The sequence below is a fragment of the Thioclava sediminum genome, from assembly GCF_002020355.1.
Classification (GTDB): domain Bacteria; phylum Pseudomonadota; class Alphaproteobacteria; order Rhodobacterales; family Rhodobacteraceae; genus Thioclava; species Thioclava sediminum.
This window is the reverse complement of the sequence record NZ_MPZV01000001.1, coordinates 115343-171555: the sequence shown is the minus strand read 5'-3', so window position 1 is coordinate 171555 and position 56213 is coordinate 115343. Positions and strand designations below refer to the sequence as shown.

Below are 56213 nucleotides of genomic sequence, written 5' to 3'. Positions count from 1 at the left end.
GCGGTGTTGCACAGAGTCGAAAAGACCGAGGAATAACTGCGCGCGTGCACGGCCTCCATGAAGGCGATGTTGGACAGCACGGCTTCCTCGTGAGGCGTCGCGGCATCCGCCATCAGCGCAGGCGCGCCGACCGTGTTCTGGATCGTGTCCAGCAGCGTCAGCCCGGTGAAGACCCGGATCGTGAGGGTCTGTTCGTCCTCGGTCAGCTGCGACCAGCTTTGAATGTCATTCGACAGCGGCACCTTCTCGGGCAGCCAGAAATTCGACGTGAGCCGGTTCCAGACTTCGAGGTCCTTGTCGTCCTGAAGGCGGTTCCAGTTGACGGCGCGCGGAACGGGGCGGGAAACGGGGCCGGGCGTGTGCAGATCTTTCATGGCGGGCCTCACAGGGAACAGGAAACGCAGCCCTGCACCTCGGTCCCCTCAAGGGCCGCTTGGCGCAGGCGGATGTAGTAGATGGTCTTGATGCCGCGCCGCCATGCATAGATCTGGGCGCGGTTGATGTCGCGGGTCGTGGCCTCGGCGGGGAAGAACAGCGTCAGCGACAGGCCCTGATCGACATGCTCGGTCGCCGCCGCATAGGTGTCGATGATCGCCTCGGGGCCGATCTGATAGGCGTCGCGGTAGAACTCCAGATTGTCGTTCGTCATGTAGGGCGCGGGGTAATAGACCCGGCCGATCTTGCCTTCCTTGCGGATCTCGATCTTCGCGGTAATCGGGTGGATCGAGGCGGTGGCGTTGTTGATATAGCTGATCGAGCCGGTCGGCGGCACGGCTTGCAGGTTGCGGTTCCACAGGCCGGTTGCCATCACCCGTTCACGCAGCTCGGCCCAGTCGTCGCGCGAGGGCAGGGCGATCCCGAAGCGGTCGAACAGGGCGACGACGGTGTCGCTCTCAGGCAGCCAGTCGCGGGTCACGTATGTCTCGAAGAAGCTGCCATCGGCATAGGCAGAGGCCTCGAACCCCTTGAAACTGCGCCCGTGCTCCACCGCCAGCCGGTTCGATTCCGCCAGCGCGTGATAGGCCACGGCGGCGAAATAGACGGAGGTGAACTCAATCCCCTCGGGGCTGCCATAATGGATGCGCTCGCGGGCGAGGAAACCGTGCAGGTTCATCTGGCCCAGACCGATCGCGTGGCTTTCCTCGTTGCCCTTGCGGATCGAGGGGACGGCGTTGATCGCGCTCATCTCCGACACTGCCGAGAGCGCCCGGATCGCGGCGCCGACGCTCGCGCCGAGATCGCCGCCATCCATCACCTTCGCGATGTTGAGCGAGCCCAGATTGCACGAGATATCCGTGCCCATCCGCGCATAGCCCAGATCCTCATCGAATTCCGAAGGCTCGGCCACCTGCAGAATCTCCGAACACAGGTTCGACATGGTGATGCGCCCCGCGATCGGGTTGGCGCGGTTCACCGTGTCCTCGAACATGATGTAGGGATAGCCGCTCTCGAACTGGATCTCGGCCAGTGTCTGGAAGAAGGCGCGGGCGTTGATCTTGCGTTTGCGGATGCGCGCGTCGTCGACCATCTCGTGATATTTCTCGGTGACCGAAATCTCCGAGAAGGCGCAGCCATAGACCCGCTCCACGTCATGCGGCGAGAAGAGATACATCTCCTCGTTTTTCTTCGCGAGCTCGAAGGTGATATCGGGGATCACCACGCCGAGGCTCAGCGTCTTGATCCGGATTTTCTCGTCCGCATTCTCGCGCTTGGTGTCGAGGAAGCGCAGAATGTCGGGGTGATGCGCGTGCAGATAGACCGCGCCCGCGCCCTGACGCGCGCCCAGCTGGTTGGCATAGCTGAAACTGTCTTCGAGCAGTTTCATCACCGGGATCACGCCCGAGGACTGGTTCTCGATCCCTTTGATCGGTGCGCCATATTCGCGGATATTGGTCAGCATCAGGGCCACGCCGCCACCGCGTTTCGACAGTTGCAGCGCCGAGTTGATGCCGCGCCCGATGCTTTCCATGTTGTCTTCCAGCCGCAGCAGGAAACACGACACGAATTCGCCGCGCGCCTTTTTGCCCGCATTGAGGAAGGTGGGCGTCGCGGGCTGGAAGCGGCCCGCCAGCATCTCCTCCATCAGCCGCATCGCCAGCGCCTCGTCGCCGCGCGCGAGCGTCAGCGCCACCATCACGACCCGATCCTCGTAGCGTTCGAGATAGCGCTGCCCGTCACGGGTCTTCAGCGTGTAGGAGGTGTAGTACTTGAACGCGCCGAGGAAGGTCGGAAAGCGGAATTTGGCCGCAAAGGCCGCGTCCCAGATCGCGCGCTGGAAGTTGCGCGAATACTGATCGAGCACGGCGGCGTCGTAATAGCCTTCCTCCACCAGATAGCCGAGCTTCTCGTCCAGCGAATGGAAGAACACCGTGTTCTGATTCACATGGCGCAGGAAATATTGCCGCGCCGCCATCCGGTCGGCGTCGAAGCGGATATTGCCCTCCGCGTCATAGAGATTGAGCATTGCGTTGAGCGCGTGGTGATCAAGCCCCGCGAATTCCGAGGCCGCGGCCCCGCTCGGTTTCACGTCGCTATCGAGCATTCCTGCCTCCAGAAGGTTTCGAGACCTGCGCGCACGCGGTCGATGTCACTGTCCGTGCCTGCCAGCTCGAACCGGTAAAGCACGGGGATATTGCATTTGCGCGCCAGCAGATCGCCCGCGCAGGCGAAGAGCGCGCCGAAGTTGCGATTGCCGCTGGCGATGACGCCGCGCAGGCCCGCGCGGCGGGTGGGATCGTTGAGAAAGGCGATGACCGGTTTCGCGACCGCGCCGCGCCCCTTGCCGTCGGCGTAGCTCGGGCAGACCAGGACATAGGGGCCGAGCGGGGTCGGCATCGGCCCCTCAGCCGAGACGGGCAGGCGCAGCGCGGGCAGGCCCAGCCGCTCCACGAAGCGCTGCGTGTTTCCCGAAGCCGAAGAGTAATAGATCAGCTTGGCCTGTCCCATCGCGGCTAGGTCTCAGGCCAACCGGTTGATCATGTCGGGGCGAAAGCCCGCCCAGTGATCCTCGTTCGCGATCACCACGGGCGCCTGCCGGTAGCCGAGATCCTGCACCATCTCCATCGCCGCGGCATCCTCGGTCAGGTCGATCACGTCATAGGAGATCCCCTTGGCATCGAGCGCGCGGGTCGTTGCGGTGCATTGCACGCAGGCCGGTTTCGAGTAGACGGTGATGGTCATGGTTCCTGTCCCTTTGTTTGCTGTCGGCAGCGCGGGACAAGGCTCGTGGGCAGGGCGCAAAGCACACTGCCACGCGCCCGGGCCCTCCGCCGCGGTCGTCGTCTATCTGCTCTGGCAGGTCTCCTGGCTCGCGGCTCGAGCGCCTCTGGGTCCGTCTTCCCGGCGCATCGCACCAGTGACATTCGGACCTAAGGCTCGCCGCTTACAGTTGCGGGGGCAGCGCCGGAATTTCACCGGCTTCCCTCTTCGCCTGCGGAGTGACTCGCAGGAACCAAAGCAACATCATATTGGGCGGTAGGGTGGATGGGTGTCAATATATAGATTTCCCTGCCGCGCGAAACTCTCGCGCGGCAGGGCTGCGTCAAGCCTCAGGCGCCGTCGCCAAGCGCCCGGATATGCGCCGGAAGGCGGGCGTTCTGGCCATACATGAAGTGGTTCTCCATGCGCTCCGAGAAGCGGCTGGCCTCGGTCTCGCGGCCCACGGCCTCGGCCATTTCGCGGATATGCATCGGGCTCGCCCCGCAGCACACGCCGAGGTAATTCACCCCGATCGCCTGCGCCTCGCGGGCGAAGGCGCCGATCTCGTAGCGGTTGCAGGCCAGCGGATCGAGCGCGGTCGGGAAAGTCCGGCCATGCGGCGAGGGGCAGGTGCAGCCGTTGTGATCGGAGAGGTTGAAGAAGGTGGGCTCCGCCTTCGTGGTCCGGTAGGGCACGGGCAGGGCGCCGACATGGCAGCTTACCGCCGCGCGCACCTTGCGCAGCCACGGCATCATTGTCTGCGGCCCGCGGAAGCAGTTCAGCCCGACGACATCGGCGCCCGCCTGTTCGAGCTGCTGGCAGGTCTCGACGATTCCGACCCCGTCCATCATCTCGTTGCCCGCCATCGGCGCCAGCGTCAGTACCACCGGCAGCCCCGACGCTTTTGCGGCCTCCAGCGCGCACAGCGCCTCGCCCGCGTAGTAGAAGGTCTCGCCGATAATGATATCCGCGCCTTCCTCAACCGCCCAGCCGATCATCTCGTCGAACATCGCGCGCACCTCGGCCTGCCGTTCCGGATCGGCCGGGTCCCAGATATTCGTGTTCGAGATATTGCCTGCCATCAGGTTGCCGGTCTTCGCATTGGCAACCTCGCGCGCGATCTTCAGCGCCGCGCGGTTGAGCGGCTCCAGCAGGTCTTCCTTGCCGATCACGCGCATCTTCTCGCGGTGGCCGTTATAGGTGAAAGCCTCGACGATATCGCTGCCGGCGCGCTGGAAATCGACATGCAGATTGCGCAGCGCCTGCGGGTATTCGAGCGCCACCTCGGGCACGAATTCCCCGGCGGTCAGATAGCCGCGCCGTTCCAGTTCGAACAGGAAGCCCTCGGCGCAGATCACCGGGCGCGCGTCGAGCAGACGGGTCAGTTTGTTGTCATTCATGGAGAGATCCTCTCAGTTCATCCATGACCATCGTTTGGAAAAGCCGAGCCTCACAGGAAACGGAGTGCCGTTTCCTGCTGCAATGGTCCTCGGCCGGGCCGCAGGATGCGACCGCAAGACGAAAAACAGGCTCAGAGGCCGCGCCGGGCGCGAGCGCCGCCGCGCCGGAGCGGCGGGGGCATCTCGATCGGCAGGGCGAAAGGCTGCGGGCTCAGGGAGTCCAGCAGCAACTCGCAGAACACCGCGACGGCGGGCGAGGTTGCGCCGAACGGATAGGCCTGCGTATGGGCGGTGATCGCCGCCTTCGCATAGGGCATGTCGCCCGGCAGCCCGCCGAGCCATTCCATGTAGCCCAACGTGCCCAGCTCACGCGCACGCAGCGGCGAGATCGGTCCTATATCGAGTTGTAGCAGTGAAAGCGTTCGTTCCAAAAGCATCGCGCCCTCCGCGCAAAAGGGCGGGAGTGGTCGCGGCACGGCGATATGCGAGGTCCGATCTGGTCCATCTCTCGTCTCTCCGTCCCAGGGCACCCCGCCCGGGTTTAAGGTGACCGAGATGCGCTAAGCGCACATCCGAGATGGCAGGTCTCCTGACTCGCGGGTCGTAGCTTCACCGGACCTTCCCAACCTTTGCAGGTCAGTGGCGTTTCCGGTGGCGCTCGCCGCTTACAGTTGCGGGGGCAGTCACGGAGTTGGGCATCGCCCGCACCGTGTTCCCTTTTCAGCCGACCCTTTGGGGCCGGACACCATCCCGGATTTGATCGCAGGAAAATCTGGCGCTGTCCAGAACGGATTGGGGGATGTGGGACAGGCGGGCCCGCGTTGACAAAGATCAAGGTCAAAATGCGCCTCTGCGATAAAGTGCCCGCAGGTGCAAACAGGGGAGGCGAGCTCATGGCCACGAAGAAAGAAGTCATTCCTTTCGATAGCTTACGCCGCGAGGATGTCGCGCTTGTGGGCGGCAAGAACTCTTCGCTTGGCGAGATGGTGCAGGAGCTTGGCGCCAAGGGCATTCAGGTCCCGCCGGGCTTCGCCACCACTTCCGATGCCTATCGGATGTTTCTCGATGAAAACAATCTGACCGAGGCCATCGCGGGCTATCTCGCGGATTACGATGCCGACAAGATCAGCCTTCACGTCGCGGGTCAGAGCATTCGCGACACGATCGTGGCGGGCGATTGGCCCGCCTCGACCGAGGCCGCGATCCGGGAGGCGTATCGCGATCTGTCGAAGCGGGCAGGGGTGCCCGAGGTGTCCGTCGCCGTGCGCTCGAGCGCGACGGCCGAAGACCTCCCCGATGCCAGCTTCGCCGGTCAGCAGGAGACCTATCTCAACGTGGCGGGCGAAGAGGAGCTTCTGACCGCCTGCCGCAAGTGCTACGCCTCGCTCTTCACCGACCGCGCGATCACCTATCGCAAGCTCAGAGGGTTCAATCACCTCGATGTCGCGCTTTCCGTGGGCGTCCAGCAGATGGTGCGCTCCGATATCGGTGGGTCGGGGGTGATGTTCTCGATCGACACGGAAACCGGCTTCGACAAGGTCGTGCTGATCAGCGCGGCCTGGGGCTTGGGCGAAAATGTCGTGCAGGGCGCGGTGACGCCGGACGAGTTTCAGGTCTACAAGCCGTTCCTCGGGAAGGCTGGGATCAAGCCGATCATCGAGAAGAAGCTCGGGGCGAAAGAGATCAAGATGATCTATGCCGGGCCGGACGCCCCGAGCCCGGTGCGCAACGTGCCGACCTCGAAAGCCGAGCGCGGGAAGTTCGTCCTGTCGGATGACGAGGTGCTCGACCTCGCGCAACAAGCGGCCACCATCGAAGCGCATTACGGGCAGCCGATGGATATGGAATGGGCGAAAGACGGCGTCACGGGCAAGCTTTACATCGTGCAGGCGCGCCCCGAGACGGTACAGTCGCGGGTCTCTGCGGGGTCCTTGCGGCGCTACACCATCGGCACGCACGGTCCGGTCGTCGTCAGCGGCCTGTCGGTCGGCGAGCAGATCGCCACCGGGCGGGTCTGCCTGATCGAAGACGTCAAGGATATCGACGATTTCGTGGACGGCTCGGTCCTCGTCACCTCGACGACGGACCCCGACTGGGTGCCTGTCATGAAACGAGCCTCTGCCATCATCACCGATCACGGGGGCAGAACCAGCCACGCCGCCATCGTCAGCCGCGAATTGGGCGTGCCCGCCATCGTCGGCTGTGGCGATGCCACCCATGTGCTGCATGACGAGCAGGAGGTGACCGTCTGCTGTGCCGAAGGGGACGAAGGTCTGGTCTATGACGGATTTGCCGAGTTCACGGTCGAAGATCTGAACCTCGACGCGGTGCCGGAAACCAAGACCAAAGTCATGCTCAACCTCGCCAACCCGGCCATTGCCGCGCGCTGGTGGCGGCTGCCGATCGACGGTGTCGGTCTGGCGCGGATGGAATTCGTGATCTCGAACACGATCCGGGTCCATCCAATGGCGCTGCTGCACTTCTCCGATATCCGTGAGACGGACGTGCGGGAGGAAATCGAAACGCTCACAAGGGGATACGAGGACAAGGCCGAGTATTTCGTCGATCAATTGGCGCTGGGGCTCTCCCGGATCGCCGCCGTGGCCTATCCGAACCCGATGATCCTGCGGCTGAGCGATTTCAAGACGAACGAATATGCCGACCTCTTGGGCGGGCGGCAATTCGAGCCGGTGGAATCCAACCCGATGATCGGCTGGCGCGGCGCCTCGCGCTATTACGATCCCGCCTATGTCGAGGGGTTCCGGCTCGAATGCCGGGCGATCCGGCGGCTGCGCGAAGAGGCAGGCTTCGACAATGTGCTGGTGATGGTTCCGTTCTGCCGCACGCCCGAGGAGGCCGACCGCGTGCTGGCGGTGATGGCCGAGGAAGGGCTGGTGCGCGGCGCCAACGGGCTGCAGATCTACGTGATGTGCGAAGTGCCCTCGAATGTCATCCTTGCCGAGGAATTCGCCAAGCGCTTCGACGGTTTCTCCATCGGGTCGAACGATCTGACGCAGCTGACCTTGGGCATCGACCGCGACAGCGACCGGCTCGCGCCCTTGTTCGACGAACGGCATGCCGCCGTTCAGTGGATGATCCGGAGCGTCATCGAAAGAGCGCATGGCGTGGGCGCGAAGGTCGGGCTCTGCGGTCAGGCGCCGTCGAACTACCCGGAATTCGCCCGCAGGTTGGTGGAGTTCGGGATCGACTCGATCTCGGTGACGCCGGACAGCTTCCTGAAGGTCAAAGGCCATGTTGCCGAGGCGGAAGGTCAGCGCTGATCTGAGCGTGAGCTCACGGGATGCTTCCGTTAACCGTCTCGGGCGAGTTGCCCGAGACGGTCGCGCGCTCAAGCCACGGGTGCCGGCTCGACACGCGGCTTCGCGGGGGCCACATGCATGCCCAGCCGCGCCAACAGATCCTGATCTTTCCAGGCTGCGGGGTTATCCGTGGTCAGAAGCTGATCTCCCACGAAAATCGAGTTCGCGCCCGCGAGGAAGCACAGCGCCTGCCACGCGTCGCTCATCCCGGTGCGGCCTGCCGAAAGCCGCACCACCGACGCGGGCATCAGGATCCGCGCAAGTGCGACGACCCGCACCAGCGCGAAAGGGTCGACCGGCTCGGCATTCTTTTGCACCGGCACGCCGTCGATCTCGTTCCAGAGGTTGATCGGCACGCTGTCCGGGTGCGCGGGCAGGGTGGCGAGCGTCACCAGCATGGCGATCCGATCCGCCTCGGCCTCGCCCATGCCCAAGATCCCACCGCAACAGACCCGAATGCCGCCTTTGCGCACATTTTCGACCGTATCGAGTCGATCCTCCATGGTGCGGGTCGTCGCGATCTCCTGGTAATAGTCCGGCGACGTGTCGATGTTGTGGTTGTAGAAATCCAGCCCCGCCGCCTTCAGCTTCTCGACCTGCTGCGGCGAGAGCATGCCCAACGTCATGCAGGTCTCCAACCCCAGATCGGAGACGCCGCGCACCATCTCGCACAGCGCATCCATGTCGCGATCCTTCGGGCTGCGCCACGCCGCGCCCATGCAGAACCGTTGCGCACCTGAGGCCTTCGCGCGTCGTGCCGCGCTCAGAACCTCTTCGGTCTTCATCAGCTTGGTGGCTTTCACGCCGGTCTCGTAATGCGCGGATTGGGAGCAATACCCGCAATCTTCCGGGCAGCCGCCGGTCTTGATCGACAGCAGGCTCGCGGTTTCGATCGCGCTCGGGTCGAAATGGGCGCGGTGAACCGTTTGCGCCCGGTGAAGAAGCTCGGGGAAGGGCAGGTCGTGGATCGCTTTCGCCTGCGCCATGCTCCAATCGTTTCTGATGCCTCCCGCCATGATTACGCGCGCTCCTTCAGGCGAGTGAGGCCTGTTGCGAGACCGCTGGCAATTGCGATCTTGACCAGATCCCCGGGAACGAACGGCACGACGCCGGTTGCGAGAAGTTTTGACGCGGGCACGAAATTGGCGAGCCAGGCGAGGCCCGCGGCATAGACCACGATCAGCCCTGCAAGCATCGCCAGCGCTCTGCCGAGCCAGCCTCGACCTTGTGCGAGCACGCTGATCATGGGCGCCGCCAGCAGAAAGCCCAGCAGGTAGCCCCCGGTTGGTCCCATCATGTAGGCCAGTCCGATGCCGCGCTCGGGTGTGCCCGAGAAGACCGGCGCTCCCATAGCGCCCATCATGAGATAGGTGGCCATTGCGGCAGCCGCCATTCTGGGGCCGACGCTCGCTGCTATGAAGAAGACCGCAAGCGTGTGCAAAGTCATCGGCACGGGCCAGAAAGGCACCTGAAGCTTCGCGCCGAGTGTGATCAGGGCAGCGCCGCAAAGCGCGACGCCAAGGCCGCGCCAGAGAGTGTGAGTGAGCTTCTGGGAAGTGTCGAAAACCGTCATTGAACCTGTCCTCAGTCGATAGTTGGAATTTCTATCTATGACTATGCAGGCACATCCGGAGCTATCAATTAAAGTTATAGATAATTAGCCAGAAATCACGTAAGTCTCGTGTGCTTCGGCATTTTTTATCGATGACTTGCGTTTTCCTATCCAGCCGACATGGCGTGCCAAGGTTGCGCAGGCCAGGTCTGTCTGTCCCTTGTGGAGGGCGGTAATGATGATCCGGTGGTCATGGTCCGAGCGGGCTTCCCAGTCGCGGCGCCAGGCGGCGAAAAGGAAGCGTGCGCTGGTCGTCTGCAGATTGTCGATCGTCTCCAGAAGTCGTGGCATCCCGCAGGGTGTCAGGATCAACTGGTGGAATTGACGGTTCGCGGCCTCCCAGTCACGGACGGTTCTGGCGCTGTCTCCGATCCGCGTAACCTGTTCAGCTTTCAGGAGAATCGCGCGTGTCATGTTTGGGGCCGCATGGCGCAGCGCCAAGGGTTCGAGGCTGGCGCGCATCTCCGCCACTTCGCGCAGTTCGGCCACGTCGAACTCGGTCACACGAAAGCCGCGGCGCGCTTCGCTCTCGGCCAATCCGCGTGCCTGCAATTCGCGAAAGGCTTCGCGCACCGGGACGTGGCTCGCGCCGAACTCGCTCGCGATATGGTCCTGTCTCAAGCGGGCGCCGGGCGGAATCTCACCGGAAATGATGCGATCCGAAAGTATCCGCGCGATGCGCTGCGAATGTGTTTCATGGGGTGTATCCGTCATGCTTTATAGATAATTTTTCTCGCGGCAATTCGTCCACCTTTTTTTATGTGACCGAAACATGTTTGTAAGATTAAGGAAAAGCTATACTTGTGATGCGTGGTGGAGACGCACTTACCTGCATTGGATCTTATGTGACTTGGCAAGAAGCTTTCCGGCGTGATGCGCGCGGAACTGAGGACGACGCGGCTCCTGATGCCGGCTACAAGGCCCTGATGGAGCTGATCGATGACGGATTCTGCGTCATCCAGTTCATCGACGGTCCCAGAGGCCCCCTCAGCGATTATGTCCATATCGAAGCCAATTCCGGTTACGAAAGACATACCGGGATCGATGGTATCGTCGGCAAGACCGTGTTCGATGTCGCACCGCAAGACGGGGCCGAGTGGGTCAAAATCTACGGCGAAGTGCTCAGAACCGGGGAGCCCCTGAGGTTCGAGCGCGAATTTGTCGAGGTTGGGCGCCACGTCGAGGTCTCCGCGACGCGGGTGGAGCCCGCCGCGAAGGCGCAGGTCGCGGTTCTGTTTCGCGATATCACCGAACGCAAACGGAAAGAGCGCGAGCTACGGGACAGCCAGCGCCGCGCGGAAAAAAACGCGCGTCACATCGCACGCGCGCTCTCGGCCGGGGCGATCCTTGGCACCTGGGTCTGGTATCTCGACAGCGAAACCTTCGATCTCGATGAAGAATTCTCGCGCAGCATGGGGCTCGATCCCGCGCAGGGCGCTGCAGGTCTGACGATCGACCAGATTGTCGTGAACGTTCATGAGGACGACAAGCCGGGGCTGATGGCGGCGATCGATCGCGCCACGCAGCAGACGACGCCGTATGCATATCAGTTTCGCGTCAAGCGGGCCGACGGGCTGTATCACTGGGTCGAAGCCAATGGCCGGATGGAGGCCGAAACGCCGCGCATCTTCGCAGGCGTTCTGATGGATCTCGATGACCGGCGCGCCATTCTCGAAGAGCGCGACAAGGCGGCGGCCGAGCTGTCCAAGCTGAATGAAACGCTGGAGCAGCGCGTCGAAGAGCAGACCGCGAAGCTCATGCAGCGGGAGGGAGAGCTCCGGCAGGCCCAGAAAATGGAGGCCGTCGGGCAGTTGACCGGGGGGCTCGCCCACGATTTCAACAATCTCCTCACGGCGATTTCCGGGTCGCTCGACTTCGTCGCAAAGCGGCTCGAAGACGGGCGTCGCGAGGAAATCCTGCGCTATCTCGAAGCCGCGCAAGCGTCGACCGAGCGGGCAGCCAGCGTCACGCAGCGTTTGCTCGCCTTCTCGCGTCAGCAGTCGCTGATGCCCAAGCCCACCGACGTGCCGCAGCTGGTCCGCAGCATGGAAGACCTGATGCGGCACACCATCGGGCCGCATATTCTGGTAAGGGCGGAGGGCGACGGGGAGGCTTGGCCCGCGATGGTCGACCCGAACCAGCTTGAGAGCGCGCTTCTCAATCTGTGCATCAATTCGCGCGATGCGATGCCCGATGGTGGCACGATCACGATCAGCACGACCAACGAGGCCATCGAGACCGAGAACTCGGAGCTTCCGCCCGGCGACTACCTGCGGCTGTCCGTGCACGACACCGGAACGGGAATGACTTCGGAGGAAATCTCGAAAGCCTTCGATCCCTATTTCACGACGAAGCCCAGCGAGAAGGGCACCGGCCTCGGGCTTTCGATGGTCTACGGGTTCGCGCGCCAAAGCGGCGGATGCGCGACGATCGACTCCGAACTGGGCAAGGGGACGACCGTGAACATCTTCCTTCCGCGCTCGGTCGAGACGGTCGCGCGCGCCGAAGAGGACCTGCCAGTCAGTGAGGAACCCGCCACAGGGGGCGGACACACGATCCTCGTCGTCGACGATGAGGCAATCGTGCGTTTCGTCGTCGTGGAGGCGTTGGAAGAGGCAGGCTTCACGGTCTATCAGGCGGCCCATGCGGCGGCCGGGCTTCAGGTCCTGCAGGACCAGCCCGAGGTGACGCTTCTCCTGACGGATATCGGCTTGCCGGGCGGGATGACGGGCCGGGAACTCGCAGCCCGGGCGCGAGAGGCGCGAGAAGATCTCAGAGTGATGTTCATGACCGGGTATGACGAGGAAGCGGCAACGGCCACGACGCTTACGGATACTGAAGTCTTGCTGAAGCCGTTCGATTTCGACGAAATGGTGCGTCGCGTCACGAGTTTCGCAAACCGTACCGCTGCGTGACGCGGGTCGCGCCCGAATGATGTTCGGGGCGTCCGACCCGAGGTGGATCAAACGCCGCGCTTGTTGCCCCAGATCAGAACATGAAGCTGCGGCAGAATACGGGGCGCAAACCAGTTATCCGCCATAGTGGTGTCGGTCAGCCAGCCAAGCCGGTCGGCCAGACCCTGCGGATCGACCGGAACCTCCGGGTCGACCTCGGGATTGCCCGGCTGAAGATAGAGCGGCAGATCCGGGTGGCGGGCATGGGCGTCCTTCGCCCAATCGTAATCCGCGCGGTCGAAGATCACGATCTTCATCACGGTACTACGGGCCGAGTGTCCGGCTGCCACGCAATCGGCAAAGGCGTCCCAATCGACCTGCTCTCCGCTCGAGGGCGGCTTGGGCGACAGCACCAGCGTCTCGAGATCGCCGAACCACGGTCGCGCAACGGAGCCCTGCGTCTCGCAGGCGAAGCGGTAGCCGGCGGCTCGCCCGAGCGCGATCAGCGGTCCGAAATCCTGAATGGCCGGGTTGCCTCCGCTGAGCGAGATCGTCAGCGGGCGGTCGCCCGACAGGCGGCGCAGCTCCGCCCAGACTTCCTCGGAACTCATCGGTGCCCATGTGTGGCGATAGGCGCTGTCCACCGCGTGGAGGCTGTCGCACCACGAACAGCGGTAATCGCAGCCGCCCGCGCGCACGAAGAGCGTGGGCTCGCCGATCAGCGCGCCTTCGCCCTGAATGGTCGGGCCGAAAATCTCGGCGATGCGCAGCGTCGTCATGGACGGTATTCCGCCCAGGTCTTGGGCGTCTCGCTGACCAGAGCCGCACTGGTTTCGGGCCATCGTGCCTTGCACCAGTCGTAGAAATGCTTGGCCATATTCTCGGCGGTCGAGGGCACGTCCATCGCGTCGTTCAGGTGCCGGTGATCGAAAGTGTCGTCGATATAGGTCTTGAGCGGTTTCAGGTCGTGATAGTCGCGCACGAACCCGTTTTCATCGAGCGACGCGGCGGCCAGTTCGACCACCACGATGTAATTGTGCCCGTGCAGCCGTGCGCATTGATGATCTTCGGGCAGATGCGCAAGCTGATGCGAGGCGGAGAAGTGGAATTCCTTGCGGATACGGAACATCAGCGGGCCTCCTTCTCGGCGACGGCCTTGGCCCAGAAATCGGGATCGGCATAGACGGTCGGGTCTTCGACGCCCGCAAGGTGGAATGCCTCGCGCCGCTCGACACAGGTGCCGCAGCGCCCGCAATGCACCTCGCCGCCCTTGTAGCACGACCACGTCTCGGCAAAGGGCGTGCCATGTTTGGCGCCCTCGGCCACGATGTCGGCCTTGGAGCGATGCACGAAAGGCGTCTCCAGCCGCACATCGGCATAACCATCGAGCGCCATGCGCTGCATCGCATCGAAGGCCTCGGTGAAGGCGGGTCGGCAATCGGGGTAGATGAAGTGATCGCCCCCATGCACCGCAGTCGCCACCGCCTCGTCGCCATTTGCGGCGGCCACACCAAAGCCGATGGCTAGCATGATCGCGTTGCGGTTCGGGACGACGGTGATGCGCATCGTCTCTTCGGCGTAATGCCCGTCGGGCACATCGATATCGTCGGTCAGCGCCGACCCGGTCAGCGCGGCCCCGATGGGGCGCATGTCGATGAGATGATGCGGCACGCCAAGACGGCGCGCGGCGGCGGCGGCGTAATCAAGCTCCTTGCGGTGCCGTTGGCCGTAGTCGAAGGAGACGAGCCGCGTGAGATTACCCTCAGCGGCGACGATATGGGCGAGCGATACGGAATCGAGTCCGCCCGAGCAGATGACGAGAGTCTTCATATTTGAACCCTTGTTTTGATGACCGGGTAGGCTGCGACCGGTTGAGCGGGCCTCTAAAGGATGGGGCAGGGCTCTGCAAGGGCGGCGCGCCGGATAGATCGCAACGATCGCGCGATCGGACAGACGCGAACCATCGAGGCCCCCGTTGGTCGTCCAACCGCTTGTCGTTACCCCGCTTGACGGACGGCTCCGACGGTGTCACCTTTTTGGGCGAAGCGACAGGGGCGCTCGGGAAGCCGGGCTGAGACGAACCCTTAGAACCTGAACCGGATAATGCCGGCGGAGGGAGGCGCGTGAGACGGTCAGGCGCAGTCCCGCCTTTGCCCCCCTCGCACTCCTCTTGCTGCCCGCAGCCAAGGAGAGTGCGATGGAAGACCCCGGACAATATCTCGCAACGATGCGGAAGACCGCGCCGCTCGTTCACAACATCACCAACTATGTCGCGATGAACGTGATGGCGAATGTGCTGCTGGCCTCGGGCGCCTCGCCCGCGATGGTCCATGCGCGCGAAGAGGCGGCCGAGTTCGCCGGTCTCGCGCAGGCGCTGAGTATCAATATCGGCACGGTATCTCCGCCATGGGCGGAGGCGATGGAGGCCGCCGCCACGGTCGCGCGCGCCAGAGACATCCCGTGGGTGCTGGATCCTGTCGCGGTCGGCGCGACGGATTATCGGCGCGCGCTCGGGGCGCGGCTGGTGGAACTGCGTCCGACGGTGATCCGCGGCAACGCTTCGGAGATACTCGCGCTTGCGGGTGAGGCCGCCGCGGGGAAAGGGGCGGATTCCACCGAGAGCGTCGAGACGGCTGAAGACGCTGCGCGGGCCTTGGCGCGCCACAGCGGGGCGGTGGTCGCGGTGACCGGCGCGGTCGATTTCGTGACTGACGGCACGCAGGCCGCGCGGGTTGCGAATGGCCATGCGATGATGCCCCGCGTGACCGCGTTGGGCTGTTCGCTCACCGGTGTGGTCGCCGCCTTTCTCGCAGACCAGCCCCAGTTCGAAGCCGTGATCGCTGCACTTGCCTATTTCGGGCTTGCGGGTGAACGCGCTGGCGCAAGCGCCCAAGGCCCGGGCAGCTTTCAGGTCGCCTTCCTCGATGCGCTCCATGCGATCGACGCCGAAGCCTTGACCGCCGGCGCACGGATCGAACCCGCATGATCCCGCCCATCTGTTTCGTCACCGACCCGGACGCCCCGCAGCCCGTGATCGCGCAGGCAATCGCTGCGGCTGAGGGCGGCGCGGGCTGGGTGCAGCTGCGCGACAAGACGCTCCCCGATGCGGAGTTCGCAGCACTCGCCCGGACGCTGATCTCGGCGCTCGCGCCCTATGATGTCCCGCTGATCGTGAATGACCGGGTCGCCGTGGCCATCGAGATCGGTGCCGCTGGCCTCCATATCGGCCAGAGCGATGGCGATCCCGCCGCGATCCGTCGCAGGATCGGGCCCGACACGATCCTTGGCCTGTCGATCGAGACGGAGGCGCAGATCGCGGTTGTGCCCGCGGGCGTCGACTATCTCGGTGTCGGCCCGATCCACGCGACCGGCTCGAAGCCCGACCACGCCGCCCCGATCGGACATGCGGGCTTTGCCAAGATCGCCGCACGCACGGACCTTCCCTGTCTCGCGATCGGAGGGATCACCGCCACTGACGCGCTCGCAATCCACGCGGCTGGCGGTGCCGGTGTCGCGGTGATTTCCGCCATCTCGCGCGCGCCTGACATGGCGCGCGCCACCCGAACCCTGCGCAACGCATGGAGCGACATATGATCCCCAATATCCTCACCATTGCAGGCTCCGACCCATCGGGCGGGGCGGGCATTCAGGCCGACATCAAAGCCATTTCCGCCAATGGCGGCTACGCGATGAGCGTGATCACGGCTCTGACCGCTCAGAATACGCGCGGCGTGCAGGCGGTCAGCCTGTGCGACACCGGCCTGATCGCGGCACAGATGGCCTCGCTGCGCGATGACATTCGGATCGACGCGATCAAGATCGGGATGCTGGGCGATGCCGCGATCATCGAGACCGTGGCCGAGGGGCTGACCGGGCTCGAGTGTCCGGTAGTGCTCGACCCGGTGATGGTCGCGAAAGCCGGCGATCGGCTACTGGCAGAGGCGGCGGTGACCGCGCTGCGCGCTCTCCTGCCGCGCGCCGATCTGATCACGCCGAACTTGCCCGAGGCCGCTGATCTCTTGGGCTGCGCCGAGGCGACGACGCTTGAGGAGATGCGCGATCAGGCCCATGCGCTCCGCGCGCTCGGGCCGCGTGCGGTGCTGCTGAAGGGCGGGCATCTGCAGGGCGAACAAAGCCCGGACCTGCTGGTCACCGAGCAAGAGGAACTCCGCCTCGACGCACCGCGCATTGCGACGCGCAACACCCACGGCACCGGCTGCACCCTGTCCTCTGCGCTGGCGACATGGCTCGGGGCGGGGCGTCCGCTTCCGGACGCCACCCGCCGCGCGAAAGCCTATCTGAGCGCCGCGATTGCTGGGGCCGATCGGCTGTCCGTCGGCTCGGGCCACGGCCCGGTGCACCATTTCCACACATTTCAGGAGGTAGGCCGATGAGCTTCACCCAAGACCTCGCGCAGGCAACCGCGCCGCTGCGCCGCCAGATCCACGACATGCCCTTCAATCGCGAATTGGCGGAGGGCCGCCTCGATCCGGAAACGTTCCAAGGCTACATCATTCAGGACGCCCATTACCTCGAAGGCTTCGCCCGGGCCCTCGCGCTCGCCGCCGCGAAGGCCCCCGATGCACCGACCGTCGCGCAGCTTTCAGGTTCGGCGGCAGGCGCGATCGCGGTCGAGCGGGAATTGCACGCGCATTACATGGGGCTGTTCGGCGTCTCGGCCGACGATTTCGCGCAGATCGAACCCTCTGCCGCCTGCGATCACTACGTGTCCTTCCTGCTGCGCAGTGCCACGACCGGCGATTTTCCCGAGGCGGTGGCGGCGCTACTCCCCTGTTTCTGGATTTACCGCGACATCGGCCGGGAGATCGCGCAGGTCAGCGGGGACGCGAACCCCTATGCCGCCTGGATCGCGACCTATTCGGGCGAGGCTTTCGATCACAGCGTGGAACGGATGCTGGCGCTGACCGACAGGCTGGGCGCGAAGGCCGATGAGGCCGCCCGCCAGCGGATGCACCGCGCCTTCGCCCGCAGTTGCTGGCATGAATGGCGGTTCTGGGACAGCGCTTATCACCGCGAAAGCTGGCGGCGGCCTGCCGCATGAATGTCGCGCGCACCTGACGCTCTCGGTGGACCGGTTTCGGGCCCGCGGCGGAAGTCTCCGCGCGGGCCTGCGCCTCTCACAGGTCCTTCGCCGAGCCGTCGGCCTGTCCGGCAATCCAGTATCCTGCCGCCTTCAGCCATTCCTTCGGATGACCGCGGGCGGTCAGGTCGTCGCGCAGAGCGCGGGGGACGCTGGCGTCGGCGGCGATCCAGCAAAATGTCCGCGGCGGTCGGGCAATGCGCCCTGAGCGCGACATGATCCGAAGTCGTTTCGAACGTGCCCGTCGCGCGAGAGCAGGCGCCATCCCTTGCGTCCTGCCGGCGAACCCGATCCCCCTATAGGGATCGCTGTGCTTCGGGGTAATAGGTCCAGGCTATGAACCGGCTTGTCTTCTGCCCCTGCGCCATTTCGACGACCCTGGACTCGGCAACCCTCGCTTTGCGAAGCAGTCTGGAAATTGGCTGCAGGTTGTCTTTCTTCGACACCAGAGAGGTAAACCACAGGCATTGATCGGCGACGTCCATGCTCTGCTCGATCATTCTGGCGATGAAGCCGATCTCGCCACCGGGGCACCAGAGTTCGGCATTCTGGCCGCCGAAATTGAGTTTCTTCGAGTGACCTTTCCCCAAATTCCGCCACTTGCGCTGGGTGCCTTTGTCCGCATGCTCGACGGACGCATGAAACGGCGGATTACACAGGGTGACATGGAAGATGTCGTCGGGACCGATCACGCCGTCGAAGATGTCCTCGGGATCAGTCTGGCGTCTGAGCTCGATGTTCAGACCGTTGCGGTCGCAAATCTCCGCTGCCGACTTGATCGACACCGGATCGATATCGACGCCGGTGAACTCCCAGCCATATTCATGCTGACCGGTCAGCGGGTAGACGAGGCTGGCGCCGGTCCCTATGTCGAGCGCCTTGATCTCGCGCCCGTGCGGGATCTCATGGTCGTTACACTCGGCCAGAAGATCCGCGAGATAGTGGATGTAATCGACACGGCCGGGGATCGGAGGGCATAGGTAAGAGGCCGGAATATCCCAGAATTCAATGTCGTAATGCGTCCGCAAGAGCGCCCGGTTGAGCATGCGGACCGCGTCCACGTCCGCAAAATCGATCGTCATCCGTCCGCGCGGGTTTCTCGTCGTAAATGCCTCCAGCTCCGGGGTTTGCACGATCAGACGCTCAAAGTCGTACCCCGCCCGGTGTTGATTACGCGGGTGCAACATCGGTTTGGTGGCCATGGAAAGAACCTTCATGCATAGCGGTGGAGGCAGCGCGGCCAACAGGATGTCGACCTTAGATCTTCATCGCAGCTTGAGAAATGCCTGATTGGCCCGCGTGTCACCGATATCAATATGTCTGGGATGTGTCGCGGTCTTAAGGCCGAAGCGTGATAGGGATTGGACTTGCGGGGCCGCACCACAAGAGGCGAGGGCGGCCCGCTGCCAAAAGGGCGCCACCTATTTTGCGTTGTCGCTCAGAGCAGTGCAGGGGGGCAGGCGGTCTTTCTCGACATTGAGAAGTTCTTCGACCTGCGCGCTCACCTCGGCGCCCGGAAGCCCGGGCGGGATCGCCGGGAAATAGGCGACGGTGATCGTGCCACCGGTCTTCACGTCCCTGCGCCAGACATGGCCCGCGTTATGCGCGACCGGTACAATCGGCAGGCCGAGCTTGCGATAAAGCGCGATCAGGCCCGGCTGGAATTCGCAGCGATCGGTCACGCCGACCCGCGTGCCTTCGGGGAAGATCAGGATCGAGCGGCCTTTGGCAGCCTCTTCGCGCGCCTGGGTGATCATCCCGGCGAGGGCACGCCCGCCGCCGCTGCGGTCGATCAGGATCATCGGCGAATGTTCGAGGAACCAGCCGAAAATCGGGATGCGCCGCAATTCGCGTTTCGCGATGATGCAGACATCGGGCACGAGCTGGTTGAAGGCCAGCGTCTCCCATGTGGATTGGTGGTTGCAGACATAGATGCAGGGGCTGTCGAGATGCTTGTTCTCGAGCCCTTGCTCGCGCACGCGCAATCGCAGGATCCCGCGTGCGAGCGCGAAGACCCCGCCGGTCCAGACCCGCACGGCGGCGCGCACGAGCCGGGGGCGCCGCGCCAGCGCGAGGATCGGGATCATCGGCGCTTGCAGTGCCGTCCACACTCCGAAGGCCCCGTCAAAGAGTTTCGAGCGTAGACCTTCGAACCTCGGGACCGAGCCGGCCCGTCCGCGTCGCGCGCGAGACGCCGTATGTGCTGTATGATCAGGCTGCAATCGGGTGATCCATCGTTTCGAATGGTGAAAAGCCGGCGGTGGTCGCGGCCCCGAGGAATGCGCTGCGCGCGTCGCCCACGGTGCCCAGACATTCCATGGCCGCTTCGACGCGGTCAATTGCACAGATCTGTGCGGTATCAGTGACCGGCCATTTCTCGCGCAGCCAGTAATGCACCTGTTCGATGGTGCTGAAGGTTTTGACGTCGCCGTCCGGCGACACGACGAGGGAGATGGGTTTGCCCCAGTAAATTTCGATCAAGGTTCGTATCTTTCTAAGCGGTCGTGACGGCTCCGATTTGAACGGTCGCGCGATCACGGAGGCATAGTGCGGGCTAAGCCGTTTCTATGCGGTGAATTAGGTCTGCGCGCGAGGGCGCGCCGGTTTGGTATCCCGAGCGGATCGCGAGGCGTCAGCGTCAATGCGCGCGGATCGCGGTCCGGCCCCTCTGACATGCGAAGCTCTCGTCGAGGTCGCGAGGGGCAGAAATTGCGGTATCGACCAAGTTCATCCCGGTAGGAGGGCTGAATGGGTTGGTCTGCTCGAACGGCGTCACGGCACCATGGGCCGATGGGAAGCTCCTTTTCCTTACTGCCGCCTTTGAAAAGCTGCGGCCCGACAAAGCTCAAGATCGTCGCTGAGCCGGGAGGAACAGGGTCCGAGAATTAAGATATGCGAGTGCAGACATAAGGGATTTGCGCCCAAATTACGAGGAAATTGCGTTTCGGCACCGGAATTTTCGCGCAACGGCTTGATTGTACGAGATATAAATTGCGCGCTCGGAAAGCCCTGGCCGTGCGTGCCGTTCGCTCGCTGCTGATTTCCTTTGCAAAAGGCGCCGCGGTCACTTAGGTATACCGGACTACGCTCGTCTCATCTGTAATTTCTCTTCTCTGCCGGCTCCGGTCTTCCTACTGAAATGACTGAGCTTGGCTGATCTATTCTGCAGACGGGATATCTTCGTCCACATCTCGGCCCTTGCGCGCGCAGGTCTCTCTCTGCGCGAAGACAGACAGGCCGTTACCTGAGACTTCGGAACCGGACGCGACGGTCGTGAGACCGCCTGCAATCTGGCAGCAGCTGATGCGGTTCCGTAGCCGGTCTTCAGACCGGATTTCGCGACCAGAGCGGGACTATGCCCCGCAAACACGACTTCGACGGCGTCTTCCGTGATCTGCCCCCGAAAGCCCCGACGGCTCGGGACCGGACGGACGCCGCATCGCGCCTCATCCTTGGAGGCGACGCCGAGACACGAGCGAACTGACCGAAGCTTTCGGTCATCCAGAGGAATTCCGCGAGTATCCCTCGCGGGTAAAATGGAGGGCCGAACATGGCTATCGAAAAACTGCCCAAGGGTAAGACGCCCCAGACGAATGACATCGCGGACAACAAGGGCCATGCCGCCCTCGCCTGGCCTCATTTCTTCCGCACACTGTCCGAAGAGAAAGCTGCGAACGGGGAAAGCACAGCGTCGCGCAGCGCCCAGAAATAGTCCTTCCCGAAGATCAGGACCGGAATTCCCGGTATGAAGGCTGAGCGATGTGAGGTTCCACGCGAACCGGCCGATGCTCGCCACACGACGTGCCGGGACGTGGAGCGGCAGGGGGAAACTTCTGCCGCTTCGCTTTTTCGAAAGGCGGGTCAGCCGGAGCCCTTTGTGGGAGGTCGCCTAGGAGCGTCCTGATCGCGACGGCCCGACTTCGAAGGCCATCGGGCCGCGCGGGGGCTCACGTTATTGGAGTGACCGGCATTCGCCACGGACCGCACAAAATTCAGGCATGACGCACAAAAGCTGGCCGCCAATCCGTCAGCCGTGATTTGGAGCTTGTCCAATATAGGTCCGCGCTTCGCATGTTTGGCTGCCGGCTCTATGCCGGTCGTACCGGAAAACGAATGTGATCGATGCCCGAAGCCCTATCCATCATTGTGATTGAAACAGACCCGGAGCGCGCGGGGCTCATCGAGGACAGTCTGCGCGAAGCGGGCTCCTTTGAGATCACCGTGATCCCCGAGACGACCGGTCTCGCGCGGCGGATTTCCGAAATCAATCCCGATATTGTGCTCGTCGATATGGCAAGCCCGTCGCGCGACATGCTCGAAGAGCTGACGCTGGCTTCGGGGCCGCTGGAGCGTCCGGTGGCGATGTTCGTCGATCGCTCGGATGACGGGGCGACGAAGGCCGCGATCGATGCGGGCGTCTCCGCCTATGTGGTCGATGGGCTGCGCGCGGATCGCATCAAGCCGATCATGGATGCCGCGATTGCGCGGTTCAACATGGTGCAGCGGATGCGGACCGAGCTGGAGACCACCCGGCGCGCGCTGGAAGAGCGCAAGGTGATCGACCGCGCAAAGGGTCTGTTGATGAAGGCGCGCGGGATCGACGAGGACGCGGCCTATGCGCTGCTGCGCAGGACGGCGATGGATCAGGGCAGGCGGGTCGCGGATGTCGCCCATGCGCTGGTGACGGCCGCGGGTCTTCTGTCATGAGCGGTGTGCCGATTTCGGTCGGATATATCCCGCTCGTCGATGCGGCGCCGCTGATCATCGCGCGCGAGATCGGTTTCGCCGAGGAAGAGGGGCTCGCGCTGACGCTCAATGCCGCGCCGAGCTGGTCGACCTTGCGCGATCAACTGATGCTGGGGCGGCTCGAGGCGGCGCATATGCTGTTCCCGATGCCGATTGCAGCCGCTTTGGGGCTGGGCGGGTTCAACACGCGCATCGATATCCTGCAGATCCTGTCGCATAACGGCAATTCGATCGGCGTGTCGCGTGCGCTGGCCGATCGAATGCGGGCGCAGGGCTACGGGTTCGATTTCGCGGATGCGCGCGCGGCGGGCGAGGCTCTGATCGCAGGCGCGTCGGGACGTTTGCGCATCGGCGTGCCGTTCCCGTTCTCGATGCATGCGGAGTTGCTCTATCACTGGCTGGGTGCGATCGGACTAAGCGCGCCGCAGGATCTCGACGTTCACACCGTCCCGCCGCCTTTGATGGCGGAGGCCTTGGCGGCGGACGAGATCGATGTTTTCTGCGTGGGGGCGCCCTGGGGCTCTATCGCGGTGGAGAACCGGGTCGGTGAAATGCTGCTGCCCGGCACGGCGATCCGCGCCAACGCGCCGGAGAAGGTTTTGGCCGTGCGCCACGACTGGGCCGAAGCCGAGCCGGGGCTGACGCGGCGGTTGATGCGGGCGGTGTGGCAGGCCGGGCGATGGCTTGGACATGAGCGCAACCTTCTGACGGCGGCCGAGCTGCTTGCCCGGCGCGACTATCTCGACTTGCCGCCGGAACTGATAGAACGGACGTTGACCGGCAATCTCGTGATTTCGCCGCGGGGCGAGATGCGCAGCGTGCCGGGCTACATGAGCTTCCAGACCGGCGCGGCGGGCTACCCCTGGGCCTCGCAGGGTGCCCTCGTGGCCGCTAGGCTCGCGACAAGACTGGGGCTGTCGCGCGAGGAGGCGATGGCCTCGGCGCGTGCGATCTGCCGGACCGATCTCTACACCCGCAATCTCGCTGATCTGGGGGCGGATCTGCCCGAGGCGCGCGAGAAGATCGAAGGCGCGCTGACCGCTCCGGGCGCCATCCCGGCCATTCAGGGGCAGGTGATTCTGCCGAGCGATGCGTTCTTCGACGGCTGGATTTTTGATCCTTTCGCGAATTGATGACGGTTTCGTGAGCATTTTCTAAGCATGCTGCAGAAAATCATCCCTTCGCAGGCGCAGCATGAAACCCAATTGTTGACGCTGCGGGTGCAAAGGTCGTTTTCTGGTCCTATCGAAGCAAGGGCGTTTCGATTTCCAACATATTCCGCCTCGCATCGCTGTGAGGCTCCGAACAAAGCCGTTCGACCCTGATCGCCGATCTTCCTCCTCCCTTGGAAGTGGCGCGCTCGGGTCGGGCGGCTTTTTCGTTTTCGACGCACATGACGATGCAACAGGGACCGTAACGATGAAAAAGCTTCTGGCAGCCATTGCCACCACCACCTGCCTTGTCAGCCCCGCGCTGGCGGAAATGCTCGATGTCGAGAAGGACGAGCTGAAATTCGGCTTCATCAAGCTCACCGATATGGCGCCGCTCGCGGTGGCCTATGAGAAGGGCTATTTCGAGGATGAGGGCCTCTTCGTCACGCTCGAGCCGCAGGCGAACTGGAAGGTTCTGCTCGACCGCGTGATCGACGGCGAACTGGACGGGGCGCATATGCTGGCCGGTCAGCCGCTGGCCGCGACCATCGGCTTCGGCACCAAGGCGCATGTCATCACACCCTTCTCGATGGATCTCAACGGCAACGGCATCACCGTGTCGAACGAGGTCTGGGCAGAGATGAAGAAGAACATCCCCGTCGATGACGCGGGCAAGCCCGTGCACCCGATCTCGGCCTCGGCGCTCAAGCCGGTCGTCGAGAGCTACCGCGCCGAGGGCAAGCCCTTCAACATGGGCATGGTGTTCCCGGTCTCGACCCATAATTACGAACTGCGCTACTGGCTGGCCGCGGGCGGTCTGGAGCCGGGCTACTATTCGCCCGATGACGTGTCGGGCCAGATCGGCGCCGATGTGCTCCTGTCCGTGACGCCCCCGCCGCAGATGCCCGCGACCCTCGAGGCCGGTACGATCTACGGCTATTGCGTGGGCGAGCCGTGGAACCAGCAGGCCGTGTTCAAGGGCATCGGCGTTCCGGTGATCACCGACTACGAGATCTGGAAGAACAACCCCGAGAAGGTCTTCGGCATCACCGCGGAATTCGCCGAGGAAAACCCCAACACCACGCTCGCGCTGACCAAGGCGCTGATCCGTGCCGCGATGTGGCTCGATGAGAACGACAACGCCAACCGCCCCGAGGCGGTCGAGATCCTGGCCCGCTCGGAATATGTGGGTGCGGATGCCGAGGTGATCGCGAACTCGATGACCGGCACCTTTGAGTATGAGAAGGGCGACAAGCGCGACGTTCCGGACTTCAACGTCTTCTTCCGCTACTACGCGACCTATCCCTACTACTCGGATGCGGTCTGGTATCTCAGCCAGATGCGCCGCTGGGGCCAGATCCCCGAGAGCCAGAGCGACGACTGGTATGACGAGGTCGCCAAGTCCGTCTACAAGCCGGATATCTACCTTCAGGCCGCCCAGATGCTGGTCGATGAAGGTATCGCGGACAAGGCTGATTTCCCTTGGGATACCGATGGTTACCGTGAGCCCACCTCCGACATCATCGACGGTGTCGAGTATAACGGCCGCACCCCCAACGCCTATATCGACAGCCTGCCGATCGGTCTGAAATCGGGCCAGAAAGTCGTCGGCAATAAGGTCGAAGGGTAACTCCCCTGACTTGCGGGCGGGGCTTACGGTCTCGCCCGCCATTTTCCCTCCCCATGCCTACCACCCCAACGCCTACCCGAGGACGCCAAGCCATGACCGCCATCGATCCTGACGCCCTGACTGCACAGCAGGCCCGCGAGGCCCGCCGTGAACGTCTCTTCACCCGCATCAACAAGGCCGATGGCTGGTTCAAGGTGCTCGGCCTGAGCTGGGTCACCCCGGTTCTGCGCGCCGCGGCCGGTGATAATCCCAAGGCCCAGATGAAAGAGATCTGGCAGCTTCTGGGCGTGCCGGTCGTCGCGATCATCGCCTTCCTCGCCGTCTGGGCGGTGCTCGCGCCGAAGGTGCAAACCTCGCTCGGCGCCATTCCCGGCCCCGCTCAGGTCTGGGAGCAGACCGAAGTCCTCTATGCCGATCACCTGCGCGAGCGCGACAAGGCCGCCGCCTTCTACGAGCGACAGGACGCGCGCAACGCCAAGCTGGTCGCCGACGGCAAGGAAGACCGGGTGAAATGGCGCGACTACACCGGCAAGCCGACCTATCTCGACCAGATCTGGACCTCGATCAAGACGGTGTTCTTCGGCTTCGCGCTCGGCACGATCGTCGCGGTGCCGCTGGGCATCATGGCGGGCCTGTCGAAGACCGCGAATGCCGCGATGAACCCGCTGATCCAGATCTTCAAGCCGGTCTCGCCGCTCGCGTGGCTGCCGATCGTGACGATGATCGTCTCGGCGGTCTACACGACGAGCGACGGCATGTTCTCCAAGTCCTTCCTGATCTCGGCGATCACGGTGACGCTGTGCTCGCTCTGGCCCACGATCATCAACACGGCCCTTGGCGTGGCGTCGATCGACAAGGACCTCGTGAACGTCTCGAAAGTGCTGAAGATGGGCACCTGGACCAAGATCACCAAGCTGGTGCTGCCCTCGGCGCTGCCGCTGATCTTCACCGGTCTGCGCCTGTCGCTCGGCGTGGGCTGGATGGTGCTGATCGCAGCGGAAATGCTCGCGCAGAACCCGGGTCTGGGCAAATTCGTCTGGGACGAATTCCAGAACGGCTCCTCGGACAGCCTCGCGCGGATCATGGTGGCGGTGTTCACCATCGGCATCATCGGCTTCATCCTCGACCGGCTGATGTTCGCGATCCAGTCGATGTTCACCTTCTCGAACAACCGGTGATCCTCATGAGCATCCTCGAATTCAAATCCGTCTCGAAAAGCTTTGGCGAAGGCACCGCGCGCAGCGACGTGCTCAACGGCATCGACCTGAGCGTGAAAGAGGGCGAGTTCCTCGTGCTGCTGGGCTTCTCCGGCACCGGCAAGACCACCCTCATCAACCTGATGGCGGGGCTTGAGCGGCCCTCCAAGGGCGAGGTGCTGTTCAAGGGCGCGCCGGTCACCGGCCCGGGTCCCGAGCGCGGTGTGATCTTTCAGAACTACTCGCTGATGCCGTGGCTGACGGTGGATCAGAACGTGGCCCTCGCGGTCGAAACGATCTTCCCCGGCCTGTCGAAGAAAGAGCGTCAGGCAAAGGTCGACCACTACGTGAAGATGGTGGGCCTCAGCCACGCCGCGAGCCGCCGCCCGGCGGAGCTGTCGGGGGGCATGCGCCAACGGGTCAACGTGGCGCGCGCGCTGGCGATGAACCCCGAAGTGCTGCTGCTCGACGAGCCGCTCTCGGCCCTCGATGCGCTGACGCGCGGCAACCTCGCCGACGAGATCGAGCATATCTGGGAGCAGGACAAGAAGACCTGCGTGCTGATCACCAATGACGTCGACGAGGCGATCGTTCTGGCCGACCGTATCATCGCGCTGAACCCCGATGGCACGCTGGGCGAGGAGTTCAAGGTCACCATCCCGCGTCCGCGCGATCGCGGTGCGATGAACCACGATGAAGGGTTCAAGCGTCTGCGCGCCGCCGTCACGAACTACCTGATGGATGTCGGCATGCAGGCCAAGGCCGAAGGCACGCGCAAGCTGCCCGATGTTACGCCGCTGCACGCGCTGCCCAAAGCTGTGTCCGACGCCGCGCGCTCGGCGCTCGAGGACAAGTATCTGGAGTATTCGCAGTTACATAAGATCTACCCGACCCCGAAGGGGCCGCTGACCGTCGTCGAGGATTTCAACCTCACCCTAAAGAAGGGCGAATTCGTCTCGCTGATCGGCCATTCGGGCTGCGGGAAATCGACCGTGCTGACGATGACCGCGGGGCTCAACGATGTGTCGAAGGGCGGCATCAAGCTCGACGGGTTTGAGGTGAAGGGCGCCGATCCCGAACGCGCCGTGGTCTTTCAGGCGCCCTCTCTGTTCCCGTGGCTGTCGGCGCGCGAAAACGTCGCCGTGGGCGTGGACAAGGTCTATCCCAAGGCATCCCGCGCCGAGCGTCAGGACGTGATCGACTATTACCTCGAGCGCGTGGGTCTGGGCGATGCGATGGACAAGCCCGCCTCGGACATGTCGAACGGCATGCGCCAGCGCGTGGGTATCGCACGCGCCTTCGCGCTTTCGCCGAAACTCCTGCTGCTCGACGAGCCCTTCGGGATGCTCGACAGCCTCACCCGCTGGGAGCTGCAGGAAGTGCTGATGGAGGTGTGGAGCCGCACCAAGGTCACCGCCGTCTGCGTCACCCATGATGTGGACGAGGCGATCCTGCTGGCCGACCGCGTGGTGATGATGACCAACGGTCCGCGCGCCACGATCGGCAAGGTGATGGAAGTCGATCTGCCGCGTCCGCGCACCCGCAAGGCGCTGCTCGAACACCCCGACTACTACCTCTATCGCGAGCAGGTTCTGAATTTCCTCGAAGAATATGAACAGGGCCACACGCCCAAGAAATCGGAGGCCGCGTGATGGACGCTGCAACTGCAACCGCAACCCCCGCACGCGCCTTCATCGGCGTCAGCGAAGTCTGGGTGCCCGAAGGCGACCGTCTGGTCCATGCCGCGGGCGATTACGGCGCGCACACGGCGTTCGAGGAAGCCTCGGTCCGCACCAGTTTCGGTAAGGGCGAGGGCCTGCCGGGCAAAGCCTGGGCCGAAGGGCGCCCGGTCGTCCTGAAGGGCTTCGATGGCTCCTATTTCCAGCGCACCGAGGCCGCGAAAGAGGCGGGGCTGACCTCGGCCGTGGCGCTGCCGGTTTTCGATGGCGAGACGCTCAAGGCCGTTCTGGTCGTGCTGTGTGGCGATGACGAGACCACCACCGGTGCGATCGAGGTCTGGGCCGAGCGCGACGGGCTCCTGATGCTCGACGACGGCTATTATGGCGCGGCCAAGCATTTCGAATGGGTCTCGAAGCATACGCATTTCCCGAAAGGGCAGGGCCTGCCGGGCGGTGTCTGGGCCGCGCAGACCCCGATGCTGATGCGCGATCTGGGCTCGGGCTATCGTTTCATCCGCTCGGAAAGCGCGGGCGCGGCCGGGCTGACCACGGGCCTCGGCCTGCCGATCCCGGTGCCGGGCGATCAGAACTATGTGGCGACGCTTCTGTCGGCCCGCGGCACACCGATCGCACGCCGCTTCGAAATTTGGGATGCCCGCGAGGCCCGCGTGGGGCGCGATGGCGGCGCGGTTCTGGTGGATGGCCTGTGCGAGCGCGAAGGCGCGCTTTGGAACGAGGAGAACCCCAAGCGGGCGCAGGACTGGCAGGGCCCGATCGGCAAGGTGCTGGGCACAGGCCTGCCGCTGGTGATCGGCGGGGCGCAGATCGCGGCCGGCTACAGCTCGATGGTCGCGCTGCCGATCCATCGCGATGGCGAGATCGCGCATATCGTTGCCTGGTATCTTTGAGGAGTGACCAAGATGCAGAAACTGGTCGTTATCGGTGCTGGCATGGCTTCGGGTCGGATGCTCGAGCATCTGTTCGAAGCCGCGCCCGGCGCATGGGATGTCACCCTTTTCAACGCGGAGCCGCGGGGCAATTACAACCGCATCATGCTCAGCCCGGTGCTGTCGGGCGAGAAGAGCTACGCGGAAATCGTCACCCATGACGAGGCTTGGTATGACACCCATGGCGTGACCTGCCGCTTCGGCGAGAAGGTCGTGGGGATCGACCGCGACCGCAAGGTCGTCATCGGCGAGCAGGGTGAGGTCGCTTACGACAAGCTGGTCATCGCCACCGGCTCGAACCCGTTCATCATCCCGCTGCCGGGCCATGATCTGGACGGCGTGATCGCCTATCGTGATCTGGATGACACCAACCGGATGATCGAGGCGGCGCGCCCCGGCGCGCGCGCCGTGGTGATCGGCGGCGGTTTGCTTGGGCTCGAGGCCGCGGCGGGTCTGCGCCTGCGCGGCATGGACGTGACCGTGGTCCATATCATGGGCCACCTGATGGAGCGTCAGCTCGACGAGGCGGCGGGCTACCTCCTGCGCCGTGCGCTGACCGATCGCGGGATCGAAGTCTGCTGTTCGGCGAATTCCAAGGAGATTTTGGGTGAAGATGGCAAGCTGCGGGCGCTGAAGCTGGATGACGGCACCGAGCTGCCCTGCGACCTGCTGGTCATGGCCGTGGGCATCCGTCCCTCGGTCGCGCTCGCGAAAGAGGCAGGCCTCGAAACCGGGCGCGGTATCCAGGTCGATGCGCAGATGCACACGTCCGACCCGGATATCCTGTCGCTTGGCGAATGCGTGGAGTTCGACGGCCAGATCTTCGGTCTTGTCGCGCCCCTCTACGATCAGGCGAAGGTCGCGGCGCAGACCCTGACCGGGGAGGCCAGCGAATACATCCCCCGCGAGGTCTCGACCAAGCTGAAGGTCACCGGCTGCGACCTGTTCTCGGCGGGCGATTTCGCCGAAGGGGAAGGCCGCGAGGATATCGTCTTCCGCGATCCTGCGCGCGGCGTCTACAAGCGTCTCGTGCTGGAGGGCGACCGCGTCATTGGCGCGGTGATGTATGGCGATGTGGCCGACGGCAACTGGTTCTACGGGCTGATCAAGGATGGCACCGACATCTCGGAGATGCGCGAGACGCTAATCTTCGGCCCGGCTTTCCAAGGGGGCGCCTCGGTGGACCCTATGGCGGCCGTTGCAGCCTTACCGGCTGACGCAGAAATCTGCGGCTGCAACGGCGTATGCAAGGGTCAGATCGTGGCCGCGATCGAGGCGGGCGCGACTTCGCTCGAAGCGATCAAGGCCACCACCAAAGCCAGCGCGTCGTGCGGCACCTGTTCGGGGCTGGTCGAGCAAGTTCTGGCGGTCACGTTGGGCGATGATTTCGTCCTGCCCACGGCGAAACCGATCTGCGCCTGCACCGATCACCCGCATGAGGATGTGCGCCGCCTGATCAAGGCGAAAGAGCTGAAATCGCAACCGGCGGTGATGCAGGAGCTGGGCTGGAAGACGTCCAATGGCTGTCATGTCTGCCGCCCGGCGCTGAACTACTACCTGCTGGCCGATTGGCCGCTGGAATATACCGACGATCCGCAAAGCCGCTTCGTGAACGAGCGCAACCACGCCAATATCCAGAAGGACGGCACCTATAGCGTGATGCCGCGCATGTGGGGCGGGATGACCACCCCTGAGGAGCTTCTGGCGATTGCCGAGGCTGCGAAGAAATACGACGCGACGGTGAAGGTCACGGGCGGTCAGCGCATAGACCTTCTGGGCATCAAGAAAGAGGATCTGCCGCATATCTGGGCGGATCTGAATGCGGCCGGGATGGTCTCGGGCCATGCCTACACGAAGGGTCTGCGCACGGTGAAGACCTGTGTCGGCACCGATTGGTGTCGCTTTGGCACGCAGGACTCGACCGGGCTCGGGATCAAGCTGGAGAAGCGGCTCTGGGGCTCGTGGACGCCGCATAAGTTCAAGATGGCGGTGACGGGTTGCCCGCGCAATTGCGCTGAGGCCACCTGCAAGGATCTGGGCGTCGTCTGCGTCGACTCGGGCTTCGAGATCAGTGTCGGCGGCGCGGCCGGGATGGAGCTGAAAGAGACCGAGCCGCTGGCCAAGGTCGCGACTGAACAGGAGGTGATCGATATCTCGGTGGCCTTCCTGCAGCTCTATCGAGAGAGCGCGAATTACCTCGACCGGCCCTATAAATGGATCGCCAAGACCGGCGGGTTGGAGTGGATCATCGCGCAGGTTGTGGACGATCTCGACAATCGCGCGGCGCTGATCGAGCGCTTCGATATCTCGCAATCCGTCTACCAGAAAGACCCCTGGGCCGAACGCGCGACCCCTCAATATGAGCGCGCCTGGAGCCCGCTCGCCGATCTCACGAAGGAGGCTGCGGAATGAGCTGGATCGATATCGGAGCCCTCGAAGACATTCCGGTGCAGGGCGCGCGGGTCATCAAGACCAAAATGGGCTGCGTCGCGGTGTTCCGCACCGCCGATGATGCCGTCTTCGCCCTCTCGGATCGTTGCCCGCACAAGGGCGGCCCGCTCTCGGAGGGGATCGTGCATGGCCACAAGGTGACCTGCCCGCTGCATAACTGGGTGTTCAGCCTCGAGACGGGTGAAGCGCAGGGCGCGGACGAGGGGCAGGTGCCGACCTATGATCTGCGCGTCGAAGCGGGGCGTTTGCTGATCGACGCAAGCAAGCTTGCCGCGCAAAGCGCCGCCTGACCGGAGTGGAACGATGACGCGCGCTGCTCCGACAATTTGCACCACTTGCCCCTATTGCGGCGTCGGCTGTGGCGTTCTCGCTTCGCCCGACGGCGCGGGCGGGATGGAGATCCGGGGCGACAAGGCCCATCCCGCCAATGCCGGCAAGCTGTGCTCGAAAGGCTCGGCTCTGGGCGAGACGGTCGATCTGGAGGGGCGGCTGCTGGCTCCGGTCGTGAAAGGGCAGGAGACGGAGTGGGACGCGGCGCTCGATCTGGTGGCAGAGAAGTTCCGCACGAGCATCGCCGAACACGGTCCGGACAGCGTGGCTTTCTACGTCTCGGGTCAGCTTCTGACCGAGGATTACTATGTCGCCAACAAGCTGATGAAGGGCTTCATCGGTTCGGGCAATATCGACACGAATTCGCGGCTCTGCATGGCCTCGTCGGTGGCGGGGCACAAGCGCGCCTTCGGCACCGACACCGTGCCCGGCCAATATGAAGATTTCGACGAGGCCGACGTCATCGTGCTCGTGGGCTCGAACCTCGCTTGGTGCCATCCGGTGCTGTATCAACGTATCGCGGCTGCAAAGAAGGCGCGGCCCGAAATGCGCGTCGTGGTCGTCGATCCGCGCCGCACCGCAACCTGCGATATCGCCGATCTGCATCTGGCCGTGGCGCCGGGGGCGGATGCGGCACTGTTCAACGCGCTGCTGGCCGAGATCGCCGCGCGGGGCGCGGTCGATCGGGCTTATGTCGCGGCCCATGTCAGCGGGTTTGAGGATGCGCTCGTGGCGGCGCAGGCGTCTGATCCGTCCGCGACCGGTCTCAGCGCCGCCGATCTGGCCGAGTTCACGCGGCTCTGGATCGGCTCCGAGCGCGTCGTCACGATCTATTCCCAGGGCGTGAACCAATCCAGCTCCGGCACCGACAAGGTCAACGCGATCATCAACTGCCACCTCGCCATGGGCCGCATCGGCAAGCCCGGCGCGGGGCCGTTCTCGGTCACGGGTCAGCCCAATGCGATGGGCGGGCGCGAGGTGGGCGGTCTGGCGAATATGCTTGCCTGTCACCTCGATATCGAAAACGCAGATCATCGCGACGCGGTGCAGGGCTTCTGGGTAAGCCCGGCGATGGCGCCGGGTCCGGGCCTGAAAGCGGTCGACATGTTCCGCGCGGTCGAGGAGGGCCGGATCAAGGCGCTCTGGATTATCTGCACCAACCCCGCCGTCTCGATGCCCGAGGCCGACCGCGTGCGCGACGCCATCGCGGGCTGCGATTTCGTGGTGGTCTCGGATATCACCGCCGACACCGATACCGCGAAGCTGGCCGATGTGATCCTGCCCGCCACCGGCTGGGGTGAGAAAGACGGCACCGTCACCAATTCCGAGCGCTGCATCTCGCGTCAGCGTCCTGTGCTGCCCGCGCCGGGTCAGGCGCGCCACGATTGGAAGATCATCTGCGATATTGCTGCGAAAATGGGATGGGCAGAGGAGTTCGCCTATGACGGCCCGGCGGCGATCTTTCGCGAGTATGCGGCGCTGTCGGAGGTTGCGGGACGGCTGGGACGGGATTTCGACATCTCCGATTACAAGACGATCTCGGACGCCGAGTATGAGGCGCTCGCGCCATTCAGATGGCCGCAAGGGCCTATGAAAAAAGGCGGCCGGTTCTTCGCCGATGGCGGGTTCTTCACGCCCGACCGCAAGGGGCGGATGCTGCCGATCACGCCCCGCGCGCCGAAAACCGCGCTGAGCCCGCAGACGCCTTTCCGTTTCAACACGGGCCGCGTGCGCGATCACTGGCACACGATGACGCGTACCGCGAAATCGCCGCGCCTGAGCCTGCACATGGCCGAGCCCTATCTGGAAATTCACCCTGCGGATGCCCTGAGGCTGGGGCTGCGCGCGGCGGGGTTGGCCGAGGTGTCGAATGCCAATGGTCGCGCCGTCCTGAGGGTTCTAGAAAGCTCGCGGATGCAGCCCGGCTCGGTCTTCGCGCCGATGCATTGGACGGGTCAAGCCGCCTCGGATGGCCGGATCGACGCGCTGGTCGCTGCGCATGTCGATCCCGTCTCGGGCCAACCGGAAAGCAAGGGCTGCGCGGTCCAGATCGCCCCCTATCAAGCCGCATGGTTCGGCTTTGCGGTGAGCGTGAATGACATCACGCCGCGCGCCGGTTACTGGGCGAAGGCGCGCAGCAAGAGCGGCTGGCGGATCGAGCTGGCCGGGCGTGAGGCGCCTGCGGATTGGGAGGCTTTCGCGCGCGACCTCTTCGCTCTACCCGAGGCCGAGGCGGTCACGATGATCGACGCGGGCAGGGGGCTCGCGCGGATCGCACTGATGGTCGAAGGCCGCGTCTCGGCGGTTCTCTTTGCGGCCCCCGAGCCGGTCGCGGTGTCACGCGGCCATGTCGCGGCGCTGCTGGGCGCGAGCGATCAACCGAGCCTTCTGGCCGGGCGCGCCGGTGCCGATCAGCCCGATCCGGGCGCGATCGTCTGCGCCTGTTTCGATGTCGGTGTGAACACGATCCTCGCCGCGATTGCCGATCAGGGGCTGGCCTCGGTCGAGGCGATCGGCACGGCCCTGCAAGCGGGCACGAATTGCGGCTCCTGCCGACCGGAACTCGCGGCGCTGCTGGCGAGCGCCCAACCCCGCGAGGCCGCCGAATGAGTCTCGCCCCCTATATCCACGCGATGGGCCGCGGTCCGGGCCGGGCACGGTCGCTGACGCGCGACGAGGCCCGCGACGCGATGGGCCAGATCTTGCGCGGCGAGGCGGCCCCCGAAGCCGTCGGCGCGCTTTTGATGCTGATGCGCTATCGCGGTGAAAGCGCCGCCGAGATCGCCGGTTTCGCCGAAGCGATCCGTGAGACCCTGCCGGATTGGACCGGCCCCGCGCCCGCGCTCGACTGGCCGAGCTATGCGGCGGGGCGTTCGCGGGGCTTGCCGTGGTTTCTGCTGTCCGCGCGGCTGGTCGCGATGGCGGGGGAGCCGGTTCTGCTCCACGGCTGGAACTCTCATCAATCGCCCGTGGCCTCGGTGCGCGATGCGCTCGCAGGTGCCGGGATCGCAGTGGCGCAGGACATGCAGGACGCCGCCGCGCTACTGGAACGCGACAAGATCGCCTATCTGCCGCTCGAGAATTTCGCTCCGCGCGCGCTCGATCTGCTGCGTCTGCGCGAAGTTCTGGGGCTGCGCTCGGCGATCAATACCGTGCTGCGCGTTCTCAATCCGGGCGGCGCGGGGGGCTCGGTGCAAGGCGTGTTCCATCCGCCTTACCGCGAGCTGCAATCCGATGCCTGCGCGCTGCTTGGGCTGGAGGCGATGACGGTAATCAAGGGTGGTGGCGGCGAGTTCGAGCGCCATCCGGGTAAGGACATCGCACTCTTTGGGCTGCGGTCGGGGCAAGCCTGGACGGCGCAAGCGCCCGAGCGCCTCGACGTGACCCGCCGCCTCGCCGATGCGGCCCCCGATCCCGCCGATCTGGGCCGCCTCTGGTCGGGCGAGATCGACGATCCCTTTGCGACCGAAATCGTTCTCGGCACGGCAGAGCTGGCGCTCGACACCGCCGGAATCGCACAGCCCGGCGCGCGCGCCGCCGATCTCTGGGTACGCCGACACAGAGCGCGCGCCGCTTGAAAGGAAGATGATCATGAAGCTCTCCGCTGCATCCCCCTTTTCTCCGAGCGACGCCGCGCTTCGCGCCCGCAAGCCGGGGATTCTGGCCTTCGTGAGCGAGGTTTTCCACGACTGGCGACTGGCTCTGGCAGGCGTCTCGCCCAAGGCGGCGGCCCCGACCCGTCCCGCCCCCGGTCGCGCGAAACCGGGCGCGATCGCACTCGTCGGCGCGGGCCCCGGTGCGCGGGATCTGCTGACGCTTCGGGCGGCTCAGCGTTTGATCCAAGCCGATATCGTCTTCTACGATCGCCTCGTCGATCCGGAGGTTCTAGAGCTGGCGCGCAGGGATGCCGAGCTCGTCTATGTCGGAAAGGCCGTCGGCGCTTGCGCCTGGCCGCAGGAACGGATCGACGCGGTAATCGTGGTGGCGGCGCTGCAGGGAAAACGGGTCGTGCGGCTGAAAAGCGGCGATCCGTGCATGTTTGGACGCGCTACCGAAGAACTCGCCGCCGCGCGCGCGAACGGTATCCCGGTCGAGATCGTGCCCGGGGTCACCGCGGCTTCCGCGGCAGGGGCGGCCCTCGGCAGGTCGCTGACGGAACGCGGCGCCACCGACCGCGTGGTCTTCGCTACCGGCATGTGTCGCGCGGGCGACGACACGCCCGATTGGGGGGCATCCACACGCCCGGGCACGACGCTCGCGCTTTATATGGGCGTGCGGCAGGCGCCCGTGATCGAGGCGAACCTTATCGCGGCGGGTGTCCCGGCTGTCTCCGAGGTCGAGATCGTCTCGGACATTTCGACCGACCGTCAGAGGATCGCGACCTGCCAGCTTGGCGCGCTCGCCGCGACGATCCGGGCGGAAGCGATCGGCAACCCGGCGATCATCCTGATCCGTCACGACAAGCGTGTCGCGCGCCTTGGCGGCACGGCGGAGCTGCAATCTCGGGACGTGGGGAAAGCCGGAAAAGCGACGCTGCTCGCCGATTTCTGACGCCGAAGCTGTCACAACCCAAAGCGCAAACGGAAGGTCGGAGCCGCCGAGTTTCACCGGCGAGCCCCTGCATTTCGCCCCTTCGCGAATGAAGTTCTTCGAGGCACATCGGGACCTCAATGCCCCATCATCATCTCGCCCTTCGCCATCGCCAGATGGTGCGGCTGATGGTGCGCGCCCACGGTCAGGATGCCGATGAAACCGAGCGCGCGGATCTTCTGCGCATCTGCCCCGGTCACGGTGAGGACGCTGCCGCCGGAGATTTCCTCGGCGCTCATCTTCCAGCCCTCGACCCCGTTCATCGTCGCGACATGGGCGGGCACCATCGCACGAATGGACGCGGTAACCTCAGGGTCGTCGGAAGTCGCCTCGAAGCGCGCGCCACCTTCGATGTCGTCCTCTTTGACCTTGGCGCGCAGGGTGACATTGTTCATGTCGATCAGATGCTGGCGCAGACCCTCGATATTGACGCGGTTCCAATCCGTATCGGGATCGGCGAGCAGATGCGCCACGATCTCCTGAATGGCCGCGAAGGCGCTTTGGCCCGGCTCGGTGATCGCGCCCGTGTCCTCGGATTGCATTCCGGGCATCTGCGCGGTCGAGGTCATTGGCATCTGCCCGTCGGCATGGGCGTCGTCGGACATCATGTGGTCGTCATGTGCGGGCATGTCCTCGTTGTCGCCCATATGCTCATGGTCGCCCATGTCCGCGTCGTCCATCATCATGTGATCGCCCGACATCATGTCATGCGCGCTCCCATCCGCGCTGCCATCTCCGTGCGCGTAGCTGACGGTGGGCAACGCCAAGAGGGCGAGAATGCTAAGAAAACGTGTCATGAGTCCTCCGGAGTTTTGCGTAACTCTGTCATCTTTGCGCGCCGATGTCACAGCTTCAGCCTCCGCAAGCGCAAGGCGTTCCCGATCACCGACACCGACGAGAAGCTCATCGCGAGCGCCGCGATCACTGGCGAGAGCAGCACGCCGAAGACGGGGTAGAGCACACCCGCTGCGATCGGCACGCCCGCGGTGTTATAGGCGAAAGCGAAGAACAGGTTCTGGCGAATGTTGCGCATCACGCCCTCGGCGAGGCGACGCGCGCGGACGATGCCGGTCAGGTCGCCCTTGACCAGCGTGAGCCCGGCGCTTTCGACTGCGACATCCGCACCGGTGCCCATGGCGATGCCGACATCGGCAGCGGCGAGCGCAGGCGCGTCGTTCACCCCATCGCCCGCCATCGCGATGGAGGCGCCGTCCTTGCGCAGTTCCTCGACCAGCGCGGCCTTGTCCTCGGGCGAGACCTCGGCATGAACCTCGTCGATGCCCAGCTCGCGCGCGACGGCCCGCGCGGTGCCCTCGCTGTCGCCGGTGGCCATGACGATCCGCAGGCCTTCCTCGTGGAGCGCGCGAATGGCGTCCGCCGTGGTCTCCTTGATCCGGTCGGCCACCGCGATCACCCCGATCACCTTGCCGTCGCGGGCTAGGTACATCGCGGTTTTGCCGTCCGATTGCAGACGCTCGACCGTCTCGGACTGAGTGGAGGTATCCGCGCCGATCTGCTCCATCAGGGCGGCGTTGCCGAGCGCGATCTGCGCACCGTCGACGCGCCCCGTGACGCCCTTGCCGGTCACGGCCTCGAAGTCTTTGGCCTCGAGTTTGGGCGCATCTTCCGCCCCTTGCACGATGGCCTCGGCCAGCGGGTGTTCCGATCCGCGCTCCAATGCGGCGGCGAGGGATTTGACCTCGTCCTCGGAGGCCCCGTCCGCGATCACATCGGTCAGCGCGGGCTTGCCCTCGGTCAGGGTGCCGGTCTTGTCGACGATCAGCGTGTCGACCTTGGCGAAGCGTTCCAGCGCCTCGGCGTCGCGGATCAGCACGCCTGCGCTGGCACCGCGCCCGGTGCCGACCATCACCGACATCGGCGTGGCGAGACCCAGCGCGCAGGGGCAGGCGATGATCAGGACGGAGACGGCGGCCACGGTCGCATAGCCCAGTGCGGGCGAGGGGCCAAAGGCGAGCCATGCGATGAAGGCGAGGATCGAACAGGCCACCACGGCGGGCACGAAGTAAAGCGCGACGCGATCGGCCAGCCCTTGGATCGGCGCGCGCGAGCGTTGCGCCTTGCCGACCATCTCGACGATGCGCGAAAGCGTGGTTTCCGAACCCACGGCCTGCGCTTCCATCACGAAGCTGCCCTGCTTGTTCAGCGTGCCGCCGGTGACCGCGTCGCCCCGGGTTTTCTCCACCGGGACCGGCTCGCCGGTGATCATGCTCTCGTCGATGGCAGAGGAACCTTCCGTGACCACGCCGTCCACCGGCACGGTCTCGCCCGGGCGCACGCGCAGCTTATCGCACGTCTGCACCTGATCGAGCGGCACGTCTTCCTCGCCGTTTTCGCCCACGCGGCGCGCGGTTTTCGGCGCGAGGTCCATCAGCGCGCGGATCGCATCGCCGGTCTTCTCGCGTGCCGTAAGCTCCATGATCTGCCCGACCAGCACCAGCACGAGGATCACCGCCGAGGCCTCGAAATAGACCGGCGGCAGGCCGTGCTCATTGAGCATTTCGGCGGGAAAGATACCCGGCACCAGAAGCCCCGCGAGCGAGAACAGATAGGCCGCGAGCGTGCCCAGTGCGATCAGCGTCCACATGTTGGGCGAAACATTCACCACCGATTTCCAGCCGCGCACGAAGAAGGGCCGTGCGAACCACAGCACCGGCGTCGCCAGCGCGAATTGCAGCCAGAGGAAGGCTTTCGGCCCGATCCACTCGGCGAAGGGCAGCCCGATATGCGCGCCCATTTCCAGCACGAAGACCGCAGCCGCCAGTGGCCCCATGATCCAGAGCCTGCGCCGGAAATCCACGAGTTCGGGGTTCGGGCCGCTATCGGCACTGGGGCTCATTGGCTCCAGCGCCATGCCGCATTTCGGGCAGTCGCCGGGCTTGTCCTCGACGATCTCGGGATGCATCGGGCAGGTATATTGCGTGCCCTCGGGCATCGCCTTGGCGGAAGGACGTGCGCCCAGATAATCCTCGGGCCGGGCCTCGAACTTGTGCTGACAGCCTTCGGAGCAGAAATAGAACCGCTCGCCGTCGAGCTTGGCCATATATTTCGCGGTCGCGCGTTCGACCGACATCCCGCAGACCGGATCGGTGGCCTTGATGTAGTCATTCGGCTTGGCCACGAACTTGTCGTGACAGCCTTGCGAACAGAAGTGGTAGAGATGGCCGTCATGCTCGGCACTGGGCTTGTCGGCATTCGGGTCGACCGTCATTCCGCAGACTGGGTCACGCGTGATCGCGTCCGTCGTTTCCTGCGTGTCGTGGGTCTCGTGGTGGGCGTGCTGCGATGTCATCCGTTCATCCTTTCGGCAACTTCGCCCGATCAGATAGGGCTTCCAGCTGCTGGAGGGTCAAGAGTATAACCGATCTTTTTCCCAAACCCGGTCCCGCGTCCCTATGTTCCGGCGGCCCTCACGTGAGCGTGACTTTTGCTTCCAGTCACTGGAAGGTTTATATTAGGCACAGGAGGCCTATGCAGATGAATATCGGAACCGCCGCGACGCAGACCGGGCTGCCGGTCAAGACGATCCGCTATTACGAGGAGATCGGCCTCGTCACGCCCGACCGGCGCGCGAATGGCTATCGCGATTTCTCCGAGGCTTGCGTGGAGCAGTTGCGGCTTCTGGCGCAGGCGCGCCATCTGGGGTTCTCGCTTGAGGAATGTCGCCGCCTGCTCAGCTTGAGCGCAGATGAGGGGCGGGCCAGCCGGGATGTGCGTGCGCTGGCGCAGCAAAACCTCGAAGCGGTGCGCGAGAAGATCGCCTCTCTCAGTGCATTGGAGGCGCAACTCCAACGTCTGATCGCGCAATGTCATGGCGACGATGCCCCCGATTGTGCGATCCTCGATGACCTGATGGGGCAGCGCGGGAATTGACAGCCGCGCCAGAGCCCACCAGATAGAGGGCAGGGAGAACCGGGAGAGCCATGCGCAAAGCGCTGCATATCGTCATCATCGGGCTGGTCTGTTTGATCGGTCTTTCGCAGTTGGGCGCACCTGCCGCTGCGATGACCCATGCGCGTGCGATGGATGCGATGGAGACCGTCGCCGTGAGCGACTGTTCGGCCTGTCCCGACAGCCATCACGATGCGGGGCCGATGCAGGACAAGACCTGCCCCCATGCGCAGATGATGGTCTCGGCCACGCTGGACTTTGCGCCGGAATTCTCGCTGAGCCGGGCGGACCTGTCCGTGACGCTCCTGCCTGCGGAGACGCCCGCGCCATTGGCGCATGAGCCGCAGCTCGACCTTCCGCCACCGCGTATCTGATCGATCACACCGTCACTGGCCCCTGAGGGGGCTCGTCTGTCGCGTCCCGAGCCCGGGCGCATGATCGAACAGGATACTCCATGAAACGCTATATTCTCTCTGCCGCCGTCGTCGCGGCCCTCGCTGCGGGCGGTTGGCTCGTGATGCAACCCGACACCGCGACCGAGGCCGAGGCGGCCACGCCTGCCAAAGGCGATCCGCTCGTCTCGATCACCTTGCCGACCTCCCTGACCGAACAGGCCCAGATGGGCAAACGCGCTTTCGACGCGACCTGTGCGGCCTGTCACGGCGCGAATGCCACCGGCAAGATGGGCTTTGGTCCGCCGCTTGTTCACAAGATTTACGAACCGTCCCATCACGGCGACATGGCCTTTCAGGCCGCCGTTCAGGCGGGCGTGCGCGCGCATCACTGGAAGTTCGGCAACATGCCCCCGCAGGAGGGTCTGACCCGTGGCGATGTCGCCAATATCGTCACTTACGTGCGCGAATTGCAGCGCGCGAACGGGATCGAGTGAGATGCAGAATTTCCAACTGACCCGCCGCGCGGTCCTTGCCGGAATGGGGGCCACGGCGCTGACGGCGCGCATGGGTAACGCGGCAACCGCCCCGACGCCGTTGACCGCGCAGCGCGCGATGGCCCAGATTGCCCCCGAGGGCTATCCGCAGACCGAGGTCTGGTCCTATGACGGCACGCTGCCGGGGCCGCAGCTACGGGTGCCGCAGGGCGCGAGCCTGCAACGGCGCTTCGTCAACAAGCTCGACGTGCCAAGCTCGGTGCATTGGCACGGCATCCGCATCGACAACGCGATGGATGGCGTGGCGGGGCTGACGCAGGATGCCGTGCCGCCCGGCCAGACCTTTGATTATGAATTCGTTGTGCCGGATGCGGGCACCTATTGGTATCACGCGCATACGAACTCGATGGAGCAGGTCGCGCGCGGCCTCTCGGGTGCGCTGATCATCGAGGAGCCCGACGCGCCGGATGTCGATCGCGACGAGGTGCTGCTGCTCGACGATTGGCTGCTCGATCCCGACACCGCGCAGTTGGAGCCGGATTTCACCCATCCGATGGATCTCAGCCACGGTGGGCGTTTCGGCAATCTGGTGGGGACCAACGGGCATTACGCCCTGACCGTGACGGCGAAACGCCACGAGCGCTTGCGCCTGCGCCTGATCAACGCGGCCAATGCGCGGATCTTCGTGCTGCGGCTGACCGGGCTCTCGGGCTGGCAGGTGGCGCTGGACGGGATGCCGCTGCCCGCGCCGGAACCCATTCCCGAGGAACTGGTCCTCGCGCCCGCGCAGCGCGTCGATCTGATCGTCGATGTAACCGGCGATGGGGCTCAAGCAGCGATCGAACGGTTGGGCAATGACGAGCAGTGGCACAGCCAGATCGCGTTCGAGATTTCCGGGGAGGCAAGCCGCACGCGGCGCGACGCGCCTGCGCCTTTGCCGCCCAATCCGAACATGGCCCCGACCGATCTGACGCAGGCCCGCCTGCTGGAGATGAAGATCGAAGGCGGCGCGATGGGGCGGATGTCGCGCAACCAGATGCAGGGGCTGATGCAGAGCGGCAATTTCTGGACGCTCGCCGGTAAGGCCGGGCCGGGGGATACGCCGTTTGCGCGTCTGTCCAAGGGCGAGCCGGTGCGGCTGCGCTTCGTCAACGACACGGCCTTCCCGCATGCGATGCACCTGCACGGGATGCATTTCCGCGAGGTGCTCGAGGATGGAAGCCTCGGTCCGATGCGCGACACGGTGCTGACCTTCGCCGGACGCAGCCACGAGATCGCGTTCACCGCCGACAACCCCGGCAAATGGCTTTTGCATTGCCACATGCTCGCCCATGCGGCGGCGGGCATGTCGTCCTGGATCGACGTGACCTGAGATGACGTTGAAAGGAGTGACTGTGAAACAACCCCTGATGACGACCCTTTTCCTGCTCGGCTGGGCGCCGATGGCGCTCGCGCATGGCGGGGTGGAGGACCCGCAGGTTCTCGCTCGGATGGAAGGCATGAAGCGGCTCGGGACCGAGATGAAGCTTCTCAGCACGATGGCGAAAGGGGAGAGAGACTTCGAAGCCGAGAAGGTCCGGCGCGCGATCACCCGGATCGAAGAGGAAGCGGGACAGATTCCGGTGCTTTTCGAGCCCGAGGCGCAGGACCCGAAATCCGAGGCCCATCCGTCGATCTGGGACGAATTCCATGACTTCCGCGGTCAGGCGCAGGCGTTGGAGGAAGCGGCCAATTCGCTCTCGGAGCCGATCGAGTCCCGTCAGGCGCTTGGACCTGCTCTCGTCAAGCTCGGGGTGACCTGCAAGGAGTGCCACGACGAGTATCGGGAGTAAGCGGCGATGCGAATTGAAGCCGTAGGTCTGGCTGTCGTGATCGCGCTCGGGGCAGGGGGCGCGCAAGCCGCCAGTCTGCTCGACGGGCGCGACATCACGGCGGGCAAGGAACTCTATACGCAGAACTGCGCGAGCTGCCACGGTGCCAATCTCGAAGGTCAGCCGGACTGGCGCGAGGCGGGACCCGATGGCGTCCTGCCCGCCCCGCCGCACGACGAAACCGGCCACACATGGCACCACGAGACCGCGTTGCTGTTCGATTACGTCAAACAGGGCGGGGCGGATGCGCTGGCCGCGCGCGGGGTCGCCGATTTCCCAAGCGGGATGCCGGGTTTCGGCGGAACGCTCGATGACGCGCAGATCCTCGATATACTGGGCTTCATCCGATCGACATGGCCGGAACGGATGCAAGCGGTGCAAGCGGCGCGCGACGCGCAATAAGCCACCGGCGCGGCTCCGTTGCTCCGTGCCGCAAATGTGCCTCGGAGCGTGCCGCGTTTGTGCCTTCGGGAAGTGAAAAAAGAAAGCCCGGAGCGAACTCTGGGCTTTTCTCTCTGAAGTCAGTCTCTTGCGAGAGATTTGGCCCCGGCGGCAGGGAACGGGGCTGTCTTGGATTCAGTCTTAAGAAGTTGAAGTCGTTAAGGGTTTTCTGCGTAGTCCCGTGGTTTTTGCCACAGTTGGATGTCCTAAGGATGGGTGTTCGATTTCGGCGCGGCAAGGTATTTTCGGTAGTCCGATCACGCTATCGAGCCGAAAAATCGCTCGGCTTGACAGAAGGGTTGGCTTGGCTGCGTTCACCAAGTGTTCTTAGCTCATCTCGAGATTAGCTCCGGCCAGCCAGAAGGTGCCAGCCGAATTGGAGTCGAAACACCAATACTTCGAGGTATTGGTCGCCTGAGCTTGGCACGCAGAGTGTCAGTGCCGACTAACCGGAGCGTAAAAAGGCAGCGAGGTTCCCATAGCTGCGTCCGAATATTGACGACACAGCCACCCCGTCCGACACGTTCATTGGTTCGTAATGTCGCCCTTGAGAGAGTAGCCGATCATCAGCACGTCCTTGCGGGTCATCTCGTCGATCTCATGCGCGGCGAGGACCGACATGATGTCGTCGATTGCGGCCATGTATTCGCCGGTGCTGATATTCATGCCCCGATGCGCCGCCACCATGTCGCGCCCGGTATATTGCTCGGGGCCGCCACTGCCTGCGCCGAAGAAAGCGCAGAGTTGGGCCTTGGCGTCTTTCAGGTCGTCCGGTCTTTCGCGGTATGGCAGGAAACGGGCGCTGATTGCGGGGTTTACCATATGCGCCTCGAGGACATCGTCGACGAGCGCCTTGATCCCGGGCTTTCCGCCCAGCCGGTCGTAGAGGGTCTGTTCCATCGTTCTTGCTCCTTGTTCGCTATCCGAACTGTTTGCAGCTTGGACCCCGGGCGCTGGCTTGCGCCCGGGATGAGGGCTCATTGCGCGGCCTGCTGCACACGCTGCGGCTGGATGTTGTGGTTGACCCGGAAGAGGTTCGTGGGGTCGTAGCGCGCCTTGATCTCCTGCAGCCGGTTGAGGTTGCCGCCATAGGCCTCGGCAAGGCGATCCGCGTCATCCGCTGGCAGGAAGTTCACGTAGACACTGGGCGCCGCATCCGCTGCCGTTGCGTTGAACAGATCGCGCGCCCATGCGATGCAGGCCTTGTCCTTCGCCCGGTCGTCCCAGCGGGTGTGAACGTTCATGGTGAAGTGGCTGTCGCGCTGCGGATAGGCGGTCGCGTCGGACGGGACGCGGGCCATCGCGCCGCCGACATGGGCGATGAAGATCTCGCATTGCGGATCGGGAAGCTCCTCGACCGCGCCGAGTATCGCCTCCATCGTGCCGGGGCCGAGCTTCAGGAAATCCCGGCTCTTCCAGTAGTTGCGCGCGCCGGGCATCAGCAGCGGATCGAAGGCCGCCTGCCAGCCGGTGAAGGGATGCGGGCCGATCACATCGACAATGGGCGTGCCGAGGGCGCGCAGCTCGCGCATCGCCTCTTCGCCCTTGGCCATGTCGCCGACGTAGCAGGCCGCGAAGATCAGCACCTCTCGCCCGTGCCAGTCTTCAGGCAGGAAGGGCAGGGGCGGCGCCTTGCGCAGGACCGACCAGACCGTCAGCTCGTCCGGCGCCTTGTCGCATATTTCCTGGAATTTCGGCAGCAGAGTGGCCGCCTCCGCGAAGGGATGGATGACGAGACCGGACAGAACCTCGGTGCCGATGGCGTGGCCCTGGAATTCGAAGGAGGACACCACCCCGAAATTCCCGCCCCCGCCGCACAGTGCCCAGAAAAGGTCCGGATGCTCCGTCTTCGATGCCTTGACGCAACGCCCATCGGCCAGCACCACGTCGGCCGACAAGAGGTTGTCGACCGTCATCCCGTATTTCCGGGTGATCCAGCCGAAGCCGCCACCAAGTGTCAGCCCAGCGATCCCGGTTGTCGAGTTCACGCCGACAGGCACGGCAAGCCCATGCACCTGCGACTCGCGATCGACATCGCCCAGTGTCGCGCCCGGCTCGGCCCGGACGGTCCCGGCCTCAGGATCGACGTGAACCGAGCGCATGCCCGACAGATCCAGCATCAGCGAGCCGTCCTCGACTGCGAGACCGGCAATCTGGTGACCGCCGGACCGAACGGCCATCCGCAGCCCTTTATCCTTGGCAAAGGCGACCGCGGCCTGAATGTCGCTGGCTCCCATCGCATGCACGACGAGCCCCGGTTTGCGATCGATCATCCCGTTCCAGATCGACCGCGCGGTGTCATAGCCCTCATCTCCCTCGATCAGGGCCTTGCCGCGCAGAGCGGCTCCAAGGGTCTCCCGGTCCGCGCCGGTGATCTTCTTGCGCGTGCCGTCCAGCCCGTTCATTTCAATGATATCCGACATGTCGTCCTCCCAGTGAGATCATGGCGCACAGCGACGCGATCCACCCCTCGCGCGTCTGCCGCGTTCGATTGTTTGCGGTTCTGAAAGGATGAGCGCGCCGCGAGTCTCAAACCAGTGGCGAAACTGGACCGGCCCGCTCGGGCACAGGGTGTGGGCACAGAGTTGGATACAAGAAGCGCAATTTGCGCTATGCTGGGAAAAGCCATGGAGGAGATCTCCGATGTCCAACGCCAGCTATTTTCAGTTTTGCCCGGTCGCGATGGCCGCCGAAATCCTCTGCACCCGGTGGACGATGGTCCTCGTGCGCGAACTCGTGGCCGGATCGACCCGCTTCAACGATATTAGGCGAGGTGTCCCGCGCATGTCGCGCACACTGCTTGCGCAGCGCCTGCGGGAACTGGAGGCAGCCGGGATCGTCGAGAGGCATCCGGTCGAGGGCACTCAAGCGGTCGACTACCTTCTGACCGATGCGGGAAAGGACCTGCTGCCGCTCGTCGAGGCCTTCGGGATCTGGGGGCAGAAATGGGTGGAATCCGAGCCGTCTCTGGAGCGGCTCGATGTGTCGCTGCTGATGTGGGACATGCGCCGCAATCTCGATCCTTCCCCGCTTCCTCCGGGCCGGACTATCCTGAATTTCCACTTCCCCGAGCTCGCGGCGTCAAAATCCTCGTGGTGGCTGATCGTGGAGGCGAGCGGCGATGTCGATCTGTGTCAGGTCGATCCGGGCTTCGATGTGGACCTCTTCGTCACGACGGATCTGCGCACGATGACAGAGATCTGGATGGGCCTCACGACCGTGTCGAAGGCCGCCCGCAAGCTCGACCTTATCGGGTCCCGAGACGTGGTGGCCTCGATGCAGAAATGGCTGGGCCTCAGCCCCTTTGCAGCAGAGAAGAAGCTGGCCTCCTGAGCCGCGTCGCCGTTCCGCTCCGCGCGTCATCGACGGCTGTGGCAGACCGAGCCGGCATCGGTCACAGGCCGCGCGTTCTGAAGGGCTACATCCCCATCAGCACCCGCGCGGCGTTGAAGAGCACTTTGGGGTCGAGGTCCGTGCGTGCGACCGGCGGGGGAGGTGTGATCCGTCCCGTCAGGCTCGCCACCGCGGCCCGGGCCGAGCGGACGGAATATTCCACCGTGAAGACGCAATCGCGCGGGAGTTCGCAGAATTGCCCGATGATCGCGAAGTTGCTGGCGCCGCTGGGCCGGGTGTTGGGGCGATCCCCGGGCTGGCGCGACATGAACTGGCTGGTGATGAATGGCATCCGGCAGGGGATCACGCGGGCGGTCTTGAACCAGCCCTGCTGTTCGGGCGTCAGGCCCATATGGCCGAACAGCTCGGTCAGGATCTCGTCGCCGGTCGCCTCCCACATCGGTTTCGTGGTGAAGTCGCCGGGCCGATCCCCGCGCAGCCCATATCCCCAGAAGACATAGGTGCCGTGTTTCTGGCCGCGGAAATGGGGTTGGTGAAAGAGCACGATCGAGAGCGTCCAGCCCGAATCCGCGAAGGTCACGAGCCCGCCCGTGCCTGTGCGGTTGCCGGTGAAATCCTCCATAAACTCGAAGAAATCGGGGCTGTCGAGCGTGACCGTGAAGGAATGCCACGCGGTTTTGTCAGTCTCGCCGCAGAACACCTCCGGGCGGCCGAAGCCCTCATGTTCCGCCGCCAACTTTCGCCACAACGTCCAGGCGCCGCCCTCGTGGTCATCGCGGCTGGGCGCGCGATCGTTCGCCCCCGTCACCGAGCCATCGGTCATCGACCCGAGCGTGAGATAGACCTTGTCGGTCCCGGATACCTGCACTTCCTCGCCGCTGGAAAAGGCCAGCGCGCTGACGCGGCGGTCCTGGCGTGAGCCCTCGATCCGCACGTCGACGACCTGCGTGCCGGTGACGATTTGCACGCCTCGGTCGCGCAGCCAACTCACGATTGGCGCGATCAGCGAGTCATACTGATTGTAGCGGGTGCGCAGGATGCCGGCGATCCGGGTGAAGCCGGGAAAGAGATGGATGAACCGTCGCAGATAGCGCCGCATCTCGACCACGGAATGCCACGGTTGGAAGGAGAACATCGTCGACCACATCAGCCAGAAGTTGCTGTCCAGAAAGGTGGGCTGGAACCAGTCCTCGATCGTCTGGGCTCCAAGCGAGCTTTCGCGATGCAGGATCAGGCGGTTGATATCGACGATGTCCTGCGCCGTGAGCGTTAGGTCATAGCGGTCCTCTGCCGGTTTGCCGTCGCGCACGATGCGGCAATTGGCCGAGCCGGGCACCATGCGGTTGAAGGCGAAGATGTCCTGTGCTGCCGAGACGACGGGATCGTCCGCCGAGCGGATCGAGCCGAGCAGATCGAACGTGCAGGCGAAATGCTCCTCGAACATCCGGCCGCCGCGGACGAGATACCCGTCCTCGCCATCGCCCGATCCGTCCAGCGAACCGCCCGCGGTGCCGAGTTGTTCGTAGACATGGACCGCCGCGCCATCCACGCCCGCGTCGCGTAGCAGAAAGACCGCCGTGGCGAGACCCGCGATACCGCCGCCGACGATGTGATGTCGTTCCGTTGTCGCTTCCATCGCCGAGCCTCGCTCCCTGCGGTCCAGATTTCCTTCGTCCCCGTCGAAATCCTTGGGGACACGGCGAATTATAGCATTTTATGAGAAACGGACGAAGAAGATTGCTCGCCGAGTTTACGCCTGCTCCGCCCGCTTGCATGGTGATCAGGGAAGGCACGTCATGCGGCGGACTGCCCAAACTGTCTGAGCATGGGACCGGCCATTCGCGCCGGGTGCAGCTAATATCCATGCTCCCCCTTTGGCGAGAGGGGAAATCTCGGCCCTTAGCGGACATCTATGGCCTGAGCGGCGAAGGTCAGCTTCGAATTGTCTATCTCGGTTCGGCTTCCGGATGTTCTCGTCGACTTTGGATGATGCTTCGGTCCCATTAACAGTTGGATCACTGCATGACTATTGCGGAGATTGAGGCTGTCAAAAGGCTCTTTCGCGTTTGTCTGTTCCTGAAGCATTGGCGCAGCTTGCTGCATTACGTTGAACGATTTCGCGGCGGCCAAGCCAAGATCGCGCTGAACCCTATAGTTTCTCATAGATTGCGCGCGCGGGGGGCTGTGACGTGAAATGCGCGTGATCGGTTCGTGTGTTTGGGCCGTGACAAAACACCAATAAATCGGGGTATTCTCATGACATTGAAATTCGCGCTCGCGGCGTCAGCCGCCTGTCTTGCGCTGGCCGCATGTAACAGCAGCAACGGGTCTTCCGCGGCGCTGACCTCGGCAGAGGCGCAAAACGTCGAAGCAACCTATTCCGACTACGCGGACAGGATCGGTACGGGCGACCTGACAACGACTGTGCCGACGGGGCAGGCGTCGATGTCGGGCTATATGGGCGTGAGCAACGTCAATCCCGACGACCCGACCACGACCGTGATGGGGGAACTGGCGATGGATGTCGATTTTGACGCGGGGACGCTGACCGGCAAAGGGTCCAATTTCGGCATCTATAGCGGAGATGTCCTGACCAAGGAAGCCGATGTGACAGGCTCGCTCGACGTTGCGGGCACGGTTTCGAGCTCGGACATGAGCGCGACCGCGACGGGCACGATGTCGGATGGCTCCTCTGCGGGCGCCGACTTCGCTCTGGATATGACCGGCAGTTTCTATGACGACGCGGGCACGCTGACTGCGGTGGGCGATATCTCCGGGACGATGACTGACGGCTCTGACGTCCAGAACGTCGACGGCAATTATTACGCCACCGAGAACTAAGGCGGGGCTTTTCCTGCACAGGCCGGGCGTTCTGCGCCCGGTCTCTTTCCGTCTCGCCGAGAGGCAAACGACAAGCGCGATGCGATACCGTTCTTCCTTCCTCCTGATCTGGCTCGCCTTCGCGCTTGTCGTCTGTCTGCTCTCACCGTCGCGCAGCTTTGCGGAACAGACGGTATCGGATTGGCTCGGCGTGGCGAATGCGCAGCTCGCGCAGGGCAAACCGGGGCGGGCGCTTCTGATTTTCGGAGAAATCGCGGCGCGCCATCCGGAATTCACCCCTGCGCAAACCGGGTTGGAGCAGAGCTTCACCAAGCTTGGCTCCGTTCGCCGCAACGAAGCGTTCCTGCGTTACGCGCTCGCCAAGGATCCAAAGCACGAAGCGGCGCTTCTCGCGGCATGGCAGGCGTTGGATCGAGCCCACCCGTTTCGCTTTTCCGCCACGGCCTCGATCTTGCCGAGCAGCAATGTCGATCACGTTGCCTCCGAACGGTATCTGGTGACCGATTTCGGCACGTTCTTGATCAACGACGGCGGCAACGAGACTTCCGGGGTCGGGCTCGGCTATGGCGCGAACCTTGACTGGTTCGTTCAGCCGCGCCCGGGGCATCGCCTCCGCCTGCGCGCCTCCTATGCGGGGGCTTGGTATCACACCGCGATTTTGCGCTATTCGGAACCCGGGCTCGCCCTGCGCTACGAGCATCTCGGTGGGGGTGCGCCTTGGTCGGTCGAGGCGTTTTTGCGCGACCGGCGCTATGGCGGCGGGTCGCAGGATATCACGTCGGACAACCTCACACGCGGAGTGCGGTTCGCGAAAGTGTGGCGGTCCGTAGGGGGCGGGCGCACGGTTTTCCGGCTGGACGGGGAGTATGCCAGCTACAGCGAGAAACCCTACCTGACGGGCCCGAGATATTTCGTGGACCTCGCGCGCCGAACGAGATTGGGGCAACGTAGCGCCCTGAGCTATGGCCTGCGGCTGGAACGCGCCTTGCCGCGAAAGGACTACCATCGCTATTCCGGCGCTGAGTTGCGCGTGGGCTTCGATCGACCACTTTTCGACGGAGTTCGTGGGGGGCTGTCGCTCAGTTACGGGGAGCGCCGCTACGACGCCGCCTTTCCGATCGTCGGAGTGCACCGTCGGGACCGGACCGCGAGCCTCGGGCTGAGCCTCGAGTTGAAACGAGCGAAAATCCTCGGTCAAACGCCCCGGATCACCTGCAGCGCGCGGCGCACCCGGTCGAATGTCGCGCTCTACACGACGAACTCGGTTGATTGCGCTTTGTCCCTAAAGCTTGATTTTTGAACGAAATTCGGCATCTATGTCGAATGTTAATCGGTGAGCATTTTAGCTTCGGTGTTTTTTCGGCGCATTGCTCGGCGGTCCGGTTCGCTTTGATTTGAAGAGTTTTGGGGGTTCCATGCCGAGTTTCGATCCGCGGCGCGTCGTTTTCCGAGAAACGCACGCAATTTTAGATTTGACCCGACCGCGCCGGCTGACCTGACACAATGCCACGTTTCATATCGCATCACGAAATTTACGATGCCGCGCTCGATGACGAGCTTTTCACCGCGCTGCCAAACATGCTCGCGCAGGTGATCGGCATCCCGTCCGCTGTCTTCATCTGGCTCCATCCCGGCGATTATCGGGAAGTTACCGCCGGAACGCAGGCGGATGCCAATCTCGATTACAATTCGTTCGAGGGTCACGATCCGTGGTTGGCGCACGGTACGCCGGATAAGTGCGGCACAGGCCTGTTTCGTTTGTCGAACCACGTAAGCGCACAGGAGTTCGAGCGCAGCGAAATGTATAACGATTTCATCGTGAAGAACGGTGTCGATCGCTACTGGTGTCTCGCGATGATGCAGAGCACCCGCGACGGTCTGGTCGCTACGGCCTTCCACAAAGGCAAGCGCGGGGGCGATTTCACCGATCCCGAGGTGGAGACTCTCGGTTTGCATGTCCAGGATCTGGAACGGCTGCACAAGATCCGTCGGGAGCTGCATCGCGCCAGTATCCAGCAGGTCACCGCGCCCGACCGTAGCCTGCTCGACGACGCCCCGATCTTCGAGCTCGACCAAGAAGGGCGGCTCGTGCGGATGAATGGCGTGGCCGAGCTGCTGCTCGATCTTCATCCGCTTCTGGTGCTCGACTTCGAACGGAAATTACGGTCACGCGGGCCGATGCATGGGGTTTTGCGCCAAGCCATCGGACGTTCGACAGATGCGGTGAAGAGCCAGGCAGGCTCGCTCGACCTACCTCAAATGCGCGCGACTGACGGGCGAATTATTCCGAAACTGAGGCTGAACCTGCTGCCGCGAACTGACGGGGGCCGGAAGGTCTGGGTTATCGCGACGAGCGAGGAAGAGGATGGAATACGAAATCTGGTCGCGGCCCCACGTGAGAAGATGCGGCTCACGCCACGCGAGCGGGACGTTCTTCAGGGAATTATCCGGGGCCGCAGGCGGGACCAACTCGCCAATGATCTCGACATCGCCATTCCGACAGTCGATCTGCATAGCGCCAATCTCCGCCGCAAACTCGGGGCACGGACCATAGCGGAGGCTGTTGCCATCGCCTTGCAGTTTGGACTGATGTAGGTCCTGCGTGAAGGTGTCGCTCTGGGACAAGGGCGACAATTCAATGGACGATCCGGGTCAAATGCCGCCCATGGGGTTCAACATGGTTGGCGCCGGAGAACAGGTCCAGAAGGCTACGATAGCCGTGGCCGCGATACCCTCCAGACACCCTTGAGCATCGCGTCAGTTCGCTGGACTACGCGGCTGCACCGAACAGTTACGCCTCACGACCTTTGAAAAAGCGCCGGACGTAGAAGCCGACCCCGATCAGGATCGCAACGAGCACCACGCCATTGAGGGCGTGCATCGTGTTGCGCAGGGCAGGGCTTTTGTCCCACGCTTGGCCGAGCTTGAGGCCGACATAGGCGAGGACGAGGCACCAGGGCCAAGATCCGATGAACGTGTAGATCTGGAACTTCCAGAACGGCATCCGAGCAATTCCGGCCGGGAGGGAGATGAAGGTCCGCACCAGCGGCAAGAGCCTCGAGACGAAGACCGCGGCACTGCCATAGCGGGAGAACCAGCGATCGGCCCGGTCCAGATCCGATTGGCTGAGCAAAATGTATCGCCCCCAACGTTCGACGGCGCGGCGACCGCCGTAAGCACCAACGAAATAGGCGAGGGTCGACCCGATATTGCAGCCGATTGCGCCAACGGTGGCGACCAAAAGCAGCGAGAACTGACCTTTCGAGGCGAGATAGCCCGAGAACGGCATGATCACTTCCGATGGGAGCGGGATACAGGCGGATTCGATCGCCATCAGCGCAGCGATCCCGGCATAGCCCATGGAACTGATCGCATGGGTGATAAAGCCCGCGATGGCTCCCATCAGTCCTGAAATCATGTCTCATTCCTCCCGCGTCTGGCCCTGTGCTGCCCCTGAGGTTTCCGGCAAAGACCCTGCCTTGCTGTCGTGGGGTAATCTGAAGGTGTGGCGGCGGCGAAGGCGGGAAAGAAAGCTCGCGAAACCGTGTCCCAGCCGCGAAAGTCATGGGTCGGGCGGGCGCACCGAGAAACGCGTGAATGCGTGCATGACACCCGCGTTTGTCCCGTCGCTGCTAGAGCGTCATTTGCGTGGCACATTTCACCAATCACAACATCGGAAAGCGCATCTCCACCCGCAGGCCGCGTTCGAGGTTTTGCAGGCGCAGCTCGCCCCCGTGTATCTGCGCGATGGCGTCGACGAGGCTCAGGCCCAAACCGCTGCCTTGGGTGTTGCGGCTCTGGTCGAGGCGGACGAAACGTTCGCGCACCCGCGCCAGATCGCGGTCCGGGATGCCGGGGCCGTTATCTGTCACGCTCAGCACGACATTCTGGCTTGCCTCGTGCACGCCTATCGAGACCCGCGCCGGGGACGGGCTGTAGCGAAGCGCGTTGTCCACGAGGTTCACGAGCGCCTGAAACAGAAGCTCGCGGTCGCCCTCGATAGAAATGTCCTCGGGCAGATCGAGCGCCAATTCCTGCCCTGCATCCTCTGCACCCGCGCCGAGCATTTCCGCGACATCTTGGCAGAGCTGCGTGAGATTGACGGGCACGCGCGTGATCTCGACCATTCCGGCCTGCATCCGGGACAGGCGCAGGATCGCGTCGAAGGTTTCCGAGACCTGATCGAGATCGCTCAGGGCTTTCCCGATCTCGCCTCGCTGCGCCAACGGCAAGGACGCATCCAATGCCACCGGCTCGAGCCGAAGCCGCAAACGCGCGAGTGGCGCGCGCAGGTCATGGGCGACATCGGTCGAGACCTGCCGGATCGACGCGATCCCCGCCTCCAACTGGTCGAGCGCCTCATCCACGCTTTGCGCCAGACGCGCCACGTCGTCATCGCCTTCGTCGCGGATGCGCAATCCGTGGCGGCCCTCGCCGACCGCGTGAAGGACCTGCTCCATCCGGTCGATGCGCGCTTCGTTTCGCCGCGCGATGAAGACCGCAAAACTGATCGACAGCAGAAGCGCGAGCCCGAGCCCCCAGCCGAAGCTCGTGGCGAGGATTTCGCCCTGTTCGCGCAGCCACGCATCGTCGCGCCCCGTCATCAGCCAACCTGACGGAAGCTGCATCCCGAAGGTGACGTAACCTTCGGGGACATTCGCGCTGGGTGGGTCGAGCAGCGTCAGCCCGGCCCCCGGTTCGAGGTGTCGCGTACCTTCGAACGTGGCGGCGACGCGGACATTGCCAAGTGCGTCAGAGCCATCGGCCGGCACGAAGGTCACGATATTCGCGCCGTCGCGGCTCGTCGTCATCCGCGCTGTGATCTGCTCGCTCAGGTCCTGCATGTCAGCGCCTCGGGCGGAGAGGGCGAGCGCCTCGGTATCGGCGCGGACCTCGCCCTCGAGGCGGAGGCTCATTTCCTTGGATTGCAGAACGTAGGACACGCCGCCCGCGACGAGTGCCGCGAACGCGAAGACCGTGGAAATCGCGATGGCGAAGCGCATCGACCAAGTGAATGCACGCATCACGAGGCCTCGAACACGTAGCCGATCCCGTGCAGCGTGGTCAGGTAGGCGGTCGCGAAAGGCTTGTCGATCTTGCCGCGCAGCCGGCTGATATGGGTCTCGACGACGCTGCTTTTCGGGTCGAAATGGATGTCCCAGATCGCCTCCAGCAGGATCGTCTTGGTCTGGACCCGGCCGGGACGTTCCATGAAGTGCTTCAAGAGCATGAATTCCCGCGGCTGCAATTCGATGCACTGGCCGTCGCGCCACGCCTCGCGGGCGAGAAGGTCGAGCCGCAGGTCGCCCTGCACCAGTTCGGTCACCTCGGCCTTGAGGGCAGGGCGGCGCGCGATCGTATCGATCCGTGCAAGCAGTTCCACGAAGGCGAAGGGCTTGACCATGTAGTCGTCGGCCCCTGCGCGCAGCCCGGCGACGCGATCCTCGACGCTGCCCATCGCGGTCAGCAGAATGGCGGGCGTGGCGATCTCCGCCGCGCGCAACGCCTTGAGCAGGGCCAGCCCGTCGAGCCCCGGCATCATCCGGTCGAAGATGAACAGATCGTAGCTCTGCGCGGTGGCTTGGGTCAGCGCTTCGCGTCCGTCGCGGAGCAGGTCGACGGCATGACCTTCGCCGGTCAGCCCCTTGCGCAGGTAGTCTCCGGTCTCGGCATCGTCTTCGGCAATCAGGATTTTCATCGCACCATCCTTCGATAACGGACCGGGATTGTCACGGGCGGCTCCGCAAGGTCTGTGCGATTTCTTACAAATTCGTAAGACGGGCGCAAAACGCTTCGTCCTTCCGCAGGGGATTGCTGGCGGCATCGATGTGGATGCATCGCAAGCAATGAGGACCTTATGCGAAACCTGCTTCTCTCCGCCGCGCTGATCGCGGTGCCGGTCGCGTCATTTTCAATGGTCGAAATGGCCATGAGTACGGGAGCGCCGGGCGCTTCCGCGCCGCAAGCTGCAAGCCTCGGCGATATGAGCCCTTACGAGACGATCGTGAGTGATACACAGTCGCTTGCCGAGAAAGGCGAGTTCACCGCCGCAGAGAAACGCATCACCGATCTGGAGACCCTTTGGGACAAGAACGCGGCCAAGCTGCGCAAGGCCGATCCTTCGGCCTGGGGCGTGATCGACGGGGCGGCGGACAAGGCTTTCGCCGCCCTGCGAACGAAGTCGCCGAACGCGAAGAGCGTGATGCAGAGCCTTGACGGGCTGCAGACGGCGCTTGCCGATCCGGTGCCCTCGGAAGTCGGGGCCGTGCAGAAAGTCGCGGGCATCGCGGTGACCGACAAGACCGGCCATGCGCTGCCCTGCGAGGCGATGATCGGGCAAGTGCGAGATACGCTCGGCGGCAAAACCGCGCCGCAAGCGGTCTCCGATCTTCAGGCGAAAGCGCTCGAGCGCTGCAACGCGGATGACGACACCCGCGCCGATGCCTTCTCGGCGCAGGCGCTGGCAATGCTGAACAACTGAGGCGCATCATGAGCTACCAACAGACTTTCATCTACCCCGACGAAGAGTTGACCAATCCGGTCAGCCGCGTTCCCGAAGTCACGCCGGGCTTCTGGCTCATCAAACTGATGGCGGTGACGATGGGCGAGACGGCGGCCGACTTTCTGGCTGTCAATCTGGGCCTCGGCCTGACCGCGACGACG

The 56213-nt window shown here is 64.1% G+C and carries 54 protein-coding genes, 1 pseudogene and 3 riboswitches (2 of these 58 running past the window's edge); of the genes and pseudogenes, 31 read left to right on the top strand and 24 right to left on the bottom strand.

The genetic code is table 11. The features are described 5' to 3' along the window. The 6 genes from nrdF to BMI91_RS00620 all read right to left on the bottom strand — a co-directional run. Positions 1-374 carry the 5' end (the start) of a class 1b ribonucleoside-diphosphate reductase subunit beta gene (gene nrdF / locus BMI91_RS00645; RefSeq protein WP_078603634.1) on the bottom strand. It extends 616 nt beyond the left edge of the window, so only the first 374 of its 990 coding nucleotides appear in the window; its start codon is at positions 372-374; its stop codon lies beyond the left edge, outside the window. Between the two features lie 8 nt (positions 375-382). After that, on the bottom strand, positions 383-2542 hold the full coding sequence (gene nrdE, locus BMI91_RS00640) for a class 1b ribonucleoside-diphosphate reductase subunit alpha (protein WP_078603633.1): 2160 nt from the start codon (positions 2540-2542) through the stop codon (positions 383-385). Continuing rightward, positions 2524-2946 (bottom strand): class Ib ribonucleoside-diphosphate reductase assembly flavoprotein NrdI, encoded by a 423-nt coding sequence (gene nrdI, locus BMI91_RS00635; RefSeq protein WP_078604429.1) that lies wholly within the window; start codon positions 2944-2946, stop codon positions 2524-2526. Before nrdI ends, nrdE begins: the two co-directional genes overlap by 19 nt. A 12-nt stretch (positions 2947-2958) precedes the next feature. Next, positions 2959-3180 carry a glutaredoxin-like protein NrdH gene (gene nrdH / locus BMI91_RS00630; RefSeq protein WP_078603632.1) on the bottom strand — a complete coding sequence of 74 codons (222 nt, stop codon included), beginning with the start codon at positions 3178-3180 and terminating at the stop codon, positions 2959-2961. A 96-nt stretch (positions 3181-3276) separates the two neighbouring features. Next, a riboswitch (cobalamin riboswitch) is annotated at positions 3277-3471 on the bottom strand. A 77-nt stretch (positions 3472-3548) separates the two neighbouring features. Then, complete coding sequence (locus BMI91_RS00625) at positions 3549-4598, bottom strand: homocysteine S-methyltransferase family protein (protein ID WP_078603631.1); 1050 nt, start codon at positions 4596-4598, stop codon at positions 3549-3551. Positions 4599-4729: 131 nt separating this feature from the next. Continuing rightward, positions 4730-5035 carry a hypothetical protein gene (locus tag BMI91_RS00620; protein ID WP_078603630.1) on the bottom strand — a complete coding sequence of 102 codons (306 nt, stop codon included), beginning with the start codon at positions 5033-5035 and terminating at the stop codon, positions 4730-4732. A 125-nt stretch (positions 5036-5160) separates the two neighbouring features. Beyond that, a riboswitch (cobalamin riboswitch) is annotated at positions 5161-5363 on the bottom strand. Positions 5364-5491: 128 nt separating this feature from the next. On the opposite strand from BMI91_RS00620, the gene ppsA reads away from it, so the two are divergent. Then, positions 5492-7879, top strand: coding sequence for a phosphoenolpyruvate synthase (gene ppsA, locus BMI91_RS00615; protein ID WP_078603629.1), 2388 nt, complete (start codon positions 5492-5494; stop codon positions 7877-7879). Between the two features lie 68 nt (positions 7880-7947). On the opposite strand, the gene bioB is transcribed toward ppsA, so the two are convergent. The 3 genes from bioB to BMI91_RS00600 all read right to left on the bottom strand — a co-directional run bounded on the left by bioB (position 7948) and on the right by BMI91_RS00600 (position 10244). Further along, positions 7948-8934, bottom strand: a complete 987-nt coding sequence (gene bioB / locus BMI91_RS00610) for a biotin synthase BioB (RefSeq protein WP_078603628.1) — start codon at positions 8932-8934, stop codon at positions 7948-7950. A gap of 2 nt (positions 8935-8936) precedes the next feature. Further along, on the bottom strand, positions 8937-9491 hold the full coding sequence (locus BMI91_RS00605) for a biotin transporter BioY (protein ID WP_078547038.1): 555 nt from the start codon (positions 9489-9491) through the stop codon (positions 8937-8939). 84 nt (positions 9492-9575) lie between these two features. Beyond that, complete coding sequence (locus BMI91_RS00600) at positions 9576-10244, bottom strand: GntR family transcriptional regulator (RefSeq protein ID WP_078603627.1); 669 nt, start codon at positions 10242-10244, stop codon at positions 9576-9578. Positions 10245-10456: 212 nt separating this feature from the next. On the opposite strand from BMI91_RS00600, the gene BMI91_RS00595 reads away from it, so the two are divergent. Next, positions 10457-12445 carry an ATP-binding protein gene (locus BMI91_RS00595; RefSeq protein ID WP_244176523.1) on the top strand — a complete coding sequence of 663 codons (1989 nt, stop codon included), beginning with the start codon at positions 10457-10459 and terminating at the stop codon, positions 12443-12445. 47 nt (positions 12446-12492) lie between these two features. Here the strand turns inward: BMI91_RS00595 and queE are convergent, their stop codons facing one another. The 3 genes from queE to queC are packed head-to-tail and all read right to left on the bottom strand — an operon-like array spanning position 12493 to position 14254. Then, a complete protein-coding gene (gene queE / locus BMI91_RS00590) occupies positions 12493-13203 on the bottom strand; it encodes a 7-carboxy-7-deazaguanine synthase QueE (RefSeq protein WP_078603625.1) in 711 nt (236 codons plus the stop codon). After that, the gene (gene queD / locus BMI91_RS00585) at positions 13200-13553 is read right to left on the bottom strand and encodes a 6-carboxytetrahydropterin synthase QueD (protein WP_078603624.1); all 354 of its coding nucleotides are present in this window, start codon (positions 13551-13553) and stop codon (positions 13200-13202) included. Before queD ends, queE begins: the two co-directional genes overlap by 4 nt. Continuing rightward, the gene (gene queC, locus BMI91_RS00580) at positions 13553-14254 is read right to left on the bottom strand and encodes a 7-cyano-7-deazaguanine synthase QueC (RefSeq protein WP_078603623.1); all 702 of its coding nucleotides are present in this window, start codon (positions 14252-14254) and stop codon (positions 13553-13555) included. Before queC ends, queD begins: the two co-directional genes overlap by 1 nt. 210 nt (positions 14255-14464) lie before the next feature. After that, a riboswitch (TPP riboswitch) is annotated at positions 14465-14559 on the top strand. Between the two features lie 62 nt (positions 14560-14621). Here queC and thiM point away from each other — a divergent pair. Genes thiM through tenA form a run of 4 tightly spaced genes read left to right on the top strand, consistent with a single transcriptional unit; the run spans position 14622 to position 17486 of the window. After that, on the top strand, positions 14622-15410 hold the full coding sequence (gene thiM, locus BMI91_RS00575; protein ID WP_078603622.1) for a hydroxyethylthiazole kinase: 789 nt from the start codon (positions 14622-14624) through the stop codon (positions 15408-15410). Continuing rightward, complete coding sequence (thiE, locus tag BMI91_RS00570) at positions 15407-16018, top strand: thiamine phosphate synthase (protein ID WP_078603621.1); 612 nt, start codon at positions 15407-15409, stop codon at positions 16016-16018. The genes thiM and thiE overlap by 4 nt, the downstream gene beginning before the upstream one ends. Beyond that, positions 16015-16818, top strand: a complete 804-nt coding sequence (gene thiD / locus BMI91_RS00565) for a bifunctional hydroxymethylpyrimidine kinase/phosphomethylpyrimidine kinase (RefSeq protein ID WP_078603620.1) — start codon at positions 16015-16017, stop codon at positions 16816-16818. The genes thiE and thiD overlap by 4 nt, the downstream gene beginning before the upstream one ends. After that, a complete protein-coding gene (gene tenA / locus BMI91_RS00560; protein ID WP_078603619.1) occupies positions 16815-17486 on the top strand; it encodes a thiaminase II in 672 nt (223 codons plus the stop codon). Before thiD ends, tenA begins: the two co-directional genes overlap by 4 nt. A 76-nt stretch (positions 17487-17562) precedes the next feature. On the opposite strand, the gene BMI91_RS00555 is transcribed toward tenA, so the two are convergent. The 4 genes from BMI91_RS00555 to BMI91_RS00540 all read right to left on the bottom strand — a co-directional run bounded on the left by BMI91_RS00555 (position 17563) and on the right by BMI91_RS00540 (position 20006). Then, positions 17563-17742, bottom strand: a complete 180-nt coding sequence (locus BMI91_RS00555; protein ID WP_078603618.1) for an SIP domain-containing protein — start codon at positions 17740-17742, stop codon at positions 17563-17565. Between the two features lie 79 nt (positions 17743-17821). After that, positions 17822-18727 (bottom strand): 23S rRNA (adenine(1618)-N(6))-methyltransferase RlmF, encoded by a 906-nt coding sequence (gene rlmF / locus BMI91_RS00550; RefSeq protein ID WP_078603617.1) that lies wholly within the window; start codon positions 18725-18727, stop codon positions 17822-17824. Between the two features lie 219 nt (positions 18728-18946). Further along, positions 18947-19636 carry a lysophospholipid acyltransferase family protein gene (locus tag BMI91_RS00545; RefSeq protein ID WP_208607935.1) on the bottom strand — a complete coding sequence of 230 codons (690 nt, stop codon included), beginning with the start codon at positions 19634-19636 and terminating at the stop codon, positions 18947-18949. 100 nt (positions 19637-19736) lie between these two features. Then, positions 19737-20006, bottom strand: coding sequence for a DUF982 domain-containing protein (locus BMI91_RS00540; RefSeq protein WP_078547064.1), 270 nt, complete (start codon positions 20004-20006; stop codon positions 19737-19739). 689 nt (positions 20007-20695) lie between these two features. Between BMI91_RS00540 and BMI91_RS20310 the strand changes: the two are divergent. The 13 genes and pseudogenes from BMI91_RS20310 to cobA all read left to right on the top strand — a co-directional run. Continuing rightward, positions 20696-20770: pseudogene (locus tag BMI91_RS20310) on the top strand (cold-shock protein); the annotation flags it as partial. Between the two features lie 305 nt (positions 20771-21075). Continuing rightward, entirely contained in the window at positions 21076-21237 is a 162-nt protein-coding gene (locus tag BMI91_RS19975) for a hypothetical protein (RefSeq protein WP_158522057.1), read from the top strand. Positions 21238-21647: 410 nt separating this feature from the next. After that, on the top strand, positions 21648-22232 hold the full coding sequence (locus BMI91_RS00535; protein ID WP_078519164.1) for an ANTAR domain-containing response regulator: 585 nt from the start codon (positions 21648-21650) through the stop codon (positions 22230-22232). After that, positions 22229-23404, top strand: a complete 1176-nt coding sequence (locus tag BMI91_RS00530) for an ABC transporter substrate-binding protein (RefSeq protein ID WP_078599107.1) — start codon at positions 22229-22231, stop codon at positions 23402-23404. Before BMI91_RS00535 ends, BMI91_RS00530 begins: the two co-directional genes overlap by 4 nt. Positions 23405-23690: 286 nt before the next feature. Beyond that, positions 23691-25052: a CmpA/NrtA family ABC transporter substrate-binding protein gene (locus BMI91_RS00525; protein ID WP_078603615.1), complete on the top strand. Its 1362-nt coding sequence runs from the start codon at positions 23691-23693 to the stop codon at positions 25050-25052. Positions 25053-25144: 92 nt separating this feature from the next. Continuing rightward, positions 25145-26230, top strand: a complete 1086-nt coding sequence (locus tag BMI91_RS00520) for an ABC transporter permease (RefSeq protein ID WP_078599105.1) — start codon at positions 25145-25147, stop codon at positions 26228-26230. Between the two features lie 5 nt (positions 26231-26235). After that, a complete protein-coding gene (locus tag BMI91_RS00515; RefSeq protein WP_078604428.1) occupies positions 26236-27900 on the top strand; it encodes an ABC transporter ATP-binding protein in 1665 nt (554 codons plus the stop codon). After that, the gene (locus BMI91_RS00510) at positions 27900-28835 is read left to right on the top strand and encodes a GAF domain-containing protein (protein ID WP_078603614.1); all 936 of its coding nucleotides are present in this window, start codon (positions 27900-27902) and stop codon (positions 28833-28835) included. Before BMI91_RS00515 ends, BMI91_RS00510 begins: the two co-directional genes overlap by 1 nt. A gap of 12 nt (positions 28836-28847) precedes the next feature. Then, positions 28848-31286, top strand: coding sequence for a nitrite reductase large subunit NirB (gene nirB, locus BMI91_RS00505; protein WP_078603613.1), 2439 nt, complete (start codon positions 28848-28850; stop codon positions 31284-31286). Next, positions 31283-31615, top strand: a complete 333-nt coding sequence (gene nirD, locus BMI91_RS00500) for a nitrite reductase small subunit NirD (RefSeq protein ID WP_078603612.1) — start codon at positions 31283-31285, stop codon at positions 31613-31615. Before nirB ends, nirD begins: the two co-directional genes overlap by 4 nt. A 13-nt stretch (positions 31616-31628) precedes the next feature. Continuing rightward, the gene (locus tag BMI91_RS00495; protein WP_078603611.1) at positions 31629-34265 is read left to right on the top strand and encodes a nitrate reductase; all 2637 of its coding nucleotides are present in this window, start codon (positions 31629-31631) and stop codon (positions 34263-34265) included. Beyond that, entirely contained in the window at positions 34262-35233 is a 972-nt protein-coding gene (locus BMI91_RS00490) for a glycosyl transferase family protein (RefSeq protein WP_078603610.1), read from the top strand. Before BMI91_RS00495 ends, BMI91_RS00490 begins: the two co-directional genes overlap by 4 nt. 13 nt (positions 35234-35246) lie before the next feature. Further along, entirely contained in the window at positions 35247-36206 is a 960-nt protein-coding gene (gene cobA, locus BMI91_RS00485) for a uroporphyrinogen-III C-methyltransferase (protein WP_244176522.1), read from the top strand. Between the two features lie 116 nt (positions 36207-36322). Here the strand turns inward: cobA and BMI91_RS00480 are convergent, their stop codons facing one another. Both BMI91_RS00480 and BMI91_RS00475 read right to left on the bottom strand, forming a co-directional pair. Next, complete coding sequence (locus tag BMI91_RS00480; protein ID WP_146683968.1) at positions 36323-37042, bottom strand: hypothetical protein; 720 nt, start codon at positions 37040-37042, stop codon at positions 36323-36325. Positions 37043-37089: 47 nt separating this feature from the next. Then, entirely contained in the window at positions 37090-39555 is a 2466-nt protein-coding gene (locus BMI91_RS00475) for a heavy metal translocating P-type ATPase (RefSeq protein WP_078603607.1), read from the bottom strand. A gap of 185 nt (positions 39556-39740) precedes the next feature. Between BMI91_RS00475 and BMI91_RS00470 the strand changes: the two genes are divergently transcribed. From BMI91_RS00470 to BMI91_RS00445, 6 genes are all read left to right on the top strand, one after another. Then, the gene (locus BMI91_RS00470; RefSeq protein ID WP_078547336.1) at positions 39741-40136 is read left to right on the top strand and encodes a MerR family transcriptional regulator; all 396 of its coding nucleotides are present in this window, start codon (positions 39741-39743) and stop codon (positions 40134-40136) included. Positions 40137-40186: 50 nt separating this feature from the next. Further along, entirely contained in the window at positions 40187-40528 is a 342-nt protein-coding gene (locus tag BMI91_RS00465) for a hypothetical protein (protein ID WP_078603606.1), read from the top strand. Between the two features lie 80 nt (positions 40529-40608). Then, a complete protein-coding gene (locus BMI91_RS00460; RefSeq protein WP_078603605.1) occupies positions 40609-41043 on the top strand; it encodes a c-type cytochrome in 435 nt (144 codons plus the stop codon). A 1-nt stretch (position 41044) separates the two neighbouring features. Continuing rightward, the gene (locus BMI91_RS00455) at positions 41045-42415 is read left to right on the top strand and encodes a multicopper oxidase family protein (RefSeq protein ID WP_078603604.1); all 1371 of its coding nucleotides are present in this window, start codon (positions 41045-41047) and stop codon (positions 42413-42415) included. A gap of 22 nt (positions 42416-42437) precedes the next feature. Then, complete coding sequence (locus BMI91_RS00450; RefSeq protein WP_158522056.1) at positions 42438-42875, top strand: c-type cytochrome; 438 nt, start codon at positions 42438-42440, stop codon at positions 42873-42875. 6 nt (positions 42876-42881) lie between these two features. Beyond that, the gene (locus BMI91_RS00445) at positions 42882-43316 is read left to right on the top strand and encodes a c-type cytochrome (protein ID WP_078599093.1); all 435 of its coding nucleotides are present in this window, start codon (positions 42882-42884) and stop codon (positions 43314-43316) included. A gap of 564 nt (positions 43317-43880) precedes the next feature. Here BMI91_RS00445 and BMI91_RS00440 read toward each other — a convergent pair. Together BMI91_RS00440 and BMI91_RS00435 are read right to left on the bottom strand one after the other, a co-directional pair. Continuing rightward, positions 43881-44255, bottom strand: coding sequence for a group I truncated hemoglobin (locus BMI91_RS00440; RefSeq protein WP_078519148.1), 375 nt, complete (start codon positions 44253-44255; stop codon positions 43881-43883). A gap of 77 nt (positions 44256-44332) precedes the next feature. Beyond that, complete coding sequence (locus BMI91_RS00435; RefSeq protein ID WP_078603603.1) at positions 44333-45778, bottom strand: FAD-binding oxidoreductase; 1446 nt, start codon at positions 45776-45778, stop codon at positions 44333-44335. A gap of 220 nt (positions 45779-45998) precedes the next feature. On the opposite strand from BMI91_RS00435, the gene BMI91_RS00430 reads away from it, so the two are divergent. Next, positions 45999-46688 carry a winged helix-turn-helix transcriptional regulator gene (locus BMI91_RS00430; protein WP_078539280.1) on the top strand — a complete coding sequence of 230 codons (690 nt, stop codon included), beginning with the start codon at positions 45999-46001 and terminating at the stop codon, positions 46686-46688. Between the two features lie 85 nt (positions 46689-46773). On the opposite strand, the gene BMI91_RS00425 is transcribed toward BMI91_RS00430, so the two are convergent. Then, positions 46774-48345 carry an oleate hydratase gene (locus tag BMI91_RS00425; RefSeq protein WP_078603602.1) on the bottom strand — a complete coding sequence of 524 codons (1572 nt, stop codon included), beginning with the start codon at positions 48343-48345 and terminating at the stop codon, positions 46774-46776. 620 nt (positions 48346-48965) lie between these two features. Here BMI91_RS00425 and BMI91_RS00420 point away from each other — a divergent pair. The 3 genes from BMI91_RS00420 to BMI91_RS00410 all read left to right on the top strand — a co-directional run bounded on the left by BMI91_RS00420 (position 48966) and on the right by BMI91_RS00410 (position 52145). Further along, positions 48966-49550 (top strand): hypothetical protein, encoded by a 585-nt coding sequence (locus tag BMI91_RS00420; protein WP_078603601.1) that lies wholly within the window; start codon positions 48966-48968, stop codon positions 49548-49550. 79 nt (positions 49551-49629) lie between these two features. After that, positions 49630-50850: a surface lipoprotein assembly modifier gene (locus BMI91_RS00415; protein ID WP_078603600.1), complete on the top strand. Its 1221-nt coding sequence runs from the start codon at positions 49630-49632 to the stop codon at positions 50848-50850. A gap of 203 nt (positions 50851-51053) precedes the next feature. Beyond that, a complete protein-coding gene (locus tag BMI91_RS00410; RefSeq protein WP_078603599.1) occupies positions 51054-52145 on the top strand; it encodes a LuxR C-terminal-related transcriptional regulator in 1092 nt (363 codons plus the stop codon). Positions 52146-52341: 196 nt separating this feature from the next. On the opposite strand, the gene BMI91_RS00405 is transcribed toward BMI91_RS00410, so the two are convergent. From BMI91_RS00405 to BMI91_RS00395, 3 genes are all read right to left on the bottom strand, one after another. After that, positions 52342-52968, bottom strand: coding sequence for a DedA family protein (locus BMI91_RS00405; RefSeq protein WP_208607934.1), 627 nt, complete (start codon positions 52966-52968; stop codon positions 52342-52344). A 247-nt stretch (positions 52969-53215) separates the two neighbouring features. Continuing rightward, positions 53216-54574 carry a sensor histidine kinase gene (locus BMI91_RS00400; RefSeq protein WP_078603598.1) on the bottom strand — a complete coding sequence of 453 codons (1359 nt, stop codon included), beginning with the start codon at positions 54572-54574 and terminating at the stop codon, positions 53216-53218. Next, entirely contained in the window at positions 54574-55248 is a 675-nt protein-coding gene (locus BMI91_RS00395; RefSeq protein WP_078603597.1) for a response regulator transcription factor, read from the bottom strand. Before BMI91_RS00395 ends, BMI91_RS00400 begins: the two co-directional genes overlap by 1 nt. 159 nt (positions 55249-55407) lie before the next feature. Here BMI91_RS00395 and BMI91_RS00390 point away from each other — a divergent pair, with 159 nt between their 5' ends. Together BMI91_RS00390 and BMI91_RS00385 are read left to right on the top strand one after the other, a co-directional pair. Further along, a complete protein-coding gene (locus BMI91_RS00390) occupies positions 55408-56031 on the top strand; it encodes a hypothetical protein (protein WP_078603596.1) in 624 nt (207 codons plus the stop codon). Between the two features lie 8 nt (positions 56032-56039). Beyond that, positions 56040-56213 carry the start of a COG4705 family protein gene (locus BMI91_RS00385; protein WP_078570485.1) on the top strand. Its footprint extends 606 nt past the window's final position, so 174 of the gene's 780 nt are visible here — the first part of the coding sequence; its start codon is at positions 56040-56042; the stop codon falls past the right edge of the window.

Coding starts and splice junctions, on each gene's coding strand:
- BMI91_RS00430 (WP_078539280.1), top strand. CDS start 45,999: ATGTCCAACGCCAGCTATTTTCAGTTTTGCCCGGTCGCGATGGCCGCC.
- BMI91_RS00510 (WP_078603614.1), top strand. CDS start 27,900: ATGGACGCTGCAACTGCAACCGCAACCCCCGCACGCGCCTTCATCGGC.
- BMI91_RS00520 (WP_078599105.1), top strand. CDS start 25,145: ATGACCGCCATCGATCCTGACGCCCTGACTGCACAGCAGGCCCGCGAG.
- queC (WP_078603623.1), bottom strand. CDS start 14,254: ATGAAGACTCTCGTCATCTGCTCGGGCGGACTCGATTCCGTATCGCTC.
- BMI91_RS00595 (WP_244176523.1), top strand. CDS start 10,457: ATGGAGCTGATCGATGACGGATTCTGCGTCATCCAGTTCATCGACGGT.
- BMI91_RS00470 (WP_078547336.1), top strand. CDS start 39,741: ATGAATATCGGAACCGCCGCGACGCAGACCGGGCTGCCGGTCAAGACG.
- BMI91_RS00495 (WP_078603611.1), top strand. CDS start 31,629: ATGACGCGCGCTGCTCCGACAATTTGCACCACTTGCCCCTATTGCGGC.
- BMI91_RS00555 (WP_078603618.1), bottom strand. CDS start 17,742: ATGTCGCGCTCAGGGCGCATTGCCCGACCGCCGCGGACATTTTGCTGG.
- bioB (WP_078603628.1), bottom strand. CDS start 8,934: ATGGCGGGAGGCATCAGAAACGATTGGAGCATGGCGCAGGCGAAAGCG.
- BMI91_RS00530 (WP_078599107.1), top strand. CDS start 22,229: ATGAGCGGTGTGCCGATTTCGGTCGGATATATCCCGCTCGTCGATGCG.
- BMI91_RS00535 (WP_078519164.1), top strand. CDS start 21,648: ATGCCCGAAGCCCTATCCATCATTGTGATTGAAACAGACCCGGAGCGC.
- BMI91_RS00600 (WP_078603627.1), bottom strand. CDS start 10,244: ATGACGGATACACCCCATGAAACACATTCGCAGCGCATCGCGCGGATA.
- BMI91_RS00440 (WP_078519148.1), bottom strand. CDS start 44,255: ATGGAACAGACCCTCTACGACCGGCTGGGCGGAAAGCCCGGGATCAAG.
- BMI91_RS00435 (WP_078603603.1), bottom strand. CDS start 45,778: ATGTCGGATATCATTGAAATGAACGGGCTGGACGGCACGCGCAAGAAG.
- BMI91_RS00515 (WP_078604428.1), top strand. CDS start 26,236: ATGAGCATCCTCGAATTCAAATCCGTCTCGAAAAGCTTTGGCGAAGGC.
- BMI91_RS00460 (WP_078603605.1), top strand. CDS start 40,609: ATGAAACGCTATATTCTCTCTGCCGCCGTCGTCGCGGCCCTCGCTGCG.
- BMI91_RS00415 (WP_078603600.1), top strand. CDS start 49,630: ATGCGATACCGTTCTTCCTTCCTCCTGATCTGGCTCGCCTTCGCGCTT.
- BMI91_RS00625 (WP_078603631.1), bottom strand. CDS start 4,598: ATGAATGACAACAAACTGACCCGTCTGCTCGACGCGCGCCCGGTGATC.
- BMI91_RS00455 (WP_078603604.1), top strand. CDS start 41,045: ATGCAGAATTTCCAACTGACCCGCCGCGCGGTCCTTGCCGGAATGGGG.
- BMI91_RS00475 (WP_078603607.1), bottom strand. CDS start 39,555: ATGACATCGCAGCACGCCCACCACGAGACCCACGACACGCAGGAAACG.
- BMI91_RS00480 (WP_146683968.1), bottom strand. CDS start 37,042: ATGACACGTTTTCTTAGCATTCTCGCCCTCTTGGCGTTGCCCACCGTC.
- BMI91_RS00490 (WP_078603610.1), top strand. CDS start 34,262: ATGAGTCTCGCCCCCTATATCCACGCGATGGGCCGCGGTCCGGGCCGG.
- BMI91_RS19975 (WP_158522057.1), top strand. CDS start 21,076: ATGGCTATCGAAAAACTGCCCAAGGGTAAGACGCCCCAGACGAATGAC.
- BMI91_RS00425 (WP_078603602.1), bottom strand. CDS start 48,345: ATGGAAGCGACAACGGAACGACATCACATCGTCGGCGGCGGTATCGCG.
- BMI91_RS00420 (WP_078603601.1), top strand. CDS start 48,966: ATGACATTGAAATTCGCGCTCGCGGCGTCAGCCGCCTGTCTTGCGCTG.
- BMI91_RS00405 (WP_208607934.1), bottom strand. CDS start 52,968: ATGATTTCAGGACTGATGGGAGCCATCGCGGGCTTTATCACCCATGCG.
- nrdE (WP_078603633.1), bottom strand. CDS start 2,542: ATGCTCGATAGCGACGTGAAACCGAGCGGGGCCGCGGCCTCGGAATTC.
- nrdI (WP_078604429.1), bottom strand. CDS start 2,946: ATGGGACAGGCCAAGCTGATCTATTACTCTTCGGCTTCGGGAAACACG.
- BMI91_RS00410 (WP_078603599.1), top strand. CDS start 51,054: ATGCCACGTTTCATATCGCATCACGAAATTTACGATGCCGCGCTCGAT.
- thiD (WP_078603620.1), top strand. CDS start 16,015: ATGATCCCCAATATCCTCACCATTGCAGGCTCCGACCCATCGGGCGGG.
- BMI91_RS00390 (WP_078603596.1), top strand. CDS start 55,408: ATGCGAAACCTGCTTCTCTCCGCCGCGCTGATCGCGGTGCCGGTCGCG.
- BMI91_RS00525 (WP_078603615.1), top strand. CDS start 23,691: ATGAAAAAGCTTCTGGCAGCCATTGCCACCACCACCTGCCTTGTCAGC.
- BMI91_RS00400 (WP_078603598.1), bottom strand. CDS start 54,574: ATGCGTGCATTCACTTGGTCGATGCGCTTCGCCATCGCGATTTCCACG.
- BMI91_RS00605 (WP_078547038.1), bottom strand. CDS start 9,491: ATGACGGTTTTCGACACTTCCCAGAAGCTCACTCACACTCTCTGGCGC.
- queD (WP_078603624.1), bottom strand. CDS start 13,553: ATGTTCCGTATCCGCAAGGAATTCCACTTCTCCGCCTCGCATCAGCTT.
- BMI91_RS00445 (WP_078599093.1), top strand. CDS start 42,882: ATGCGAATTGAAGCCGTAGGTCTGGCTGTCGTGATCGCGCTCGGGGCA.
- BMI91_RS00465 (WP_078603606.1), top strand. CDS start 40,187: ATGCGCAAAGCGCTGCATATCGTCATCATCGGGCTGGTCTGTTTGATC.
- nrdH (WP_078603632.1), bottom strand. CDS start 3,180: ATGACCATCACCGTCTACTCGAAACCGGCCTGCGTGCAATGCACCGCA.
- nirB (WP_078603613.1), top strand. CDS start 28,848: ATGCAGAAACTGGTCGTTATCGGTGCTGGCATGGCTTCGGGTCGGATG.
- thiE (WP_078603621.1), top strand. CDS start 15,407: ATGATCCCGCCCATCTGTTTCGTCACCGACCCGGACGCCCCGCAGCCC.
- tenA (WP_078603619.1), top strand. CDS start 16,815: ATGAGCTTCACCCAAGACCTCGCGCAGGCAACCGCGCCGCTGCGCCGC.
- nirD (WP_078603612.1), top strand. CDS start 31,283: ATGAGCTGGATCGATATCGGAGCCCTCGAAGACATTCCGGTGCAGGGC.
- BMI91_RS00620 (WP_078603630.1), bottom strand. CDS start 5,035: ATGCTTTTGGAACGAACGCTTTCACTGCTACAACTCGATATAGGACCG.
- cobA (WP_244176522.1), top strand. CDS start 35,247: ATGAAGCTCTCCGCTGCATCCCCCTTTTCTCCGAGCGACGCCGCGCTT.
- queE (WP_078603625.1), bottom strand. CDS start 13,203: ATGACGACGCTGCGCATCGCCGAGATTTTCGGCCCGACCATTCAGGGC.
- ppsA (WP_078603629.1), top strand. CDS start 5,492: ATGGCCACGAAGAAAGAAGTCATTCCTTTCGATAGCTTACGCCGCGAG.
- BMI91_RS00395 (WP_078603597.1), bottom strand. CDS start 55,248: ATGAAAATCCTGATTGCCGAAGACGATGCCGAGACCGGAGACTACCTG.
- rlmF (WP_078603617.1), bottom strand. CDS start 18,727: ATGGCCACCAAACCGATGTTGCACCCGCGTAATCAACACCGGGCGGGG.
- thiM (WP_078603622.1), top strand. CDS start 14,622: ATGGAAGACCCCGGACAATATCTCGCAACGATGCGGAAGACCGCGCCG.